Source organism: Dechloromonas sp. H13 (assembly GCF_009469615.1).
Classification (GTDB): domain Bacteria; phylum Pseudomonadota; class Gammaproteobacteria; order Burkholderiales; family Rhodocyclaceae; genus Azonexus.
This window is the reverse complement of the sequence record NZ_SSXX01000005.1, coordinates 1-54,715: the sequence shown is the minus strand read 5'-3', so window position 1 is coordinate 54,715 and position 54,715 is coordinate 1. Positions and strand designations below refer to the sequence as shown.

Sequence of the window (54,715 nt, the reverse complement as noted above, 5' to 3'; positions counted from 1 at the left end):
ATTGCCTGGAGCGCAGGATGAACCACAAGCAGCAGATCGACTTGCCGGAATTTCTCCGCGGCATCGAGCCCTATGCGGCGCTCGAGGATGCCGCCTTCGGACGCCTGGTCGCTGCCGCGCGGCTGGTCCACGTCGAGCGCGGGGAAACGCTGTTCGAGCAGGGCGACGCCTGCCGCGGCGTGCATGTCGTCGCCGCCGGGCGCATCAAGCTTTCCTTCTGCTCGCCGCACGGCGCCGAGAAAGTCGTCGGCATCGTCAGCGCCGGGCAGGGCATTGGCGAGGCCAGCATGTCGATCGGCAGGAGTCACCAGTTGCATGCCGAGGCCCTGAGCGATACGACGCTGGTGTTCCTGCCGCAGCACGTGCTGATCGAGTGCGTCGAGAGCGACCGCAAATTCGCCTGCCGCATGATGAAGCGCATCGCCGAGAAGTTCCACCGTCTCCTGGTCGATGTCGAGAGTTCGTCGCTGCTTTCCGGGGCCGAGCGCATCGTCGATTTCCTGATCCGCGAAATCGACCTCGGTCCGGCGCGGGGCCAGGCGGCCGTCATCGAGCTGTCGCTGTCGAAGTCGATCATCGCCTCGCAGCTCAACCTGACGCAGGAGCATTTTTCCCGCCTGCTGCGCCAGTTGTCGGAGCACGGAATGATCGTCGTCGACGGGCGCCAGATCAGCGTGCCCGACGTCGGCCGCCTGCGCCGCTATCGCGACTCCGGGGCCGGGCACTGCGTCAACCGCGGCACGCGCTCGGCGGGGCGGGGGCGGGCGGACTGGGGGCGGCTGGCCGCCGCCTGAGGGCGAACCAGCTGCTCCGTGTTCAGTCGGGTGCCGGCAGCGCCTCCAGCGCTTCGTGCACTTCCAGCCAGCGCATTTCGGCCGCGTCGATCTGCTCGCCGAGCAATCCCGCCTGACGGTGCATTTCCTCGCTTTTTGCGCGGTCGACCGCAGCATAGAAACCGGGATCGGCGAACTGCGTTTCCAGCGCGGCCTTTTCCTCGTTCCACTTGGCCAGCTTCCGTTCCAGCTGCTCGATTTCCTTGACCAGCGGCCTTCGCTGCGCCAGTAGCGCCTGCCGGTTGGCCTTGGCGTCGGCGCGCTGCTGCAGGCGTTCGCTCTTTTCGGCGGCGACCTCGGGTTCCGGCGCCTTGTCGGCGTTGCGCTGGCTGGCCAGCCAGGCGGCGTAGTCGTCGAGATCGCCGTCGAATTCGCTGACCTTGCCGTCGGCGACCAGCAGCAGTTCGTCGGCACAGGTGCGCAGCAGGTGGCGGTCGTGCGAGACGACGACCATGCCGCCTTCGTAGTCCTGCAGGGCGAAGGTCAGCGCCTCGCGCATTTCGAGGTCGAGGTGGTTGGTCGGCTCGTCGAGCAGCAGCAGGTTGGGCTTGGTGCGGATCAGCAGGGCCAGCGCCAGACGCGACTTCTCGCCGCCGGAGAAGGGCTCGACGGCGCGCGTCGCCATGTCGCCGCGGAAGTCGAAGCCGCCGAGGTAGTCGCGCAGTTCCTGTTCCGGCGTCGTCGGTTCGAGGCGGGCCATGTGCTGCAGCGGCGATTCGTCGGGGCGCAGCTGTTCGAGCTGATGCTGGGCGAAGTAGCCGATGTTGAGCGCCTTGGCTTCCTTGCGCTCGCCGCCCTGCTGGGCGATGGCGCCGGCCAGCAGCTTGACCAGCGTCGACTTGCCGGCGCCGTTGCGGCCGAGCAGGCCGATGCGGCAGCCCGGGCGCAGGGTCAGCGTGACGTTTTGCAGGATGCTGCGGTCGACGTAGCCGGCAGCGGCATTTTCGATGCTCAGCAGCGGATCGGGAAGGGCGGCCGGCTGGCGGAAACTGAAATGGAAGGGGGAATCGACGTGCGCGGCGGCGACGATTTCCATGCGCTCCAGCATCTTGACCCGGCTTTGCGCCTGCCGCGCCTTGGTCGCCTTGGCCTTGAAGCGTTCGACGAAGCGCGTCAGGTGGGCGATTTCGCGCTGCTGCGCCTCGTAGGTCGATTGCTGCGCAGCCAGGCGGGCGGCCCGCGCCCGTTCGTAGTCCGAATAGCCGCCGCTGGTCAGGCTCAGGCGCTGGAGGTCGATGGCGATGATCTGGCCGACGACGGCGTCGAGGAAGTCGCGGTCGTGCGAAATGAGCAGCAGCGTTGCCGGCGTGTTCTTCAGCCACTGTTCGAGCCAGAGCACGGCGTCGAGGTCGAGGTGGTTGGTCGGCTCGTCGAGCAGCAGCAGGTCGGCGCGGCACGAGAGGGCGCGGGCGAGGTTGAGGCGGACGCGCCAGCCGCCGGAAAAGTCGGCGACCGGGCGCGCGAAATCGGCGTCGCTGAAGCCCAGCCCGTGCAGCACCTCGGCGACCCGCGCCTTGGCCGAGTAGCCGCCGATTTCGCCGTAGCGGGCATGCAGGTGGCCGATCGCCTCGCCATCGCCGCGCGCTTCGGCGGCGGCCAGTTCGCGCTCGATGCGGCGCAGTTCGACGTCGCCGTCGAGCACGAAATCGAGGGCGGCATCGGGCAGCGCCGGGGTTTCCTGGGCAACGCGGGCGATCTGCCAGCGCGCCGGGATCTCGACATCGCCGGCTTCGGCATGCAGCTCGCCGGCGAGCAGGGCGAACAGGCTGGATTTGCCGCAGCCGTTGGCGCCGACGACGCCGACCTTCCAGCCGGGGTGCAGCTGGACGGAGGCGTCGATGACCAGCGGGCGGCCGGCGCGGGCGAAGGTGACTTGGCGGAGGGCGATCATGGGCGGGCGAATTATAGCGGCGGGCTGCTAAAATCCCTGCACTTCGTCCGTGCCAGCCCAAATGATCAAAGCCCCGCGCCCCATTCCGTCTGCTGCCCGTCAGGCGGCTCTTGCCTGCCTGCTCAGCATCGGGCTGATTACCGGCAGCGCCGCGGCCGACGGCGGCGCGACGCCGGCGCAGCAGGCCGAGTGGGCGCAACGTCTGGCGCAGGCCGCCGAATTGCAGAAAGAGGGCGGCGAACGCCGGGCCGCCGCCGAAAAGCTGCTGGAAGAACAGATGGCCGCCTGCAACGGGAAGTTCATGGTCAACCGTTGCCGCGACAACGCCCGGAACGACTACGTCGAAGCCAACCGGGCGGGGCGCCGGGTGCAGAACGAAGGCAAGGCCATCGAGCGTCAGGTCAAGAAGGAGCAACTGGCCGCGCGCGACGCGCAGGCGGCGGCGGAAATGCCCGAGCGCGAGGCCGAACTGCGGGCGCGCGAGGCCGAGACGACGGCGGCGCGCAATGCGGCGGCTGCCGAGGAGGCGGCGACGCGCGCCGACAAGGCGCGCAAGGCCGAGGAAGGCGCCAAACGCAAGGCCGAGGAGGCCGAGCGCCTGCGCAAGAAGCAGGCCGACCACGATGCGCGGGTCGCCGAGCAGATGGAAAAGGCGAACGCCAAGGCCGCGGCGGGCGCAGCAGCCAAACCCTGAGGTTCAGCCGGCCTGGCCGGAAATCCGTTCGATCAGCTTCCTGATCGGCGTCGGGACGCCGGCGGTCGCCGCGGTGTCGAGGGCGACCCAGTTCAGGCCCGGTTCGCCGACGCCAGGTGGCGGTTCGACGATGCACAGCACCGGTTCGAGGGTCAGGCGGAAATGCGTGAAGGCATGCTTCAGCGGCGCCAGCACGCTTTGCCGCGTGGCGCGCAGGCCCAGGCGGGCGAGGACCGCCGCCGCCTCGCCCTCCGGCGGCACCAGCAGGCCGCCCCACAGGCCATGCGGCGGCCGGCGTTCGAGCAGCAGGCGGCGGCCGTCGCTGATCAGCACGAAGCCGGCGCGCCGCTCGGGCAGCTGCGGGCGCGGCCGGGCGCTCGGCAGTTCGCCCTGGCGGCCGCCCAGCCGCGCCGCGCAGGAAGCCGCCAGCGGGCACTCGCCGCAGCGAGGTCGGGCGCGCGTGCAGAGCGTCGCGCCCAGGTCCATCAGGCCCTGCGTGTAGGCCTCGATTTCGTGCGCCGGCAGCAGGCGTTCGGCCAGTTCCCACAATTCGCGCTCGACCGCCGCCTGGCCGGGAAAGCCCTCGATGCCGAAGTGGCGGCACAGCACGCGCTTGACGTTGCCGTCGAGAATGGCGCTGCGCTGCCCGAAGGCGAAGGCGGCGATGGCCGCCGCCGTGGAGCGGCCGATGCCCGGCAGGGTGCTCAGCGCGGCGGCGGAATTGGGGAATTTTCCGGCGTGGACCGCAACGACCTGCTGCGCGCAGCGATGGAGATTGCGCGCCCGGGCGTAGTAGCCGAGCCCCGCCCAATGCTCGATCACGGCGTCGAGCGGCGCTTCCGCCAGCGCCTGCAGGGTCGGAAAGCGCGCCAGGAAGCGCTGGAAATAGGGAATCACCGTGTTGACCTGCGTCTGCTGCAACATGATCTCGGAGAGCCAGATGCGGTACGGGTCACGGGTCTGCTGCCACGGCAGGTCGTGGCGTCCGGCGGCTTTCTGCCAGGCGACCAGGCGCCCGGCAAAGGCGGGAAGAGCAGACAAATCAGCCTCGACGTACAGGTGCGGAGCACGGATAATACGTCCTTTTCTCACCAGCGCCCCCCCGATGAGCCAGATTCAGGACGACAGCCGCGCCTTGCGCAACGCCTACGGCCGCTTCGCGACCGGCGTGACCATCGTCACAGCGATCGACCCGGAAGGGCAGCCGATCGGCCTGACCGTCAATTCGTTCTCGGCCGTCTCGCTGAACCCGCCGCTGGTGCTCTGGTGCCTCGACAACGGCTCGCACAACCTCGAGGCCTTCCGGCACGCCAGCCACCATGCCATCAACGTGCTGGCCGCCGACCAGACCGATCTCTCCAACCGCTTCGCGACCTGGCCGGTCGACCGCTTCGCCGGCCTGCCCTGGCAACCCGGCATCGGCGGCGCGCCGCTGCTCCCCGGCTGCTGCGCCAGCTTCGAGGTCGTCAACGAAGCCAGCCACCTCGGCGGCGATCACACGATCTTCGTCGGCCGCGTCGAACGGTTCGGCGAAACCGCCGGCCTGGCGCCGCTGATCTTCCACACCGGACAGTACCGCAACCTGTCCGAGGATTGAACGCGGCGGCCGCTGCGCTTAGAATGCAGCCTCCAGTCCAGAGCGGGCGTCGTATAGTGGCATTACCTGAGCTTCCCAAGCTCATGAGGAGGGTTCGATTCCCTTCGCCCGCTCCACATCGAATTTAGGCAGATTTTTGATCTGCAAAAGAAAAAGCCAACCGAGACCGGTTGGCTTTTTTGTTGTCTGGTCGATTTCTGGTCAGAGCTAGGTTCGGTTAAAGAAAAAAAGTAAATCGAGCACTGTGAACCGCCTGCCAAAACTTGCCGTCTGGGCCTTCTACCGCAAACCTGAGCAACTTACCAATGGCACGCACGATACAATAAGACGATTGGATACAGTCTTGGGCAAATTGTCCGGCATGTTGCTGCCTGCTTTACGTTAGTTTCCGAGAGAGATATGGCAAACCTTAAGTACTCTGAAGTCTTCGTACCGGGTGGCTTCCCGCGTCACACCTACAATCCTCGTGAACCACTTTTGCTTGAAACCAAGTTGAGTGAAGTGCGTGAAAATTTGTGCAAGCTTGTTACGGTTACTGGACATACAAAGTCAGGTAAGACTGTTTTGACTCGGAAAGTTCTTCCGACCGAGAGTTCGGTGTGGATAGATGGGGGAGTCGTCGCCGACGAACAAGATTTTTGGAGCATCATTCTTGAGCGACTTGTGGCCTTTCAGGAAACATCTGAGGGGTCTGAAGATGGGGCAGCGAGCAAGATCGAAGGTAAAGCCTCTGCTGGAGCAAACTTCTTGGTTGCAAAGGGCGAGGGGGAACTGGGAGCCGCCTACGAATCTCAAAGAACGTCCTCCAGAGAGCAAACGCGCAAGGTCTCCTCTCGTGTTGCTGCGCTACAGGCGCTTCGCAACAACAGAGTGCCGCTAGTCATTGACGATTTCCACTACCTACCAAAAGACCTTCAGGGCAGCATCGTGCGAGCGCTTAAGCCGCTGGTTTTCGATGGGCTAGCAGTTGTTGTGATCGCGATTCCGCACCGACGATACGATGCTGTGAAAGTTGAGAAGGAGATGACGGGCCGAATTCTCTCTTTGGCTATTCCGGTCTGGGCTGAGGAAGAGCTCATTTTTATTCCCGAACAAGGGTTTCCACTTATCGGGCTAAAAGTCGAGCCAGGCATCAATCAGCAGTTGGCGGAGCAGGCCATTGGAAGCCCTCATCTAATGCAGGAGTTTTGCAGGGCTATCGGTAAACGCAGCAAAGATCAGGACGGCATTGCTGTAACTGACCATGAGGTTTTAAAGGAGGTATTTCGAGAGGTGGCAGATACGATTGGACGCCCCATATTTGAAAAGCTTGCGCGCGGGCCTCGGCAGCGTACAGACCGTGTCCGCAGACAACTCAAAGACGGTCGCGAAGTAGATATCTACGAATTAGTACTTCACGGCTTAGCTCACCTGAAGCCAGGCCTGGTAACGCTCGAGTACGAGGATCTACGCGCTGCGATTCGAGAGGTATCGGCCGTGCAAATCCCACAATTGCATGAAGTTGCGCGAGTCCTGAAGCATATGGCGACTATCGCCGCGACAGATCAAAGTTCGACACCAGTCATTGACTTTGAAGAGACTGACAAAAAGCTGCATGTCACCGATCCTTTTTTTTGCGTTTTACCTGCGCTGGGGCGATCTACATGGCAGCTAAAAAATCGCTGCCCGCGACAGAGGAAATCTGTGAAATCTAAATACACGCTTGGTCAAACTCTGGTCACAGCGAAATCCAAAATAACCCGGATAAAGCCCATGTTTTCCAAGTGTTTGGTGAAGTGTCATTGATTAATTAATCGGACTGGATCTACGTGTTCAATTTCCGTCGTCCGCTTCATCAAAAATCTGCCGGACTCCGGAGTCGAGTGGCATATTGAACCAATCAGAACGGTTCGGATAAGGGCATGAGTCGGCATTCCTCCACTTTCGATACGGTCATCATCGGCGCCGGTGCCGCCGGCCTCGCTGCGGCGCGTCGTCTGCTGGAGGCCGGGCAGCGGGTGCTGGTGCTCGAGGCCGCGGCGCGCATCGGCGGCCGGGCGTGGACCGATGGCGAAACCTTTTCCAGCCCGGTGGACCGCGGCTGCGCCTGGCTGCATCAGGCCGACCGCAACCCCTTCACGCCCCTGGCGCAGGCGTGCGGCTTTACCCTGGCCGCGCACGACGACGCACCATGGCAACTCTTCGCGCAGGGCATGCGTCTCGATGCGGCGCAGGAAAACGAGGCGCTTGCTGCGGTCGACGCGCTGGAACAGCGCATTTCCAGCCATGCCGGCGCCGACCGCCCGCTGGCGGCGTTGTGCGATCCGCGCAGCTGGAGCGAGCGCTGGGCCTGCGAGACGCTGGGGCCGCTCGATGCCGGGGCCGACAGCGCGCACCTGTCGGTGATCGGCCTGCAGCAGCACGGGACGACCCGGCCGAACTGGCTGGTCCGCGAAGGCTTCGGCACGGTCGTCGCGCGCTACGGCGCCGGGCTGCCGGTCGCCCTCGGCGAACGGGTCGGCGAGATCGACCGCCGTGGCCCGCGCATCGTGGTGCGCACCAGCGGCGGCGTGCTGGAGGCGACCGACTGCATCGTCACCGTGTCGACGGGCGTTCTGCGCGCCGAGGCGATCCGCTTCCGGCCGGCGCTGCCGCTGGCCAAGCTGCATGCGCTGGACGCGCTGCCGATGGGGCATTTCACCAAGGTCATCCTCGAATTCGACGCCTGCCTGCCGGGGCTGCCGGCGGGGAGCTGGGTCGCCGAAGCCCGGCCGCCGGCGGAACGGACCATGCATTTCCTCTGCCATCCCTTCGGCTCGAAGCTGGTCGTCGGGCTGGCCGGCGGCGCCTACGGCGAGGCGCTGGCGAGCCTGTCCGAGGCCGAGGCGGTGCGCGAAGGGCACGCCCGCCTGCTGGAATGCATCGGCATCCGGCATGGCCGGCACCTGGTCAGGGGCGCCTTTACCGGCTGGGCCAGCGATCCGCTCCACCTTGGCGCCTACGCCTACCTGGTGCCGGGCGGCGGCGAGGCGCGCGCCGTGCTGGGCGAAGCGGTGGACGAGCGCCTGCATTTCGCTGGCGAGGCGGTCGCCCTGGAGCTGATGCAGACCTGCGGCGGCGCTTTTCTTTCGGGCCGCCAGGCCGCCGACCGGATCCTCGCCAGGCGCCGCTGATCCGCGGATTGCCGCTCTCCCGTTGGGCGGCATTCCGGAAGCGGGCGCGTGTCATAATCGGCCGAGACAATCCGCCTCGGGCGTTTCCGCCAAATCCCACCGCCGCCTATTCCCGCCATGTCCATGCGCCCGTTTCCTGTCGTCGCCTATATGGATGACGTGCTGCGCTTCGTCCGCCGCGTTCTTGCGACCTTCATGCAGAATCAGGGCCTGCTGCTGGCCGGCGCGATCGCCTACTACATGTTGCTGTCGATCCTGCCGCTGCTGATCCTGCTGGTCCTCGCGCTGTCGCCCTTCCTGCCCGCGGAGCAACTGCTGTCGACACTGAGCCGTTACCTCGACCTGATGGCGCCCGGCCTCGCCGACCCGCTGGTCGATCAGCTGGCCCGCTTCCTCGGTCATCGCGAGGTCACCGGGGGCGTGCTGCTGGCGACCCTGCTTTTCTCCAGTTCGCTGGCGTTCACCGTGCTCGAGAAGTCGCTGGCGACCATCTTTCACCATCGCGTCAAAAAACACCGGCGGCACTGGATCACCTCGGCGCTGATTCCCTACGCCTATATCCTGGTCATCGGCGCCGGCCTGCTGCTGGTGACGCTGGCCTCGATGTCGCTGGAGGCGCTCGGCACCCGCGAGGTCGTCGTCTTCGGGCACATTCGCTCGCTCGAAGGCACGGCCGGCGCCCTGCTGTACGCCATGGGCCTGAGCGGCGAGATTCTGCTGCTCAGCTCGATCTACATGGTCATGCCGAGCGGCCGCCTGTCGTGGCGGCACGCGCTGGTCGGCGGCGTCACCGCGGGCCTGCTGTGGGAACTGACGCGCCACCTGCTGGCCTGGTTCTTCGCCACGCTGTCGAAGATCGGCGTGCTGTACGGATCGTTCGCGACGGCGATCTCGCTGCTGCTCAGCTTCGAAATCGCCGCCACGGTGCTGCTGATCGGCGCCCAGGTCATTGCCCTGTACGAGCAGCGGCCGCGCCGCCGGCCGGCGGCGTCCGGCGAGGGCTAGTCCTTGTCGGGCGGCGGCCCGGCCAGCAGGGTGGCGATCCAGCGGCTGGCGGGGCTGAGTTCGCAGGCGCTGAGCATGGCAATGGTCACCGGGACGCCGATGAAGGCGCCCGGGATGCCCCACAGGAAAGTCCAGAAAAAGACGGCGAGGACGACGACGAAGGGCGAAATGGCGAGTGCGCTGCCCGAGAAGCGCGGCTCGAGATAGCTGCCGATCACGAACTGGATCACGTTGAGGCCGAGGAAGACGAGGAGCGCCATCTGCCACGACTCGAACTGGGCGGCGGTGAACAGGGTGGGCACGACGGTAGCGAACAGCGGGCCGAGCACCGGGATGTAGTTGAGGGCGAAGGCGATGACGCCCCAGGCGGCGGCGAGTTCGATGTTGAGGGCCAGCGTGAAGCCCCAGACGACGAGGCCGGTCAGGATGCTCGCGCCGGTGCGGACCAGCAGGTATTTGCGGAACTTGCGGGCGATGCCGGTGGCGACTTCGAGCAGGCGGTCGGCGTTCATGCCGTGGCGGAACGACTGCAGCTTGTGCCGGAAGTCGCCGACTTCGAGCAGGCCGAGCATGGTGAAGATCAGCACCATCAGCGCGAAGCCGACGAGGCCGTTGATCCGCAGGGCGATGTCCTGGAACAGGCGGACCAGCGACAGGACGTTGAAGCGTTCGCCGAGCTGGCCGGCGACGAAGATGCCGTGCCCGTCCAGCCATTCCGTGGTCAGCCCGTAGAGGACGTAAAAGCGGTTGATGTTGGCCAGCAGCCAGCGTCCGACCATGCCGAAGCTCCAGGCGATCAGCCAAGCGAAGGCGCTGATGACGACAATGGTCGTCGCCAGCGTGAATAGCCACGCGAAGAGCCGCGGAATGCGCGCCTCCAGCGTTTTCTGCAGGGGCCAGACGATGGCCATGACGAACAGCGAAACGGCCACCGGCGCGAAGATGCCGCCGGCGAAATAAAGCGCCGCCGCGGTCAGGATGGTGGCTGACAGTGCGGGCAGAACGCGGATCGAATTCTCTCCGGCCATGGGCGGTTCCGGTTGGCGGTGACGGGGCTGCCGGGCGCATTCCGCCGCTTGCCGGTGCCATCGGCAGGGGAATCGTCGCGGGCGGCGAAAACGTCGTGGTGCAGCGCCGGCATTATATCGGATTCATATTTCACTGCGTTTGCGGCCGCCGCGTCCTGCGCGTGATCGCCGCTTGCCGTTAGAATCCCGGAAGACGGGCGGCAATCGGGCGGCCCGCAGGGGAGGCGGGGGAAAGCGTGTTCGACATTTCCGGCTGGTTCGTTCCATTGGCGCGGCGCGTGCTCTACGCCTGGGTGCGCACGACCGTGTTCGCCGAAGCGGCGACCGTCGATCCGGCGCGCCCGGTCTGCTACGTCCTGCAGGACCGCCACCTGTCGAATCTTCTGGTCCTTTTCGAGGAATCGCGGCGGGCCGGCCTGCCGCCGGGCGAGGCGCCGCTCGCCTGCGGCGCCATGCAGGCGAAGCGCTCGGTGTTCTTCCTCAACCGGCGCCATGCCAGCGCGGCGCCGTCGCCGGCGCTGGTCGGGCTGGTGAAGGCGGTGGTCGCCGACCCGACGCTCGACGTGCAACTGGTGCCGGTGGTCATTCTCTGGGGGCGCAGCCCGGCCAAGCAGGAGTCGATCCTCAAGGCGCTGCTGGCGGAAACCTGGCGGACGTCGGGCATGCTGCGCCAGTTCTTCGCGGTGCTGCTGCACGGGCGCCAGACGCTGGTGCGCTTCAACCCGCCGCTCTCGCTGCGCGAGCTGGTGCATGGCGGCGCCTCGCCGCTCGGTGAAGGGCTGGCCCTGCGCAAGCTGTCGCGCGTGTTGCGCGTACATTTCCGGCGCCAGCGCGAGATGGCCATCGGGCCCGACCTGTCGCACCGCAACACGCAGGTCGAGGTCCTGCTGGCTAGCGAACCGGTGCGCGCGGCGATTGCCGCCGAAGCGAGCCGGCGAGGGATTTCCGGCGACGAGGCGCGGGCCCGGGCACAAAAATTCGCGCTGGAAATCGCCTCGGACTATTCGTACGGTGTGGTGCGCGCCATGGAGCTGTTCCTCAGCTGGCTGTGGGAACACCTCTACGACGGCATCGAGGTGCAGAATTTCGACGTGGTGACGCGCATCGCGCCGGGCCAAGGCATCGTCTACGTGCCGTGCCACCGCAGCCACATCGACTACCTGCTGCTGTCCTACCTGATTTACCGCAACGGCCTGACGCCGCCGCACATCGCCGCCGGCGACAACCTCGACATGCCGCTCGTCGGCCCGCTGCTGCGCCGCGGCGGCGCCTTCTTCCTGCGCCGCAGCTTCAAGGGCGAGCCGCTCTATGCGGCGGTGTTCGACGAGTATCTCTACCTGATGCAGACGCGCGGCTTCCCGATCGAGTATTTCATCGAGGGCGGGCGCAGCCGGACCGGCCGCACGCTGACGCCGAAGGCCGGCATCCTCGGCATGAGCGTGCGCAGCTTCGTGCGCAGCCACAGCCGGCCGCTGGTCTTCGTACCGGTCTATATCGGCTACGAGCGCCTGATCGAGGGGCAGACCTACGTCCGCGAGCTGGCCGGACGGCCGAAGCAGGGCGAGTCGCTGTGGCAGCTGGCGAAGAGCGTGCGCAGCATCCGCCGCGTGTTCGGCAAGGTGCATGTCAATTTCGGCGACCCGTTGCCGCTGGCCGGTTTTCTCGACCGCCACGACGGCGACTGGCGCACGCTGCCGGCCGACGGCGAATGGCTGCGCGCCGCGACGCGCAACGCCGCCGGCGAACTGGCGAAGCGGATCAACGAGGCAGCCGTCATCAACCCGGTCAGCCTGATCGCCCTCGGCCTGCTGGCGACGCCCGAATGCACCGCCGACGAGTACGGTCTGCGGCGGATGATCGCCCACTATCAGGCGGTCGACGCGGCGGCCCCGTATTCGCCACAGCGCATCGCGTGCACCCTCGACCCCGCCCAGGTCATCGCGCACGCCGCGCGTCTCGGCATCGTCGAGGAGATCCAGCATCCCTTCGGCAACCTGGTGCGCGTGGTCGACGCCCAGCTCGAAGTCCTGCCCTATTTCCGCAACAACGTCCTCCACCTGTTCGCGGTGCCGGCGCTGGTCGCCTGCCTGCTCGGCAACAACCGCAGCCTCGACATCCGGCGCCTGAGCGACGCGGTGCTCGGCATCTACCGCCTGATGCGCTCGGAACTGTTCCTGCGCTGGTCGGAGGAGGAACTGCTCGCCGAGGTGCAGCGTGTCGTCACGGTGTTCGCCGAACGCGGCCTGCTGATCCGCACCGAACCGAGCGGCTGGCTGCGGACGCCGGAAACCAACAGCCTCGAATACCCCGAGCTGCTGCAGATCGGCGAGACCCTGCGGCCGATGCTCGGGCGCCATTTCCTCGTCCTCGCGCTGCTCCAGCAGCGCGGCTCGGGTGCCCAGACGCGGCGCGTGCTGGAGCAGGACTGCCAGCTGCTGACGCAGCGCCTGGCGCTGCTGCACGGCTTCAGCGCGGCGGAAGTCGCCGACCGCTCGGTCTTCGCCAGCTTCGTCGCCAACCTGCTCGACAGCGAGCTGCTGCGCGAGGACGACGAAGGGCTGCTGCACTTCGACGAGCATCTGCTGGGGCCGCTCGCCTACGCCGAGCTGGTGCTGCCGGCCGACGCCCGCCAGGCGATCCGGCGCATCGCGGTGCATCAGGCGACCTGACCGGTCGGCTGCGGTCGACCCGCAATCCAGGGCAAAAACCGCGGCGGCACCCGGCGGTCAGCCGAGCAGCTTGCGCTGGTCGAGGAACTTTTCGAGGATTTCCAGGCGCGCCAGCGGGTCTTCGAGTTCGAGCAGCTTCTGCTTGGCGAGGTTCTGCACCGGCAGGATTTCGGTGATGCGGTAGCCGACCCACTCGGCGTCGTCGTAGCGGTGCGGCTCGGGGAACCGCCCGGGGCCGATGTCGCTGGCGATCCGCCGCAGCAGCGGCAGCAGGCGCTGGCGTTCCGGAGGCAGCGGCAGCGGGCCGTTGTCGGCGATGATTTCCACCGTCGCGCGCAGCAGGTTGTCGCTGCCGGCGGATTTTTCCAGGATGCGGAAACGCTGGCCACCGCGCGCCGTCACCATCAGGATGCCGAGCTGCTCCATTTCCCAGCTGGCGATTTCCGCCAGCGTGCCCACGGCATGCGGTTCGGCCACGGTGCCGACTTCCTTGCCGGCGGCGATCAGGCAGATGCCGAACGGCTGTCCCGCCTTCAGGCAGGCGGCGGTCATGTCGAGATAGCGCTGCTCGAAAATCTTCAGCGGCAGCAGGCCGCCGGGAAAGAGCACGGTATCGAGCGGAAAGAGCGGGATTTCCATGCGCACCGGGGCCGGCGGCGCCGGCGTGCGGGAGAGTCCGAACCAGCCCATCACGCCCCCCAGCGCTGCATCAGGTCGTGCGGCACGGCCAGCTGGTCGAGGATGCGGGCGACAACGAAATCGACGAGGTCGGCGACCGCCTGCGGGTGGTGGTAGAAGCCCGGGCTGGGCGGCACGATGACGGCGCCGGCGCGCGCCAGGCGCAGCATGTTTTCGAGGTGGATGACCGAGAACGGCGTTTCACGTGGAACCAGCACCAGCTTGCGGCCTTCCTTGAGTACCACGTCGGCGGCGCGCTCGATCAGGTTGTCGGCGAGCCCCTGGGCGATGGCGGCCAGGGTGCCCATCGAGCACGGGCAGACGACCATCGCGTCGGGCGGGTTGGAACCCGAGGCGACCGGCGCAAACCATTCCTCGCGCCCGAAAACGGCCAGTTTTTCGGGGTCGACCGCAGCCAGTCGGGCGAGCAGGGCGGCCTTGGCCTCGGCCGGGCGCGACGGCAGTTCGAAATCCATCTCCTGACGGGCGACCACCTGCGCCGCCTGCGAGTACAGCAGTTGCACCCGGCAGCCGGCGGCCAGCAGGCAGTCGAGCAGGCGCAGGCCGTAGGGCATGCCGGAGGCGCCGGTCAGGGCGAGGCAGATCGTCTTGGTCATCGGTGGGTGGCGGCGGCGGAAGGTTCCATTAGCAGTTTAGCCGCGATCAGCCCGTTGAGGGTGCCGAAAACCAGCGCCGCGGCGGCGAAGACCGGGGTCAGCAGGAACACGCCGTCGTGCGGGATCAGCCACGCCCGGGCGAGTAGTAACTGCCCGCCGATGTGGGCGAAGGCGGCGAGGATGCTGAGGCTGACCGGGCCGAACCAGCGCGCCGGCAGATGACGGGCGAGGCCGAGCGTCGCCAGGCTGAACGCCGTGCCGGTCAGCGACAGGAAAAAACCGGGGGCGAGAAAATAGCCGAGCAGCAGGCTGCCGGCCAGCACGCGCAGGCCGCTGACCCAGACCGCCGTCGCCCAGCCGTAGCGCTGCAGGACGACCAGGGTGACGATGTTGGCGAGGCCGGGCTTGACGCCGGGCAGCGGGCTGGGAATCGCCGCATCGACCAGCGACAGGGCGACCGCCGCGGTCGCCAGCCAGGCGACGCGGCGGTCCTCGGCGGTGACGGTCAGTTCAGTAACTGAGGCTGTCATAGGCGCGGGTCCGCCCGGCGATCTGCAGGCTGACGCGGTTGGGGGCGCAGATGGCGATTTCGCCGGGGCGCCGCAGCCAGCCCTGGCGCACGCAATACTGGCGCGGGCCGGGGTCGGCGACGACGCGGGCGCGGCCCGGCTCGATGGCGATGAGGGTCGTGCCGAGCGGTCCCGGCACCGCGAAATCGCGCCGGCTGTGCAGGTCAGCCTCGGCGTAGACCTGGCCATTCTGGCGGATGATCGCGCGCTCGGCGAAGCCGCCCTGCCAGAGCAGCGGCAGGCTGAGGCCGACCAGCGCGGCGCCGCCGGCCATCACCAGCCAGTCGCCGGGGCGCAGCAGGGCCAGCCAGTGCATCAGCCGCCGGCCAGCGTGCGGTGGCGGATCAGCACGTGCGCCTGGTCGCGGAAGGCGCGGCCCAGCCACTCGGCGAGGTAGACCGAACGGTGCTGGCCGCCGGTACAGCCGATGGCCACCGTCAGGTAGTTGCGATTGTCGCGGATGTAGGCCGGCAGCCAGGTGGCGATGAAGCGCTGGATGTCGTCGCGCATGCGGACGACTTCCGCCTCGCCTTCGAGGAAGTCGACGACTGCCTGGTCCTTGCCGGTCAGCGGGCGCAGGTCGGGGTCGTAGTGCGGGTTGGGCAGGCAGCGGACGTCGAAGACGAGGTCGGCGTCGAGCGGAATGCCGTGCTTGAAGCCGAAGGATTCGAACATCAGGGTCAGGCCCTGGCCGGGCGTCGCCTCGATGAACTGGCGCACCCACTCGCGCAGCGCACTTGCCTTCAGGCCGCTGGTGTCGATGCGGTGGCCGAGGGTGGAAATCGGTTCGAGCATCGCGCGTTCGGCGCGGATCGCTTCTTCCAGCGACTGGCCGTCGGTGGCCAGCGGATGGCGCCGGCGCGATTCCGAATAGCGCTTGAGCAGGGTTTCCTCGTTGGAATAGAGAAACAGGAAGGCATGGCGCGTGCCTTCTTCCGACAGCAGGCGCAGGCGTTCCGGCAGGAGGTCGATGCCGTGGCCGGAACGGGCGTCGATCGCCACCGCCACCTTGCGGATGCCTTCCTCGCGCAGCATCCGCACGAGAAAGGTGAGCATCACCACCGGCAGGTTGTCTACGCAGTAGTAGCCCGCATCTTCGAGGAGGTGCAGGGCGACCGATTTGCCCGAGCCGGAGAGGCCGCTAATGAGAACCAGTTCCATCCCCCGCAGCATAATCAAGGCGGCGCGCACAAGCAACCCGCGGCATAATAGGTTCAAACAAGGAGACGACCATGCCCCCGACCCTGCCCCTGCTTGATCTGCCCTTCATCGCCGAGTTGACGGCGTTTCGCCGCGACATCCATGCCCACCCGGAACTGGCCTTCGCCGAGAACCGCACCGCCGACTTGGTCGCCGGCGAGCTCGAACGCTGCGGGCTGGAGGTGCACCGCGGCATTGCGAAGACCGGCGTCGTCGGCGTCCTGCGCGCCGGCAGTTCGCCGCGCATGATCGGCCTGCGCGCCGACATGGACGCGCTGCCGCTCGCCGAGTTGAACGAGTTCCCGCACCACTCGAAACATCCCGGGAAGATGCATGCCTGCGGCCATGACGGCCACACCGCGCTGCTGCTCGGCGCGGCGCGCCACCTGGCGGCGCATCCCGATTTCGACGGCATCGTCGTCTTCATCTTCCAGCCGGCCGAGGAATCGGAAGGCGGCGCCGCGGTGATGATCGAGGACGGCCTCTTCGAGCGCTTCCCGGTCGAAGCCGTGTTCGGGCTGCACAACTGGCCGGGCATCCCGGTCGGCGAGATGGCGGTGATGCCGGGGCCGGTGATGGCCGGCACCTGCGCCCTCGAGATCCACGTGCGCGGCCACGGCTGCCATGCCGCGATGCCGCACCAGGGGGTCGATTCAATCGTCGCCGGGGCGCAGCTGGTGCAGGCCCTGCAGACGGTGGTCAGCCGCACGCTGCACCCGTGCGAGTCGGCGGTGGTCAGCGTCACGCAGTTCCATGCCGGCGAGGCGTGGAACATCATTCCCGAGGAAGTGGTGCTGCGCGGCACCATCCGCAGCTTCAAGGCGGAGGTCCAGGAGAGCGTCGAGCGTGCCATCGAGCGCCTTTGCAGCGGCATCGCGGCGGCCAACGGGGCGCAGATCAGCGTCCGTTTCGACCACCGCTATCCGCCGACGGTCAACAGCGTCGCCGAGGCGAAATTCTGCCAGGAGGTTGCGGCGGAAGTGCTGGGCAGCGAGCGAGTGCTCACTGATGTCCTGCCGTCGATGGGCGCCGAGGACTTCGCCTACATGCTGCGCGAGAAGCCGGGCTGCTACGTGTGGCTGGGCAATGGCCCGGGCACCGGCGGCTGCACGCTGCACAACCCGCATTACGATTTCAACGACGCCATCCTGGCGCCGGGCGTCAGCTACTGGGTGCGTCTGGTGCAGCGGGCCTTGCCGAAGGGCTGACGTCTCAGGCGGCGTTGCCGGTGACGACGGCCAGCGCCGGGCGCTCGCCGGCGCCTTTCCTGAGCGACAGGTAGCGCAGGCAGGAAACGCGGAGGAAGGAGGCGAAGTTGTCGATTTCGCCGCGGTATTCCAGCAGTTCGTCGTACAGTTTGGCGATCAGCGCATTGGTCGTGTAGCCGTCGCTTGCCGCGATCTCGGCGAGGATGTCCCAGAACAGGTTCTCCAGCCGGATCTTGGTCACGCAGCCGTGGATGCGCAGCGAGCGGGAGCGCGACTCGTAGAGGATGGGGTCGGCCCTGACGTAGATTTCGCACATGCTTCGCTCCTTTCGGAAAAGGGGGCGGCGGCGACGCCGCCCCGCTGGGAGATCAGGCTTCGATGCGCGTTCCCAATACTTTCAGGAACTTGGCCAGCCAGTCCGGATGCGCCGGCCAGGCCGGGGCGGTGACCAGATTGCCGTCGACATGCGCCTGGTCGACCGAAATGTCGGCGAATTTGCCGCCGGCCGCCGTTACTTCCGGGCCGCAGGCCGGATAGGCGCTGCACGAGCGGCCGGTGATGACGCCGGCGGCGGCGAGCAACTGGGCGCCGTGGCAGATGGCGGCGATCGGCTTACCGGCCTTGGCGAAGTGCCGGACGGCGGCGATCACCGCTGGATTGAGGCGCAGGTATTCCGGCGCGCGGCCACCGGGGATGACCAGGGCGTCGTAGGCCGCCGGGTCGATGTCGTCGAAGGTCGCGTTGAGGGTGAAATTGTGGCCGGGCTTTTCCGAGTAGGTTTGGTCGCCCTCGAAGTCGTGCACCGCGGTGCGCACCTGTTCGCCGGCCTTCTTGCCGGGGCAGGCGGCGTGCACCGTGTGGCCGACCATCAGCAGCGCCTGGAAGGGCACCATGGTCTCGTAGTCCTCGGTGAAGTCGCCGGTCAACATCAGTATCCTTTTCGCTGCCATGTTCGTCTCCTCGTGGTTGGTGGCGGAATCATTCTGCGCAAAAGCGGCGGGCTTCGGGTAGCAGCGGGATGCTACGGCGGCGCGTCACCCGGCGGTCAGGAAGCCATCCTCGCGGCGCAGGGCGTTGACCAGCAGCAGTTCGCGCTCGAGGCGGGCGGCCAGCACGTCTTCCGGCAGGCCGACGTAGCGCCGGTTGACGTCGACGGCGAACGGCAGCCCGAGCACGAAGGCGGGGAAATCGGCGGCCGGCAGGCGGCGCTTTTCCAGCATGGCGAACGAGACGATGACCTTGATCGCGTGCCAGGCCAGCTTGTCGATGTCGGCGGCGAAGCTGTCGACGCGCCGGAAAGCGCGCTCGAAAACGGCGTCGACCGCAGCGAACGGGCTGCCGTGGCCGGGAATGACGGTGTCGATCGGCAGCCGGGAGAGCATTTCCAGCGTCGCCCGCGTGCTGGCCAGGCCGTCGGCCTCGCCGAGCAATTCCGGGAAGATGACGCCGAAGCCGTTTTCCCACAGCGCGTCGCCGGAGATCAGGATGCGCTTTTCCGGGTTGTAATAGGCCAGCGCTTCCATGTCGTGACCGGGCACGGCCAGCGCCTGCCAGTTGAGGCCGCCCATTTCGAGTTCGCTGCCGGCGCCGATCAGGCGGTCGTGCTGAAAGCGGGCCGCTTGCTGGCCGAGCGGCGAGAGCAGCAGGGCGTCCTCGTCCCAGTCGGCGATCGTCGCGTGCAGCCCGGCGGGGACCATCACCTCGCAGCCGAAGGCGGCCTGCAGCGCCGCGTTGCCGCCGATGTGGTCGGAGTGCGAGTGGGTATTTACGAGCCTTTTCAGGCGTCGACCGGACAAGGCGTGGCCGACCAGGTCGACGGTCTGCGCGGCGTGCGTGACGTAGCCGCTGTCGACCAGGGTCGCCTCGTCGCCGTCGAAACACAGAATGTTGTTGGCCGACAGCCAGCCGCGCTCGAGGACGAGCAGCGACGCCGGGAGCGGAACGCTCATTCCGGCTGGTCCGGATCGCTGGTCGTGGGCCGGGGCGGGGGAACGGCGACTTCGGCGACGATGTCGGGGGTTTCCAGCGGCGGCCGGCCGCAGCCCAGGCAGTAGCCGGAGTCGGGGTCGGCCATGCAGATGCCGACGCAGATGTACTGGTCTTCGTTATCCATGTTGGTCGCCTTCGTGGCGCAGCGTGTCCTTGCCCGGGTTATGTTCCTGCCGGCGCCGGGCGACGGCGGCAAGGATGTCACGCCGCCGCGCGTCGTCCATCCGCGACCACGCGGCAATCTCGTCGATGGTCCGGTAGCAGCCGTCGCACAGGCCGCTCCGGGCGTCCATCCGGCACAGGTTGATGCAGGGCGAGGCAACCATCAGATGAGGATGAACCGGCGCTGCTGGTCGCGCACTGCCTCGACCGCCGCCTGCGCCTCGTCGCGGCGGATGCGGGCGAGCATTACCATGTATTGACGCTTGTCGCGGCCCCGGAGTTCGGGAAAGTTGAGGGTATGAACGTCGATATCGTTGGCCGGCTGGTCGCTGACGACGCCGAGGCGGTCGACGGTGATGCTGATCGGCGACAGGCCGAGCGAGGTCTCCGGCGCCTGCAGGAATTCGCAGAGCGCGCCGAGCAGCTGGTCGGGCATCAGCGATTCCGCCGTCGCGCGCAGCTTCGCGTCGAGATCGGCGAGGTGGCGGGTATGCACCTGGTACTCGGCGCCCGGCGTCTTGCCGCGCAATACCGTCAGATGGGCGCGCTCGACCGAGGCATCGGCGCGCAGGCCCTCGCGTTCGGCGCGCAAGGCGTCGACGTGCTCGTGGAAGGTGCGCAGCAGGCTGGCCAGCGCGTTGCCGCGCAGGCTCTCCTGCGTCGCCCGGAGATTGCAGTGGGGCTCGACCAGCGTGTGGTCCTGAAAATAGACTACCGTCTGCGGCACGTCGTTCTGGATGACGTCGCCGTGCTGCGCCATGCCGAGCTGCTTCTTCTGCTGGCGGCGGGCGGCGAACAGCGCATAGAAAAATTCGTTCTCCCAGCTCTGCGGCTCGGCCAGGAAGTCGCGGATGGCCTGGCTGCGGCCGAGCATCTGGTCGATGTCGTCGGCGGTGGCGAACAGGGCATGGACCAGCGGGTCGCGGGAAAACGACTGGCGATCGATGTCGACCGGACCGGGCAGGGCGGCGACCAGCCCCTCGCAATAGCCGAGGGCGTGCTCGACCGGCAGCGTCAGGTGGCGCTCGAAACCGGAAGCCGATTTGAGCAGCGGATCGACCAGTTCGGCGACGCGGTCGAGCGCCTTCAGCACCTGCGGACTGGGCGGCGGCGCGGGCTTGAGAAAATCGGCGACGGCGGAAAACAGACTCATGTGGCAACCTTGGCGCAGAGCGCCCGGCCGGCCTTGGCGCCGTTCGGGCGGTTGATGGCGCTGGAAATCCAGTCGCCCACTGCTGCCAGTTTAGCCAGATCGACGCCGGTTTCAATGCCCAGGCCGTGCAGCAGATAGACGACGTCCTCGGTCGCCACGTTGCCGGAAGCGCCCTGGGCATAGGGGCAGCCGCCGAGCCCGGCGATGGAACTGTCGAACACCGCCATGCCCATCTCCAGCGAGGCGTAGATGTTGGCGATGGCCATGCCGTAGGTGTCGTGGTAGTGGCCCGCGAGTTTCCCGATCGGCACGATCCGGGCGCAGGCCTCGATCATGCGCTGGACCGCCGCCGGGTTGCCAACGCCGATGGTGTCGCCGAGCGAGACTTCGTAGCAGCCCATGTCGAACAGCGTTTTGGCCACCGCCGCGGCCTGTTCCGGCGCGATGGCGCCCTCGTAGGGGCAGCCGACGACGCACGACACGTAGCCGCGCACCGGGATTTCCAGCGCCGAGGCGGCCGAGACGACCGGCTCGAAGCGCTTCAGGCTCTCGGCGATCGAGCAGTTGATGTTCTTGCGCGAAAAGCTCTCGGAGGCAGCGCCGAAAATCGCGACCTCGGTCGCCCCGGCCTGGATGGCAGCGTCGAAACCCTGCAGATTGGGCGTCAAAACCGGGTAGACCGCAGCCGGATGGCGCCTGATGCCCTGCATGACCGCCGTGTTATCGCCCATCTGCGGCACCCATTTCGGCGAGACGAAGGAAGTCGCCTCGATGACGCGCAGGCCGGCCTCGGTCAGGCGCTCGATCAGTTCGATCTTGGTCGCGGTCGGGACGACCTGCTTCTCGTTCTGCAGCCCGTCGCGGGGGCCGACTTCGACGATTTTTACTTTACTAGGGAGATGCATGAAGATTCCGTTCTTTTTCACAGCGACATGAGGAACAAGTCCGAATATTTCAGCGGAGCCTCCAAGGTCCGGACTCCGAAACACGTTCAACCTTCCCTTCTGCTTCTAGTTCGCGCATCAGCGCGACAACCCAATATTGCTGGTTGGACGAAGTTGCTTTCTCGTAATTCCCCCAGTCGAAGCCGCAAGCGCGGAAAATGGGGGCAAGCTTCATACCTTCCGCGCCCGGCTGGCAGAGGCTGGCCGACTGCATGAATTCATGAACGAGAGCCTTCGCTTTGATCCGGAGGTCATTTCCTCGCGCAACAAAATCTTTCAATCTATTTCTCCTTTCAACTGCGAATTTTGTTGAGTGCGACTCCCATCTGTATCTTCCGGGGTGTTATTTGCACCAAGCAATTCTTCATCAGTAGTCAAAAAGTCGTGGCGGAAACTGATTGTAGCCTTGCATGCGAGCAGGCCGATTTGCCCGGCTTGCCTCGCTGGCTTCTTGGTGGGCTCGGTCGGGTCGGTACCTCTGGGTATATTCGGGAATGCTGTCTTCATGGGCTGCTCTGTAGGTGCTGCTGCCAAATTAACGCCATTTGACAGACAGATACAATCGGACTACTCCCCCTCAAATTCCACCAGCGCCGCCCCGTCGGCGACCTGTTCGCCGGCCGCGTAGCAGAAGGCCTTGACCGTGCCGGCGGCGGGCGCGGTGATGGTGTGTTCCATCTTCATCGCTTCGAGGATCAGCAGCGGCGTGCCCTTGTCGACCTTCTGGCCGGGCTGGGCGAGGAGGGCGACGACCTTGCCGGGCATCGGTGCGGTCAGGCCGCCGCCGTGGCTGTCGCCGGCGTCGACGCGGTGCAGCGGGTCGTCGCGCAGGAGCGAGTAGGTGCTGCCTTGCAAAAAGACGCTTCTTTTGTCGTCGACCGCAACCACCGAGGCGATCAGCCGCCGGTCGTCGAGTTCGACGGCGAAGCGGTCGCCTTCCAGTTTCCTGCCGCGCGCCAGGGTGCTCTGCCCGGCGATGGTGATCCGCCACTGGTCGCGCTGGTAGCGGACCTGCGCGTCGACCAGGGTTTCGCCATCGCGGAAGCTGATGGTGCGTGCCGCTGACAGGTTCATGCGCCAGCCGTCGCGGGCGTGCCACGGCGACCAGGGATCGCCGCTGGCCCGGGCGGCGAGCTTGGCCTGGTGCTGTTCCCACAGCAGTTCGCCGACGGTGGCGACGAGCAGGGCGTCGCGCGGCACCGGCTGGGCGGCGGGGAAGAGGAAGTCCTTCTGCCGTTCGATCAGCCCGGTGTCGAGGTCGGCGCCGGCAAAGGCGGGGCAGGCGACGAGGCGCGAGAGGAAATCGATGTTGGTCGTCAGCCCGGCCACCTGGTAGTCGGCCAGCGCCTGGCGCATGCGGGCGAGCGCGCCGTCGCGGGTTTCGTCCCAGACGATGAGCTTGGCGATCATCGGGTCGTAGAAGGGCGTGATTTCGTCGCCTTCCTCGACGCCGGTATCGACGCGCACGTTGAGCGATTCGGCCGGCGGGGCGAGGCGGACCAGCCTGCCCGTGGCGGGCAGGAAGCCCTTGCTGGCGTCCTCGGCGTAGATGCGCGCCTCCAGCGCATGGCCGCGGATCTGCAGTTGCTCCTGCCGGAGCGGCAGCGGTTCGCCGGCGGCAACGCGCAACTGCCATTCGACGAGATCCTGGCCGGTGATCATCTCGGTGACCGGATGCTCGACCTGCAGGCGGGTGTTCATCTCCATGAAATAGAAGGTGCCGTCCTGGTTGGCGATGAACTCGACCGTTCCGGCGCCGACATAGCCGACGGCCTGGGCCGCGGCGACGGCGGCCTCGCCCATCTGGCGGCGGCGCTCCTCGGGCATGCCGGGCGCCGGGGCTTCTTCCAGCACCTTCTGGTGGCGGCGCTGCACCGAGCAGTCGCGCTCGAAGAGATAGACGCAGTTGCCCAGCGTGTCGGCGAAGACCTGGATTTCGACGTGGCGCGGCCGGGTGATGTACTTCTCGATCAGCACGTGGTCGTCGCCGAAGCTGGAAATCGCCTCGCGCTTGCAGGAAGCCAGCGCGTCGGGGAAATCGGCCGATTGCTCGACCAGGCGCATGCCCTTGCCGCCGCCGCCGGCCGCCGCCTTGATCAGCACAGGGTAGCCGATGGCATCGGCTTCCCTGTGGAGCAGCGCGGGCGTCTGGTCGTCGCCGTGGTAGCCCGGGGTCAGCGGCACGCTGGCGGCGCCCATCAGCTTCTTGGCTTCCGACTTCGAGCCCATGGCGCGGATCGCCGCGGCCGGCGGCCCGATGAAGGCGATGCCGTTGGCGGCCAGCGCCTCGGCGAAATCCTCGTTCTCCGACAGGAAGCCGTAGCCTGGATGCACGGCCTGGGCGCCGGTGCGCTTGCAGGCCTCGATGATCCTTTCGGCGACGAGGTAGGACTCGCGCGCCGCCGCCGGCCCGAGCAGCACCGCCTCGTCGGCGAGCCGCACATGGCGGGCGTTGGCGTCGGCCTCGGAATAGACGGCGACGGTGCGGATGCCCATGCGGCGGGCGGTCTTGATGACGCGGCAGGCGATTTCGCCGCGGTTGGCGATTAGTATCTTGGTGAACATGCTTATTCCCCAATCCAGTTGGGCTGACGTTTTTCGAGGAAGGCGGAAATGCCTTCACGGGCTTCCGGCGTCGCGCGCAGGTGGGCGATGCGGTGGGCGGTTTCCTCGACCAGCGTGTCGTTGACCGGCTGGCCGTCGACCGCGCGGATCAGGTCCTTGGCGGCGGCCTGGGCGAGCGGGCCGCCCTGCAATAGCGCGTCGACGATTTCCTGCACCTTGGCGTCCAGCTGCTCCGGCGCGACGGCTTCGTGGACCAGGCCGATCTCGCGGGCGCGGGCGGCATCGATGCGCTCGGCGCTCTGGAAGTAGCGGCTCGCCTGGCGGGCGCCGATGGCGCGCAGCACGTAGGGCGAAATGGCCGAGGGAATGATCCCGAACCTGACCTCGGAGGTGGCGAACACCGCCCTGGTCGAAGCGATGGCGACGTCGCAGGCCGACGCCAGTCCCATCCCGCCGCCCAGCGCGGCGCCCTGGACGCGGGCGATGGTCGGCTTCGTCATCGCGGCCAGCGTGCGCAGCATTTTCGCCAGCGCACGGGCGTCGTGCAGGTTGTCGTCAAGGCCGTTGTTGGCGGCACGCCGCATCCAGTTGAGATCGGCGCCGGCCGAAAAGCTCTTGCCGCGGCCGGCGAGGACGACGACGCGGACGTCCGGGTCGTCGTCGAGCGCGACGCAGGCGGCAGTCAGCTCGGCGATCAGGATTTCATCGAAGGCATTGTGGAGATCGGGGCGGTTCATCCAGATCGTGGCGACCGGGCCGGAGAGTTCGATTTCCAGGGCTTGGAAGGGCATGGTGTTTTGTCTCCTCATTTTTCTTTTGGGTGATTTAGCGGGGCTTCACTTCGTAGTGGGCGCTGGTTTCCGCGCCTGACGCGCGGGCGGTTTTCTTGATGCGCTGCCTTCCGCCTTGCCGGCGGGCGTACTTTTTCTTGTGTGGCCAAGAAAAAGTAGCCAAAAAGAAGGCCGCCCCTGGGTCGGCGCCCGGCTTTGCCGGGTGCCCTGCGCTACTCGGGTTTCGCGGGGGCTGCGCAACTCGCCGCTGTGCGGCTCAGACAGTGCTCGCCCTTTATCCGCGAAGCCCTGCGTTGCTCGGCGCCTCGCAAGGGGCCCGGAGAACCGAGGGAGTGCGAAGGGCGTTCCGCATTTTTGGCCTTTTTGGAAGGTCGACCGCAGCAGACCGTTTTTTCTCCTTGCTGGCTGTGCGGCGACGCCTTTCCGGGTCCCCATGTGGAGCGCCGAGCAACGCAGGCGGGCCGGGGGCAGTCGGCTGGCGTTGTCCGAGCCGCGCAGCGGCGAGTTTAGCCAGCCGCCCGGCCCGTCGAGTAGCGCAGGGAACCCGGCGTAGCCGGGCGCAAAACCTGGGGTCGCCTTTTCTTTGGCTACTTTCTTTTGGCGAAGCAAAAGAAAGTAGGCCCGCCGGTCAACGGCGGAACCTGACGCATCAGAAAAACCCACCCGCGCGTCAGGCGTGAAAACCAGCGATTGAGACGCGCAAGCACTCATCACCATCACATCCGGAAGATGCCGAACTTCGTGTCTTCGGCCGGCGCATTCATCGCCGCCGACAGTCCCAGCCCGAGCACGCGCCGCGTATCGGCCGGGTCGATGATGCCGTCGTCCCACAGCCGCGCCGAGGCGTAGTAGGGATGCCCCTGCGTTTCGTACTGTTCGCGGATCGGCGCCTTGAACGCCGCTTCCTCGTCGCCGCTCCAGGTCTTGCCGGCGGCCTCCAGCCCGTCGCGCTTGACGGTCGCCAGCACGCCGGCGGCCTGCTCGCCGCCCATCACCGAGATGCGCGCGTTGGGCCACATCCACATCAGACGTGGCGAGTAGGCACGGCCGCACATGCCGTAGTTGCCGGCGCCGAAGCTGCCGCCGATGACGACAGTGAACTTCGGCACTTTGGCGGTGGCGACGGCAGTGACCATCTTGGCGCCGTCGCGGGCGATGCCGCCGTTTTCGTACTTCTTGCCGACCATGAAGCCGGTGATGTTCTGCAGGAAGACGAGCGGGATGCCGCGCTGGGCGCAGAGTTCGATGAAGTGCGCGCCTTTCTGGGCCGACTCCGAGAACAGGATGCCGTTATTGGCGACGATGCCGACCGGGTAGCCCCAGATGCGGGCGAAGCCGCAGACCAGGGTGTTGCCGTAGCGGGCCTTGAATTCGTCGAAATCGGAGCCGTCGACGAGGCGGGCGATGATCTCGCGCACGTCGAAGGGCTTCTTCGAGTCGGTCGGGATCACGCCGTAGAGTTCCTCGGCGGCGTAGAGCGGCTCGGCGGGTGCGGTCAACGTCACCGGCGGGGCCTTTTTCCAGTTCAGGTCCTTGACGATGCGGCGGGCGATGGCCAGCGCGTGCGCATCGTTTTCGGCCAGATGATCGGCGACGCCCGAGATGCGCGTATGGACGTCGGCGCCGCCGAGATCCTCGGCGCTCACCACTTCACCCGTTGCCGCCTTGACCAGCGGCGGGCCGCCCAAAAAGATCGTGCCCTGGTTCTTGACGATGATCGACTCGTCGCACATCGCCGGCACGTAGGCGCCGCCGGCCGTGCATGAACCCATCACCGCGGCGATCTGCGGGATGCCCTTGGCCGAGAGATTGGCCTGGTTGAAGAAGATGCGCCCGAAGTGTTCCTTGTCCGGGAAGACCTCGTCCTGCATGGGCAGGAAGGCGCCACCGGAATCGACCAGATAGACGCAGGGCAGGCGGTTTTCCAGCGCAATTTCCTGAGCGCGCAAGTGCTTCTTGACGGTCAGCGGGTAATAGGTGCCGCCCTTCACCGTCGCGTCGTTGGCCACCACCATGCACTCGACGCCGTGGATGCGGCCGATGCCGGCAATCACCGAGGCCGCCGGCACGTCGCCGCCGTACATGCCGTAGGCGGCGAACTGGCCGATTTCGAGGAAGGGCGTGCCGGGGTCGAGCAGGCCGTTGACCCGCTCGCGCGGCAGAAGCTTGCCGCGCGCCAGATGCTTCTGGCGCGCCGCCTCGGGGCCGCCAAGGGCGATCTTGTCCACTTTCTCATGGAGGTCGGCGACGACCGCCGCCATCGCCGCCGCATTGGCCTGGAAATCGGCCGAGCGCGGATTGAGCTGGGTTTTCAGGATAGTCATGTCTCTTCCTTGTTATTGGTCGCTGCTTGCTGGCAGCTAGAGTTGCTTTTCTTCTTTAAGCCATTTGCTGACCGGCTCGGGCCGGTAGGCGGCCATCGCGTCGAGCAGGCGCCCGATGTCGGTGTCGGCCAGCGCCATCGCCCGGTTCTGCGGGCGCAGGAAGCCTTCGGCGACCGCCTTGTCGAACAGCGCGAGCAGCGGGTCGTAGAAGCCATTCACGTTGAGCAGGCCCATCGGTTTCACGTGGAACCCGAGCTGGCCCCAGGTCAGGATTTCGCAGAATTCCTCGAAGGTGCCGAAACCGCCGGGCAGGGCGACGAAACCGTCGGACAACTCGGCCATGCGCGCCTTGCGCGTGTGCATCGAATCGACGACCTCGATCCGCGTCAGCGCCCGGTGATCGACGGCGCGGCCGGCGACTTCCTTGCCCATCAGCGCTTCCGGAATGACGCCGATGACCGTGCCGCCGGCGCCCAGGCAGGCATCGGCGACGGCGCCCATGAGGCCGATGTTGCCGGCGCCATAGATCAGCTCGATGCCGCGGGCAGCGAGCAGGCGGCCGAGCTTTTCCGCTTCGGCGCGGTAGACCGGATCATTGCCGGCGTTCGAGCCGCAGAAGACGCAGAGTCGTTTCATGTCGGTCTCAGAAGCCGCCGGTCGCCAGCCATTTCTCGATCTGCGGCAGGCGGTCGGCGCCGAAGAAGGGCTCGCCGTCGATGATGACGTGCGGCGAGCCGAAGACGCCGGCCTTCATGGCCTGCTCGACCTCGTCCTTGAGGCGCGCCTTGATTTCCGGGCTTTGCAGCGCCGCCTGCAGGCGGCTGCGGTCGACGCCCAGATCGGCGGCAATTTCGAGCACGGTGTCGGGGGCCGAGATGTCGCGGTTGTCGACGAACAGCGCGCGATAGGCGGCGTGGGCGAAGCGGCGGGCGAGGGCGCAGTCCTGCCCGTGCAGCCAGTAGAAGGCGCGCGCGGCGTTCTGCGTCGGCAGCGGGAACAGCGTCGGGTGCCGGTAGGCGACGCCCATGAAGCGCGCCGAGCGGGCGAAGTCATGGAGCGAGTAGGCCGCCTTGGGGGCGTTCTGCAGGGTCAGCGGGGCGCTGCCGGTGGACTGGAAGACGACGCCGAGCAGGATCGGATGCCAGCGCACCTTGCGCTCGTAGCGGGCGGCGACCTCGTCGATGCGCTCGCTCAGCAGGTAGCCGTAGGGGCTGGAGAAATCGAACCAGAAATCGATCGGGGGCTTGTCGTTGTTCGTTGTCTCGTTCATCTCATGTCTCCTCGTCGGGGGGCGGTCGCCGGCATTTTTGGTGGTATTTCCCGGTCGACCGCGCCATGGCGTCTATTCGCTGGCGATGCTGCGGCCGATCACCAGCCGCTGAATGTCGTTGGCGCCTTCGTAAATCTGGCTGATGCGCACGTCGCGGTAGATGCGCTCGACCGGGAAGTCGCTGGTGTAGCCGACGCCGCCGTGGATCTGGATGGCGTCCGAGGCGATCTTCTCGGCTGCTTCCGAGGCGAACATCTTGGCCATCGAGGCTTCCTTCAGGCAGGGTTTGCCGGCGTCCTTCAACTGGGCGGCGCGCCAGACCATCAGGCGAGCGGCGTCGAGCAGGGTGTTCATGTCGGCGAGGCGGAAATTGACCGCCTGGTGTTCGATGATCGGCACTCCGAAAGTGACGCGCTCCTTGGCGTAGCGCACGGCGGCTTCGAAGGCAGCACGGGCCATGCCGATGCTCTGGGCGGCGATACCGATGCGGCCGGCTTCGAGGTTGGAGAGGGCGATCTTGTAGCCTTCTCCTTCCTTGCCGAGCAGCGCCGAGGCAGGCACGCGGCAGTTCTCGAAAATGATCTGCACGGTGTCGGAGGCATGCTGCCCCATCTTGTCCTCGGTCCGGCCGACGATGAAGCCCGGGGTGTCGGTCGGGATCAGGAAGCAGGAAATCCCCTTCTTGCCCGCCGCCTTGTCGGTCACGGCGAAAACGATGGCCATGTGGGCGTGTTTGCCGGTGGTGATGAACTGCTTGACGCCGTTCAGCACGAAGGAATCGCCATCGCGGTCGGCGCGGGTGGTGATTGCAGCGGCGTCGGAACCGGTGTGCGGCTCGGTCAGGCAGAAGCAACCCCACTTTTCACCGCGCGCCAGCGGCTTCAGCCATTCTTCCTTCTGCGCGTCGGTACCGTACTTTTGCGTGATGCCGCAGGCCAGCGAATTCTGCACCGAGACGATAGTCGACGTGGCGCCATCGCCGGCGGCGATTTCTTCCAGGGTCAGCACCAGCGACATGTAATCCATGCCGGCGCCGCCCCATTCCTCGGGCACGCACATGCCCATGGCACCCAGTTCGCCCAGTTCCTTCAGCGCTTCGGCCGGGAAGGTGTGGTGCTTGTCCCATTCGGCAGCGAAGGGGGCGAGGCGCTCCTGCGCGAAGGCGCGCATCGAGTCGCGGATCATTTCCTGTTCCTGCGTGAGGATCATGATGTGGTCTCCAGAGAAATTTTTTGTCGTGTGGTCAGCCAGACGCCGGCGATGACCAGCGCGCCACCAAACAGGACCGGCAGGCCGAGCCGTTCGTCGAGCAGGAGCGCCGCCTGCAGGACGGCGAACACCGGCACCAGGTTGATGAAAACGGAAGCGTGGCCGGCGCCCAGCTTGTGCACCGCCTCGGTGAACCAGGTGTAGGCGATGGCGGTGCCGAACAGCGCGAGGAACAGCATGCTGGCCCAGACCCGCCACGACCAGGCGGCCGGGTCGATGTCGCCGTGGACCAGCGCGGCGAGGCCGAGCAACAGGGCGCCGGCCAGGCTGGCGTGCAGCGTCGTCGCCAGAGGCGTCAGCGTCCGGGTCGCCAGGCGGCCGATGAAGGTGTAGGCCGTCCAGCTCAGCACGCAGCCGACGATCAGCGCCTCGCCGAGGCCGACCGTGCCGCGCAGCAAGGCCAGCGGGTCGCCGTTGCCGATCACCGTCAGGCAGCCGGCGAGCGCGATGACGCAGCCGAGGGCCTTGCGCGCGTTCATCCGTTCCTGGCCGGCCAGCCAGGCGGCGAGCACGACGACGACCGGATTGAGGGCGACAACCAGCGCGCCGCGTCCGGCCGGGATGCGCTGCAGGCCGAAGAAGAAGCAGAGGCCGTAGAGGAAGATGCCGAAGAAGCCCAGCCCCCACACTACGCCCCATTCGCGGCCGGTCTCCGGCAACGGAATGCCGTCGCCGGCGAGCAGCGCGACGCCGGCCAGCGCCAGCCCGGCGACGACGAAGCGCAGCGCGGCGACCGCCAGCGGCGCCGACAGCTCCTGGGCGATGATGCGCCCGGCGATCCAGGTGCCTCCCCACATGAACATGGCGGCGACGAGCTTGGCGTAGGTGAGCGAACGGGCCGGCTGCGGCAATTACAGCATTTCCACCGCGAGGGCCGTGGCTTCGCCGCCGCCAATGCACAGCGAGGCGACGCCGCGCTTCTTGCCGTATTTCCTGAGGGCGCCGAGCAGGGTGACGACGATGCGCGCGCCGGAGGCGCCGATCGGGTGGCCGAGCGCGCAGGCGCCGCCGTGGATGTTGACCTTCTCGGCCGGCAGCTTGAGGTCGTGCAGCGCGGCCATGGTGACGACGGCGAAGGCTTCGTTGATTTCATAGAGATCGACGCTGTCCGCGGTCCACCCGGTTTTGGCGAACAATTTCTGCATGGCGCCGACCGGGGCCGACGGGAACTGCGCCGGCAGGCCGGCATTGGTCGTGTGGCCGACGATGCGCGCGATCGGCTGCAGGCCGAGGGCGGCCGCCTGCGAGGCGCGCATCAGGACCAGGGCGGCGGCGCCGTCGGAAATCGACGACGAGTTGGCCGGGGTGACGGTGCCGTCCTTGCGGAACGCCGGCTTCAGGGTCGGGATCTTTTCGATGTTGACCGCGAACGGACCTTCGTCCTTGTCGATGACGACATCGCCCTTGCGGCCGGCGACGGTGACCGGCGCGATTTCCCAGGCGAAGCTGCCGTCGTCGCTGGCCTGCTTGGCGCGCGTCGTCGAGCGGATGGCGAACTCGTCCTGTGCCTCGCGGGTGAAGCCGTAGGCGCCGGCGCAATCCTCGGCGAAGGTGCCCATCAGGCGGCCGCGGTTTTCCTTCGAGTAGGCGTCCTCGAGGCCGTCCATGAACATGTGGTCGATGATCTGGCCGTGGCCGAGGCGGTAGCCGCCGCGCGCCTTGGGCAGCAGGTAGGGGGCGTTGGTCATCGACTCCATGCCGCCGACCACGGCGACGCCGTAGGAGCCGGCGAGGATGCCGTCGTGGCCGAGCATGGTCGCTTTCATCGCCGAACCGCAGACCTTGTGGATGGTCGCGCAGCCGGCGGTGAGCGGCAGGCCGGCCTGCAGCGCCGCCTGGCGGGCCGGGGCCTGGCCCTGGCCGGCCTGCAGCACGCAGCCCATCAGCACTTCCTCGACCAGCGCGGCGTCGATGCCGGCGCGCTCGACGGCGGCCCGGATGGCGACGGCGCCGAGGTTGGCGGCAGTCAGGCTGCTGAAGCCGCCCTGGAACGAACCCATGGCGGTGCGGGCGGCGGAAACGATGACGATCGGGTCGGACATGCTGATTTCTCCTTGATGGTAGTTTTAACTAGGCTTCCAGCGCCTTCAGTGCGGCGTCGTAGCGGGTATTCAGATCCTGCGGGCAGTCGATGGTGATGCCCAGGTCGTGCATCAGGCCGTCCTTCAGGCCGTAGATCCAGCCGTGGATGGTCAGCTTCTGGCCGCGCGCCCAGGCATCCTTGACCACCGGTGTGTTGCACAGGCTGACCACCTGTTCGAGTACGTTCAGTTCGCATAACCGGCCGTGGCGTTGTTCGACCGGCAGGTTGTCGACCTGCGCGAGGTGTTTGTTATGAACCTGTTGCACGTTGTCCAGCCAGAAGTCCACGATGCCGACGCGAGCCTTGTTCAGCGCGGCGAGCACGCCGCCGCAGCCATAGTGGCCGACGACCATGATGTGCTTCACCTTCAGCACATCGACGGCGTACTGGATGACCGACAGGCAGTTGAGGTCGGTATGCAGCACGAGGTTGGCGACGTTGCGGTGGACGAAGACCTCGCCCGGCAGCAGGCCGACAATTTCATTGGCCGGCACGCGCGAATCGGAACAGCCGATCCACAGCAGTTCCGGCGTTTGCAGCTTGGCCAGCCGGTTGAAGTAGTCGGCATCGACTTCCTGCATCTTGCGTGCCCAGGCGCGGTTGAAATCGAAGAGGTGGGACAGGTTTTCGCTGCGAACTTCCTCCTCCGACCAGTTTTCGAGGTCGAGGGTGAGGAACATCGTGCCTTCGATCGGCGTCTGGTAATAGGCCGGTGCCTCGGTAAAGCCCAGTTCACGGTAGAGCTTCACCGCCATGCGCATGTTGGGCAGCGTGTCGAGCATCAGCTTCTTGTAGCCGATTTCCTTGGCAGCCTTGATCGCGGCCATGGCCAGCGTGGCGCCGACGCCCTGGCCACGCGCTTCCGGTGCGACGTAAAGGCGCTTCATCTCGCACAGGCCTTCGCTGTCGGGCAGCGGGCGCACGCCGACGCAGCCGGCCGGGCGGCCATCGACCTCGGCAAAGAACAGGCGGCCCTGCGGCTCGGCATAGGCACCGGGCAGCAAGGCCATTTCCTGGTCGAAGTTCTGGTACGACAGGTCGACGCCCAGCCAGGCCGCGTAATTGCGGAAGTACTGGCGAACCTGCTCGATGGCTTCGGTGTCGTTGGCGGTGAGGGTGCGAAGGGTAACGGTCATGCTGTGGGGCTCCTTGTGCGGCGCTCCCGTCCGGAGCGCCGGCAGGAGCGTGTTATGCGGTTTCGGCGAAAAGTTCGCGACCAATCAGCATTCTACGGATTTCGGAGGTGCCTGCCCCGATCTCGTAGAGCTTGGCGTCTCGCCACAGGCGGCCGGTCGGATATTCGTTGGTGTAGCCGACGCCACCCAGCGTCTGGATCGCCTCTCCGGCCATCCAGGTCGCCTTCTCGGCGGAGTAGAGGATGGCGCCGGCGGCGTCCTTGCGCAGGGTGCGGGCGTGGTCGGTGTTGTCGCAGGCGCGGCCCAGCGCATAGACGTAGGCGCGGGTGGCCTGCCAGGTCGAATACATGTCGGCGACCTTGCCCTGCATCAGCTGGAATTCGCCGATGCTCTGGCCGAACTGCTTGCGCTCGTGCAGGTAGGGCACGACGACGTCCATACAGGCGGCCATGATGCCGAGCGGGCCGCCGCACAGCACGGCGCGCTCATAGTCGAGGCCGGACATCAGCACCTTGGTGCCGTTGCCGACGCCGCCCAACACGTTCTCCTCGGGAATCTCGCAGTCGTCGAAGAACAGCGGGAAAGTGTTCGAGCCGCGCATGCCCAGCTTGTCGAGGTGGGTGCCGTGGCTGAAGCCCTTGAAACCCTTCTCGACGATGAAGGCAGTCATGCCCTTGGCACCGGCTTCCGGGTCGGTCTTGGCGTAGACCACCAGGGTGTCGGCGTCACCGCCGTTGGTGATCCACATCTTGGCGCCATTCAGCACGTAGCGGTCGCCCTTCTTGTCGGCCTTCAGCTTCATCGAGACGACATCGGAGCCGGCATTCGGCTCGGACATGGCGAGCGCCCCGACGTGCTCGCCGGAGATCAGCTTGGGCAGGTATTTCTGGCGCTGGGCTTCGTTGCCATTGCGGCGGATCTGGTTGACGCACAGGTTCGAATGGGCGCCGTACGAGAGGCCGACCGAGGCCGAGGCGCGCGAGATTTCCTCGAGCGCGACGATGTGGGCGAGGTAGCCCATGTTGGTGCCGCCGTATTCCTCGCCGGCGGTCATGCCGAGCAGGCCCATGTCGCCGAACTTCTTCCACAGGTCGGCGGGGAATTCGTTGACGCGGTCGATCTCGGCGGCGCGCGGGGCGATCTCGGCGTCGGCGAAGGCTTTCACCGCGTCGCGCAGCAGGTTGATGTCTTCGCCGAGGCCGAAGTCGAGGCTGGGAATGTTCATGGGTTTGTCTCCGTTGTCTTTTGGTTGGGCTACTTCTCGCTCTTGCCGTGCATCACCATGATGGTCTGCTGCATCAGCGCGCATTGCGTTTCCTGGCCGTCCTTGACGGCGAACACTTCGGCCCGGGTGACGATCAACGTTCGCCCGGCACGCACCACCGTGCCGCGGGCGATCAGTTGGTCGCCATCGGCGGGGGCCATCAGGTTCATCTTGTATTCGACCGTCAGCACCGAGGCCGAGGCGGGCACCATGGTCATCGCCGCGTAGCCGGCGGCCGAGTCGGCGATCATGCCGACCACGCCGCCGTGCACGAAGCCGTGCTGCTGCTCGACGCCGTGCCAGTGCGGCAGGTGGATTTCGGTGCGGCCGTGCTCGATCACGGGCAGGCTGGCGTGGATCAGCGCCATCGCGTTCTGGCGGTCGAAACTGGCGCGGACGCGCTCGGCGAAATGGGGGTCGGAAATTCGGGTCATGGCGTGATTGTATTGACGTTAACGTTAACGTCAACTAGTTGGTCAAAAATATTTCAGGCCGCATTGCGGCGCGCCAGTTCCTGCTCGCACTGCCGCTCGAACTGGGCGATCTCGGCGAGCATCGCTTCGATGTCCTCGCGCTGCTGGACCAGGGCCTCGCGCCGCTTGGACATGACGCGCAGGCATTCCAGCAGCTGCGGCGTCTCGTCCTCGGTCGACGCGTACATGCCGATCAGGTCCTTGATCTCGGCCAGGCTCAAACCGAGGCGCTTGCCGCGCAGGGCCATCTTGAGGCGGGCGCGGTCGCGGCGGGTGAACACGCGCTTGCCGCCTTCGCGTTCCGGCGCCAGGATGCCCTGGTCTTCCCAGAAGCGGATGGTGCGCGGCGTGATGTTGAATTCGCGGGCGAGGTCGGAAATGGCGAAGATGGTAGCCGGCTGGTTCACTGGAGGGTCCTTGAACGGTTCGGGCAAGTAAATCAGAAGAAAGGGGTTTTTTCAATCCGCTACCGTATGGTAATTTGCGCTTCCTGCTTCGAAGATTCGTCCATGTCCCTGCATTACCCCCATGCCCATCCGCCTGCCGCCGCCGAGCGGATCGAGGTCGCGCCCGGCGTCTTCTGGCTGCGCATGCCCCTCCCGTTCCAGCTCGACCACATCAACCTCTGGCTGCTGCGCGACGGCGACGGGTGGACGATCGTCGACACCGGTTTTCCGAACGACGCGGTGATGGCCACCTGGAAGCGGATCATCGAAGGCCTCGACGGGCCGGTCAGGCGCCTGATCGTCACGCATTTCCACCCCGATCATCTCGGCCTCGCCGCGTGGCTGATGGAGCAGACCGGCGCTCCGCTGTGGATGACCTCCGGCGAATTCCTGACCGCCCACGTCGTGTGGAACGAAGTCGGCGGCCACGGCGCCCGCTTCATGGTCGAACAGTTCCGCCAGCACGGGCTGGATGACGAGCGGCTGGGCAAGTTCGAGAAACGCGGCTCCGGCTACCGCAAGGCGGTGCCGGCGCTGCCCGAGCACTACCATCGCCTGAAGGCGGGCGACGCGGTTGCGGTCGACGGTCGCCAATGGCAAATAATCATCGGCCACGGTCACGCGCCCGAGCATATGGCGCTTTACTGCGCCGAACTCGGCGTGTTAATTTCCGGCGACATGCTTTTGCCAAGAATTTCCACGAATATCAGTGTGTTTGCGGCGACCCCGGATGCCGATGCCTTGGGCTGGTTTCTGGAATCGCTGGAAGCTATGGCCAGGAAAATGCCGGAGAAGACCCTGGTTCTGCCGTCGCACGGTTTGCCTTTCACGGGAGTTCAGGCGCGGGTGAAGGCTTTGCGTGCGCACCACGAGGAGCGGTTGCAGGCGCTGGAGGAAGCATGTGAGGAGGCGCCGAAAAGTGCGGCCGAGTTGCTCGAAACGCTGTTCCAGCGGGCGCTCGACACGCATCAGACGATGTTTGCCATGGGCGAGGCGATCGCTCATCTGAACCACCTTCATCAAGCTGGCCGGTTGTCATGCAGCACCGACGCCGACGGTGTAATTCGTTTCATGCGGCTACAACACTAACCGGCCGCGTACTGACAGAGAGGGAGTTTTAGCATGTCGCAGCAAACCGATGACAAGGCAGGCAACCTGCCCAACCCGGCCGAGATGGCCAAGACCTACGCCGAAGTCGCCCAGCGTGCTTCCCGCCTGATTTCCCAGTTCGTCGAGAAGAAAGCCAAGGAAGGCGTCGAGGCGCCGAGCGACGAGCTGGGCGTCGCCAAGGCCTTCATGGACCTCTCGTCCCGCCTGCTCGCCAACCCGTACAAGATGGCGCAGACGCAGATGAACATGATGTGGGACTACTTCTCGCTGTGGCAGAACACCTCGATGAAGATGATGGGGATGCCGGTGCAGGCGCCGGTCGCCGCGCCCAAGAAGGGTGACAACCGCTTCAAGGACGAGGAATGGGAGCAGCATTTCCTGTTCGACTTCGTCAAGCAGTCCTACCTGATCACCGCCCGCCATCTGCATGACACCGTCGCCGGCACCGAGGGCCTCGACGAACCGACGCAGCAGAAAGTCAACTTCTTCACCCGCCAGTACATCGACGCCCTGTCGCCGTCCAACTTCGCGCTGACCAACCCGGAAGTCTTCCGCGAGACGGTCAAGAGCCACGGCCAGAACCTGATCAAGGGCCTCAACAATCTGCTGCACGACGTCGAATCCGGCGACGGCCAGCTGCGCATCCGCATGACCGACACCTCGGCCTTCGAAATGGGCAAGAACGTTGCCACGACGCCGGGCAAGGTCATCTTCCAGAACGAGCTGTTCCAGCTCATCCAGTACAACCCGACCACCCCCGACCAGTACAAGAAGCCGCTGCTGATCGTGCCGCCGTGGATCAACAAGTACTACATCCTCGACCTGCGCGAGAAGAACTCCTACGTCAAGTGGGCGACCGACCAGGGCTACACGACCTTCATCATGTCGTGGATCAACCCGGACGAGAAGCTGGCCCAGAAGTCCTTCGAGAACTACCTGCTCGAAGGCTCGATGGAGGCCATCAACCAGGTCTGCGCCCATACCGGCGAAGACAGCGTCAACCTGGCCGGTTACTGTCTGGGCGGCACGCTGACCATGACGACGCTGGCCTACATGGCGGCGAAGAAGGACAAGCGTGCCAATTCCGCCACCTTTTTCACCACCATGCTCGACTTCTCCGACCCGGGCGAGCTGGGCATCTTCCTCGACGAAGGCGCTGTCTCCGGCCTCGAAAAGCGGATGAACGAACGCGGCTTCCTCGAAGGTTCGGAAATGGCCGGCACCTTCAACATGCTGCGCGCCAACGACCTGATCTGGTCCTTCGTGGTCAACAACTACCTGATGGGCAAGGATCCCTTCCCCTTCGACCTGCTCTACTGGAACTCCGATTCGACCCGCATGCCGGCGGCGATGCACAGCTTCTACCTGCGCAACATGTACCTTGGCAACAAGCTGAAGGATCCGGGCGGCATCACCCTCGGCGGCGTCAAGATCGACATCAGCAAGGTCAAGACCCCGTGCTACTTCATCTCGACGGTCGAAGACCACATCGCGCCGTGGAAGAGCACCTACATGGGTGCCCGCCTGCCGTCCGGTCCGACCAAGTTCGTCCTCGGCGGTTCCGGCCACATCGCCGGCATCGTCAACCCGCCGGTCGCCAACAAGTACGGCTTCTGGACCAACGACGCCACCGACGGCAACCTGCCGGAAGATCCCGAAGATTTCCTGGCCGGCGCGACACAGAACGCCGGTTCGTGGTGGACGCACTGGAGCCAGTGGGTGAACAGCCTGCCGGGCGGCAGCGCCAAGGTCAAGGCACGCAATCCGGAGGATGGCTCGCTCAAGGTCATCGAGGATGCACCGGGCAGCTACGTCAAGTTCCGCCTGGACGCCCAGAAGAAGAAGTAATTCGACCGCTTGCGGGCAAATGACGGGAGGCTGCGGCCTCCCGTTTTTCGTGAACTTTCGCTGCGCCGCCTGTCAAATGTAAGTAATGAAAAGGAGGTGCGCCATGTTGATGAGCGAATATCCTGTCGTCTCGGTCCACATTCCCCCCATCCTGCGTCCGCTTGCCGAAGGCCGCGACGAAATCATGGCCAGCGGTGAGACCGTCGGCGAGATCCTGGAGGCGGTCGGCCACGAGTATCCGGCCTTGGGTGAATCGCTGCTGTGTGCCGACGGTAGCCTGGCCGACGGCCTCGCGGTCTATTTCGGCGGCGCCGTGCTGCATGGCCGCGAAAGCCTGACGATGCCGGTCGATCAGGAGGAAGTGGTCAGCATCGTTGCCGTCGCCAACCCGAGTTGTCCAACCGGCCTGGTCCACACCGGGACTGCCGGACATGCCGCGACGGGCGAGGAAGACGAGGCCGTGATCTCGGTGGGCAACTGAAAATCGCCTGGATTTTACGGTCGACAGCAACAGCAGGAGAATTTTCCCGGCCTGAACCGGTCGCGCGAGATCAGCGCGACGGCAACGGTAGGCGGGGCAGTTTGGGCCACTCGACGGCGTCGAGCATGTTCTTGACGAGGAGACCCAACTCGGTGTCGCCGGTGATTTCCAGTTCGCGGTTAAAGAAAAGGGTGTCCGGGTCTTCCTGGCGGGCGAGGAGCTGCAGGTAGGCCGAGAGATTGGCGGCGAAGGCGAGATCGGGTTCGCGTTCGGCACGAAACACCGGGCGGAAGAGACCGTCGCGATACGTGAAGTGGGCGGTGCCGCCGGTGTCGAGCACCTGGACGCGGAAGAGTTTGTCTTCCAGCGCGGTCAACTCGCTTTCAGGCAGCAATTTCATCTTGAGCGCGGCATTGAGCCCGGCGACGAGGGCGAGGCCGTGCGGCCATTGCGGCAACTTATGGCCGAGGGCGGCGACGAAGCCGGGCAGGCGGAATTTGGGGATGGTGAAGTCGCTCATGCGGTGGCTCCCAGATGGGCAAGGGCTTGCGTGTGATGTTGATGGATGCCGGCGTCGCCAAACCAGTAGCCGTCTACCTGGCCGCTGGCATTCCAGTCGCGGCCGTCAACATCGACCGTCTCGCCACGGCGGGCGGCGTCAAAGGCGGCGATGATTTCGCTGATGTGCGCCTTCTGCGGGCTGACACGGATGATGTCGATGCCCAGCTGGCGCAAGGTCGGAACTTCATGCAGCAGGTTGTAGCTTTGCGCCGACATGGTCTGGATGCCGTTGATGCAGAGGAAATCCTGGCCTTCGCGGGTTTTCAGCGTCAGGCCCTCGGGATGGTCGAGGCACTTGAACTGGCAGTCGTCCTTGTTGAGGTCGTAATGGCGGGCGGTGAAGCAGCGCGCCGAGAAGGCCAGAGGCAGCTTGCCATAGACGAAGACCTCGGTTTCGACGCCGGCCGGGCGGCTGGCATGCAGGGTCTCGACCAGCGTCCGCGTCGCTTCCAGCGGCGGCACCCAGCGCTTCATGCCGTAGCGGGCGTAGGTGGCGAGCGTCGCCTCGTTGTAGATGTTGAGATGCGGGCCGGCGACGAATTCCTTGCCCTGGGCGAGGTTGACCGCACCCAGGTCATTGGCTTCGACCTTGCATCCTGCGTCATCAATCAGGCGGCGCAAGGCCTTGAGGTCGCTTTCCGATTCGAGCAAGGCCTGTGCCGAGACGACGACTTCCTTGCCGGCATCGGTCAGGTCGCGGGCCAGGCCGATCCAGTCGGCGGTACGCAGTTGCTGGCGGCGCGAGCATACGACTTCGCCGACGTAGATGATGTCGATGGCCGGGTTCTGCGCCATTTCGACGTAGAACTCGAGGACTTCGGCCTTGGGCCAGAAATAGAGCAGGGGTCCGAGCGCGAGTTTCATGCGGCTTCTTCCTTCAGCGCCACGGCCGGTTGTAGGCGCCCAGCGTGGCCTGGCTGCCTTCGGAGACCTTGGCCAGCTCGGCCTGCCAGGCCGGCTTGACGTGGTAACGCTCGCCGCTCGCCGCCAGTGCGTCGAGCGCGGCGCGCAGGGTGCGGGTGACCTGGGTGACGTAGGCCGGGCTGCGCTGGCGGCCCTCGACCTTGATCGCGCGGACGCCGATCTTGATGATCTCGGGCAGGATGGACAACACGTTGAGGCTGGTCGGCTCCTCGAGCGCGTAATAGGTCTCGCCCTGGACCTCGAAACGGCCCTTGCACAGCGTCGGGTAACCGGCGGGCTCGTCGTCGCCGAAGCGGTCGATGAGGATGCCGTTCAAGCGCGTGTCCATGTGCCCCGGCTGCTTGTCCCACTTGACGTACTTGGCCGGCGAGCAGGCGCCGACGGTGTTCGGCGATTCGCCGCAGGCGTAGGACGATAGCCAGCAGCGGCCTTCGTTCATCACGCACAGGCTACCGAAGCCGAAGACCTCGATTTCGACCGTGGTGTTCTTGATGACGTGTTCGACCTGGGCCAGGGTCAGAACGCGCGGCAGCACGGCGCGCTGGATGCCGAATTCGCGCTGGCAGAAGTTGATGGCCTCATAGCTGGTCGCCGAGCCTTGCACCGAGAGATGCAGACGCTGCTGCGGATGGCGGCGGCGGGCGTAGTCGAGCAGGCCGACATCGGCGAGGATGATCGCGTCGACGCCCTGGTCGACGGCGCCATCAACGGCCTTCTGCCAGTCGGCAACGCGGCCGGCCTGGGCGAAGGTATTGATCGCCATCAGCACCTCGCGGCCCTTGCTGTGGGCGTAGCGGATGCCGTCGCTCATGGTCTTGGCGTCGAAGTTGAGACCGGCGAAATTGCGGGCGTTGGTGTCGTTCTTGTAGCCGAGATAGACGGCATCGGCGCCGTTATCGACGGCGGCCTTGAGGGCCGGCAGGCTGCCGGCCGGGCAGACGAGATCGGGCAGGGAGCTCATCGCGGACTTCCAGTATGGCAAGCGGGGCAGTATAGCCAGCCGCCCGTAGCCGCCATTGATGCTGGTCAAAGGTCGGCCAGATTGGCCGCTTCAGCGGATAACGACGGTCGGTTTGTAGCCCAGCGCGGCGCGGATCTTCTCCGCCACCTTGTCGGCGTCGCCGCGGCTGGCGTAGGGGCCGAGGTGCAGGCGATGGATGCCGTCGCCCGGCTGCACGCGCATCGGCTCGGCCAGCCAGTCGAGTTCGCGCGTCAGGTGATTCTTCAGGCTTTCGGCATTGTCGGCGCTGCTGAAGGCGCCAAGCTGCAGATAGACGCCTTTCGCCGCACCGGCGTCGCCGCCCATGCCGGCCATCGCCGCCGTCTGCACCGGCCGTTCCTCGAGCGCCATGCGGCGGGCGAGCAGTTCGATTTCGTCGCGTTCGGCGGGCGCCGGGCGGGGCGCCGGCGGTGCGACCTGGGCGTAAGCGGTGGCTGACGGCTCGCCGGGAATGATCGCCTCGACCTCGACCTGCCCGCTGCCGCCGTTGATCAGGCCGAGCTTGTAGGCGGCGGTGTAGGAAAGGTCGATGACGCGGTCGGCGTGGAAGGGGCCGCGGTCGGTGATGCGGACGACCACCGCCTTGCCGGTCTGCACGTTGGTGACGCGCACGTAGGAGGGAAGGGCCAGCGTCGGGTGGGCGGCGGTCATGGCGAACATGTCGTACGGTTCGCCGATCGAGGTTTTCTGGCCGTGGAACTTCTTGCCGTACCAGCTGGCGATGCCGCGCACCCGATAGGGCCTGACCGTGGTGTTCGGCACGTATTCCTTGCCGAGGACGACGTAGGGTTTGGTCGCCGGTTTGTGCAGCGGCTCCCATTTCGGCTCGGCGTCTGGAATGTCGTCAAGGCCGTCGGGAATGTCGTCGCCCGGGCCGTCGTCCTTGTAGAAGCCGCCGCCGCGCTTGAGGACGACATTCGGTTTCTTGGTCGGCGTCTTGGAAATGCCGCCTTTCTGGCCGTCGACCGCATCCTGCCGCGGCGCGCTGCCGCAGGCTGCCAGCAGCAGGGCCACCAGGGCGCAGGCGGTGAGGCGGGCGCTCACTTCTTCACCAGCATGCGGTGGGTCTGGATCGACATCAGGATGCCGATGCCGAGGAACAGGGTGACCAGCGCCGTGCCGCCATAGCTCATGAAGGGTAGCGGCACGCCGACGACGGGCAGGATACCGCTGACCATGCCCATGTTGATGAAGGCGTAGGTGAAGAAGCCGAGCGTGATGGCGCCGGCCAGCAGGCGCGAGAACTTGGTCGGGGCGGCGGCGGCGATCATCAGGCCGCGCCCGATCAGCAGGGTGTAGAGGAAGACGAGGAGGCCGTTGCCGAGCAGGCCCCATTCCTCGGAATAGACGGCGAAGATGAAGTCGGTGTGCTTTTCCGGGATGAATTCGAGGTGGGTCTGGGTGCCGTTCAGGTAGCCCTTGCCAAACGGGCCGCCGGAACCGATGGCGATGGTCGCCTGGATGATGTGGTAGCCGGCGCCGAGCGGGTCGGTGGTTGGATCGATCAGGGTCATGATGCGCTTGCGCTGGTAGTCGTGCAGCATGTTCCAGAGCAAGGGGGCGGCGGCGGCGCCGGCGGCGCCTAGCCCGAGCATCACCTTCCACGGCAGGCCGGCGAAGAAGATCACGAAGAACCCGGCGCCGCCGACCAGCAGGGCGGTGCCGAGGTCGGGCTGCTTGGCGATCAGCGCGAACGGCACGAGCAGCAGCAGCGCGGCGACGATGAAGTGGCGGGCGCGCAGCGTCGCCTCGTATTTGTGAAAATACCAGGCGAGCATCAGCGGCATGGCGATCTTCATGATCTCCGACGGCTGGATGCGGGTGAAGCCGAGCGATAGCCAGCGTTTGGCGCCATTGACCTTGATTCCGAACAGGAAGACGGCGACCAGCAGCAGGAGCCCGACGACGTAGAGCGGAATGGCGAAGCTCATCAGCTTCTGCGGCGGCAGGCGCGAAACGAACCACATGATGACCAGCGCGACGCCCATGTTGCCAGCCTGCGACAGCATGCGCTCGTTGCCGCCGAAGGTGGCCGAATGAACGGTGGCGAGGCCGACCGCCATGATCGCCAGGGTGATCAGCAGCAGCGGGAAGTCGATGTGGGCGATCAGTTCGCGCGCGCCACGTTTGAGGGTGCCGACGACGTCGATCATTCTTCGTTGTCATCCTCCACGGCGGCCTCGTCTTCCTTGGCGGCGCCGCCCGGCAGCTTGCCGAGCAGGTAGTAGTCGAGCACCATGCGGGCGATCGGCGCCGCCGACTGGGCGCCGAAACCGCCGTTCTCGACGAGCACGGCGAGCGCGATGCGCGGCTTGTCGGCCGGCGCATAGGCGATGAAGAGGGCGTGGTCGCGCAACTCCTTCTTGATGGCGTGCGCCTTGTAATCGGCACCCTTCAGCGAGAAGACCTGCGCCGTTCCCGTCTTGCCGGCGGCCTCGTAGGGGGCGCCGGCGAAGGCGCGGGTGCCCGTGCCTTCCTTGTTGACGCCGACCATGGCGCGGCGGATGACGTCGACGTTCTGCGGCTTGAGCTTGAGGTCGCGGATCGGCTGCGGCTCCACCGGACGCTTCTCGCCAGTCCGGGCGTCGACGATCTGGTTGACCAGGTGCGGTCGGAACATCACGCCGTTGTTGGCCAGCGTCGCCGTCGCCGAGGCCAGCTGGATCGGCGTGTAGGCGTTGTAACCCTGGCCGATGCCGATCGAGATGGTTTCGCCGGAGTACCATTTCTGCTGTTCCGGTTTCTTGAAGCGCTGTTTCTTCCATTCCGGCGACGGCAGCACGCCCTTCGACTCGCCCGAATCGTCCTTGCCGAGATCGACGCCGGTGCGCTGGCCGAGACCCAGCTGGCCCATGAACCTGGCGATGTTGTCGATCCCCATGTCGTTGGCCAGCATGTAGTAGTAGGTGTCGCAGGAATGGACGATCGACTTGTACATGTCCACGCTGCCGTGCCCGCCCTTCTTGTCGTCGCGGAACTGGTGGTTGCCGAAATTGAAGTAGCCGGGGTCGGAAATCGCCTGGTTCGGCGTGCGCTTGCCGATCTCCAGCGCGGCCAGCGCCATGAAGGGCTTGAACGTCGAGCCGGGCGGATAGGCGCCGTTGATCGCCCGGTTGACCATCGGCTTGCTCGGGTGCTCGTTCAGTTCCTTCCAGTTGTCCGGCGTGATGCCGTCAACGAACAGGTTGGGGTCGTAGGTCGGATTGGAAACCAGGGCCAGGATGCCGCCGGTGGCCGGGTCGATGGCGACCAGCGCGCCCTTGCGGTCGCCGAAGGCCTGTTCGGTGATTTCCTGTAGCCGGGCGTCCAGGGTCAACTGCAAATTGTTGCCGGAAACCGGCGGGATCCGCTTCAGGCTGCGCAGCGCACGGCCGCCGGCGTCGATTTCGACCTCTTCGTAGCCGGTCTGGCCGTGCAGTTCGAACTCGTAGTGCTGCTCCAGGCCGGTCTTGCCGATGTGGTCGGTGCCCTTGTAATTGGCCTGCTGTTCGGATTCCTCGATCCATTTCAGGTCGCGGTCGGTAATGCGGCCGATGTAGCCGATGGCATGCGAACCGACTGCGCCCAGCGGGTATTGGCGGAACAGCCGGGCCTTGACCTCGACGCCCGGGAAGCGGTAACGCTGGGCGGCGAACTGCGCCACCTCGGCATCGGTCAGGCGCGTGCGGATGGGGATCGACTCGAAGTTCTTGGCTTCGTCCATCAGGCGCTTGAAGCGCTTGCGGTCCTTGGGCTGGATGTCGATGACCTCAGCCAGCGCGTCGATCGTCTCCTCGAGATTGCCGGCCTGCGAGGGGGTGATCTCCAGCGTGAAGGCCGAATAGTTGCGGGCCAGCACGACGCCGTTGCGATCGGTGATGACGCCGCGGTTGGGCACGATGGGAATCAGGGCGATGCGGTTGTCTTCGGCGCGGGTGCGGTAGAAATCGTGCTGGAGCACCTGCAGCCAGACGAAGCGGCCGAGCAGCAGGCCGAAGGCGAGCAGCACCACGAGCGACGCGATGCCCAGGCGGAACCGGAAGCGGTTCACATCGGCGTCGGGGTTGTGGAAGCTGCTCATGGCCGGCGGCGCTCGTCAGATCGGGCGGTCCGGATTCTGCTCGACAGGCTGGTATTGCGGCAGAAGCAGGATGAAGGTGAGCGGAATCCACAGCAGGCTGGCGATCAGCGGGCCGGCGAAATAGCTCCAGCCCGGGAAATCGGCGCCGACCGCGAGGCGCATCAGGACCTGGATGACCTGGGTTAGCAGCAGCAGCGGCAGGACCTGCAGCGCCTGCTGGGCGACCGGGAACCAGAGCAGGCGGCGCGACTGGGCGGCCGCGGCGTAGGCCAGCAGCACGTAGGCGAAGCAATGCTGGCCGAGCACCGCGCCGTCGGCGACGTCCATCAGCAGGCCGAGGATGAAGGCCCAGCCCATGCCGACGCGGCGGAACTCGCGCACGCCCCAGAAGCAGAGGACCAGCGCCACCCAGTCGGGCATCGCCGGCCAGTTGGAGGTCGGCAGGAAGTTGAGCAGCAGGGCAACGATCAGGCTCAGGTAGATGAACCACGGGCGGACCGGCAGCAGGATGCGCGAGGAGGAAAAGGTCGGTTGCATCAGTTTTCCTTGGTGGCGCGTTTTTTCTTGGAGCGCTGGCCGGGCTTGTCGCTGCCGTCGGTGCCGCGTCCCTTCGCCGCCGGCGGGGGCGGCGGCAGCGCCTGGCGCGGGTCGAGGATCATCACTTCCCCGAAATTCTCGACGCCGGCGATCGGCGCCCCGAGGATGCGGGCGAACGAATAGGCGCCCTCGCGTTCGATGCTGACCACCTTGGCGACCGGGTAGCCCTGCAGATATATGCTGTCGAGACCCGAGGTGACCAGCACGTCGCCGATCTGGACGTCGGCGTTGGCCGGCATGTAGCGCAGTTCGAGCTGGCCGTTGCCGAGGCCGAAGACCACCGAGCGCTGGCCAGTGCGGACGATCTGCACCGGCACCGCCTGGTCCTTGTCGGTGATCAGCGTGATTTCGGCCGAGAACGGGAAGACGCGGGTGACCTGGCCGACGACGCCGGTCTCGTCGATCGCCGGCTGGCCGGCGACGATGCCGGACTGCTGGCCCTTGTCGACGATCACCTTGCGCGAGAAGGGGTCGCGTGCGGTATAGAGAATCTGCGCGACCTGGCCCCTGGCCTGCTCGCGCTCCTTGACCACCAGCAGCTTGCGCAGGCGCTCGTTCTCGGCTTCCAGCTGTTCCAGGCGCAGCAGGTTGGGCGCCGTGTTGAGCTTGGCGTGCCGCAGTTCATCGTTCTCGCGCTGCAGCAACTGCATGCCCTGCAGGTAGTTGCGCGCGTAGTCGACCAAACTGCCCGGCGTCTGCGCGACGCGCTGCACCGGGTCGACGACCAGCGCCACGCTTTGCCGCAGCAGGTCGAGGCTGCGGAAGCGCAGGTCGACGACGAACACCGCCAGCGAAATCAGGATGTAAAAAGTCAGCAGGGCCAGCGGTGCCGGCCCTTGCTTGAAAAACGGTGGCGGAGCGTGGTCGATGCTGGCCACGGCCTAATCCAGCCCTGCTGCGGTCAACGCTCAGTCCGAGGCAAAGATGCTGCCCAGCTTGTCCATCTTTTCCAGCGCCATGCCGCAGCCGCGGGCGACGCAGGTCAGCGGCTCGTCGGCGACGATGACGGGCAGGCCGGTTTCTTCCATCAGCAGGCGGTCGAGGTCACGCAGCAGCGCGCCGCCGCCGGTCAGCACCATGCCGCGCTCGGCGATGTCGGCGCCGAGTTCGGGCGGGGTCTTTTCCAGCGCCGACTTGACGGCGGAAACGACCTGGTTGAGCGGGTCGGTCAGCGCCTCGAGGATTTCGTTGGAGGAAATCGTGAACTTGCGCGGGATGCCCTCGGCCTTGTTGATGCCGGAGACTTCCATTTCCTTGACCTCGGCGCCAGGGAAGGCGGAGCCGATGTGCTTCTTGATGTTCTCGGCGGTGTTCTCGCCGATCATCATGCCGTAGTTGCGGCTGATGTAGTTGATGATCGCCTCGTCCAGCTTGTCGCCGCCGACGCGCACGGAACCGGCATAGACCATGCCGCCGAGCGAGATGACGCCGACCTCGGTGGTGCCGCCGCCGATGTCGACGACCATCGAGCCGGTGGCGTCGGCGACCGGCAGGCCGGCGCCGATCGCGGCGGCCATCGGTTCCTCGATCAGGTACACCTGGCTGGCGCCGGCGCCGAGGGCGGATTCGCGGATGGCGCGGCGCTCGACCTGGGTCGAGCCGGAGGGAACGCAGATGATGATGCGCGGGCTCGGGCTGAACAGCTTGGAGTCGTGCACCTTCTTGATGAACTGCTTGAGCATCTGCTCGGTGACGGTGAAGTCGGCGATCACGCCATCCTTCATCGGGCGGATCACGGTGATGCTGCCGGGGGCCTTGCCAAGCATTTCCTTGGCTTCCTTGCCGACGGCCTGAATGGATTTTTTGGCGTTGGGGCCGCCCTCGAGGCGGATCGCAACGACCGAAGGCTCATCGAGGACGATGCCGCGGCCGCGCACGTAGATGAGCGTATTGGCCGTGCCGAGGTCGATGGCGAGGTCGTTGGAAAAATATTTGCTGAGGAAACCGAACATCGATGACTCCGCTGCTTGGGATGCAGTAGGGAAAACTTTTATGATACCTTATAACGCTTTCCATTTTAAGACTTTGTGCACCGCAAAAAGTCTTTGCTCGCCATGTCGCTATCACTAGAACAGGTTCAGCGCATCGCCCATCTCGCCCGCATCGAGATCAGCGAAACCGAAGCCACGACCACGCAGGGCCACCTCAACGGCATCTTCCAGCTGATCGAGCAGATGCAGGCGGTCGATACCCGCGGCATCGAACCGATGGCGCACGCCCAGGATGTCGCCCAGCGCCTGCGCGCCGACGCGGTGACCGAAGGCGATCGCCGCGCCGCATTCCAGGCCGTCGCCCCGGAAACCGAAGCCGGCCTCTACCTCGTGCCGAAGGTGATCGAATGATCAACGCCAGCCTCAAGGAGTTGTCGCAGGCGCTGGCGGCGAAGCGGATTTCCAGCGTCGAGCTGACGCAGCTCTTTCTCGAACGCATCGCGCGCCTGAATCCGGCGCTGAACGCGTTCGTCACGATCGACCCCGAAAAAAGCCTGAATTCCGCCCGCGCCGCCGACGCCCGCATCGCCGCCGGCACGGCGGGGCCGCTGACCGGCATCCCGATCGCCCAGAAGGACATCTTCTGCGCCGAGGGCTGGACGACCACCTGCGGCTCGAAGATGCTGGCCAATTTCGTCGCGCCCTACGACGCGACGGTGATCCGCAGGATGCACGCCGAAGCCGGCCTAGTTTCGCTGGGCAAGACCAACATGGACGAGTTCGCCATGGGTTCGTCGAACGAGACCTCGTTCTTCGGCCCGGTGAAGAACCCGTGGGATACCGCCCGCGTGCCCGGCGGCTCGTCGGGCGGTTCCGCCGCGGCGGTGGCGGCGCGCCTGGCGCCGGCGGCGACCGGCACCGATACCGGTGGGTCGATCCGCCAGCCGGCCGCGCTGTGCAACCTGACCGGCCTCAAGCCGACCTATGGCGTCGTCTCGCGCTACGGCATGATCGCCTTTGCCTCCTCGCTCGACCAGGGCGGCCCGATGGCCGCCAGTGCCGAGGATTGCGCGCTGCTGCTCAATACCATGGCTGGTTTCGACGAGCGCGACTCGACCTCGCTCGACCGCCCGGTCGAGGACTACGCCCGCGACCTGGACAAGCCGCTGGCCGGCCTGCGCATCGGCCTGCCCAGGGAGTTCTTCGGCGCCGGCTGCGACGCCGGGGTGATGGCCGCCGTGCAGGCGGCCATTGCCGAATACGAAAAGCTCGGCGCGACGACCGTCGAGGTCTCGCTGCCCAACTCGCACCTGTCGGTCCCGGCTTACTACGTCATCGCGCCGGCCGAGGCAAGTTCCAACCTGTCGCGCTTCGACGGCGTGCGCTACGGCTACCGCGCCCCCGAGTACGGCAGCCTCGACGACATGTACATGAAGACCCGGGCCCAGGGGTTCGGCGCCGAGGTCAAGCGGCGCATCCTGATCGGCACCTACGTGCTGTCGCACGGCTACTACGACGCCTATTACTTGCAGGCGCAGCGCATCCGCCGCCTGATCGCCGACGACTTCGTCGAAGCCTTCAAGTCATGCGACGTGATCATGGGGCCGACCTCGCCGACGACCGCTTTCAAACTCGGCGAGAAGGCGGCCGACCCGGTGCAGATGTACCTCTCCGATATCTACACGATCGCCGTCAACCTGGCCGGCCTGCCGGGGATGTCGATTCCCTGTGGCTTCGCCGGCGGCCTGCCGGTTGGTCTGCAGCTGGTCGGCAACTATTTCGCCGAAGCGCAGTTGCTCAACGTCGCCCACCGCTACCAGCAGGCGACCGACTGGCACCAGCGGCGGCCGGACGGGATCGCGTGAAACCGATGCGGGCGTTCTGGCTGCTGCTGCCCCTGCTCGCCGCCGGCTGCGCCGAAATGGGCGGGCCGGAATCGGCACGCAGCGAGGCGTCGACCGCAACCGCCGAGCAAAAGATCGAATCGCAGCCGCTCAAGTATCTGAAGAACCGCAACATCAAGCCGCAGCCGACCCGTCCGCTCAACGTGCGTGCGAAATGCTCGACCCGCGATGCGGTCGGCACCGTGCGGCGTCTCGACCTGCTGGTCAAGGAGGCCAGCGTGCAGACCTTCGACGCCCAGGTGACGATGAAGGAACACGGCACGTGTCGCTTCAGCCTGCGGGAATTCGAGCAGATCGAGAAGATGCCGCAGGCGCTGCTGAGGCACCGTCAGGAAAGCGGCTGCACGGTCCGCATGTGGGAACAGGGGAGCACCGTGACGATCGCCTTCAACGACTGTCCCAGGTCGTGCGAAGGCGACGCCTTCAGCTACCTGTGGCCGTTGCTCGTCGAGAGCAAGTCGGGGCGTTGTTAAGAAACGGAATGAAACGATGAATCAGTGGGAAGTGGTGATCGGTATCGAGACGCACGCGCAGCTGGCGACCGTCTCGAAGATTTTCTCGGGTGCCGCGACGGCCTTCGGCGGTGCGCCGAATACGCAGGCCTGCGCGGTCGACCTCGCCTTGCCCGGCGTGCTGCCGGTGCTCAACCGCAAGGCGGTGGACTGCGCCATCCGCTTCGGCCTGTCGATCGGCGCCGAGGTGGCGCAGAAATCGGTGTTCGCGCGCAAGAATTACTTCTACCCGGACCTGCCCAAGGGTTACCAGATCAGCCAGTTCGAACTGCCGGTCGTGCAGGGCGGCGCCATTACCGTGCAAGTCGGCAGCGGCGACAAGGCCTACGAAAAAACCATCCGCCTGACCCGCGCCCACCTCGAAGAGGACGCCGGCAAGTCGCTGCACGAGGACTTCCACGGCAAGTCCGGCATCGACCTCAACCGTGCCGGCACGCCGCTGCTCGAAATCGTTTCCGAACCCGACATGCGTTCGTCGGACGAGGCCGTCGCCTACGCCAGGGCGCTGCATGCGCTGGTGCAGTGGATCGGCATCTGCGACGGCAACATGCAGGAAGGTTCCTTCCGCTGCGACGCCAACGTCTCGGTGCGCCGCCCCGGCGCGCCTTTCGGCACCCGCCGCGAGATCAAGAACCTCAACTCCTTCCGTTTCCTCAAGGAAGCCATCGACTTCGAAGTCCAGTGGCAGATCAACGAGATCGAGGAAGGCCGCGCCATCCAGCAGGCCACCGTGCTGTTCGACCCGGACAGTGGCGAGACGCGCATGATGCGGAGCAAGGAAGACGCACATGACTATCGCTATTTCCCGGACCCCGACCTGTTGCCGCTGGTGATTTCCGACGACTGGATCGCGCGCGTCCGCGGCGAGCTGCCGGAACTGCCGGGCCAGATGCGCCAGCGCTTCATCGACGATCTCGGGCTTTCCGCCTACGATGCGGCGATACTGACCGCCAGCCAGGAAATGGCCAATTATTTCGAGTCGACCGTAGCCGTCGCCGGCAAGGCCAACGCCAAGCCCTGCGCCAACTGGGTGATGGTCGATCTGGCCGCCCGTCTCAACAAGGAAGGCAAGGTGCTTGCCGAGTCCCCGGTGGCCGCCGCCCAGCTGGCCGGGCTGATCCAGCGCATCGCCGACAACACCATTTCCAACAACATCGCCAAGAAGGTCTTCGAGGCGCTGTGGAACGGCGAAGGCGCGAGTGCCGACGAGATCATCGAAAAGCAGGGCCTCAAGCAGATCACCGACAGCGGTGCCATCGAGGCCCTGGTCGACGAAGTGCTGGCGGCCAACGCCGCCAACGTCGCCGAATTCCGGGCAGGCAAGGAAAAGGCCTTCAACGCGCTGGTCGGCCAGGTGATGAAGGTGGCCAAGGGCAAGGCCAACCCGCAACAGGTCAACGACCTGCTGCGGAAAAAGCTGGCCGGCTGATCAGCGCGGCTGCGTGGCCGGCGTCGCGCCGGGCTTGGCCGTGGCCGCCGTGGTGCGGCCGGTCAGTTCGGCGTAGCGCTTGCGGTCGGCGTCGTATTTGGCCTTGATCGTCGCGGCGTCGCCCTGCTTGACGTCGAGCAGTTCCTGCTGGGTCTTGATCTCGTGGTCGGCGTCGCGCAGCCCCTTGGCGACGTCCGGCGGCAGGGCCTTCTTCTTGTAGAACTCGGCCTCGTCCTCGAACTTCTTCCGCTGCTTGCGGGCCGCCGCGATGCGTTCCTCCGCCCCCTTGATGGCCAGATTGATGTCGGCCTCGGCCTTGCCCTGGGCGAGATCGATGTCCTGCGGCGTGGCGTAGGTGTCGAGCAGGGCCTGGTCCTTGCGCCGCTGCTCCCGGGCATGTTCCTCGAGTTCCTTCTTGCGCAGCGCCTCGGCGGTGGCCAGCGCCTTCTGCTCGGCGGTCAGTGGCGGTCCGACTTCCTTGAGCACGTTGCCGCCATTGTCGAGAATGCGGTAGGCCTTGCCGCGGCATTGTTCCGGCAGGGAGTCGCCGCAGACGCGCCCGCCCTCGCAGCAGTAGAAGCGCCCGGGTCCGGCCGGCGCCGCGGCCTGTGTCGAAAAGGCGGCCAGCAGCAGGATCAGGCCGGCCGAATGTTTAAGAACTGACACCATATTGCTCCCGATAACGTGCGACGGCTGTCCGATGCGTTGAAAATTCCGGATGATGTTCGAGGTAGGCCATCAGGTCGCCCAGACCGGCGACGGCGACGACCGGGATGCCGTAGTCGCGCTGCACTTCCTGCACCGCCGATAGGTCGCCGAGGCCGCGTTCCTGGCGGTCGAGGGCGATCAGCACGGCGGCCGGCGTGGCGCCGGCGGCGCGGATTAGCTCGACCGATTCGCGCACCGAGGTGCCGGCCGAGATGACGTCGTCGACGATCAGCACGCGCCCGGCGAGCGGGGCGCCGACGATGCTGCCGCCCTCGCCGTGGTCCTTGGCTTCCTTCCGGTTGAAGGCGAACGGGTAGTTCCGCCCGCGCTGCGCCAGGGCCATGGAAATCGCGGCGACCAGCGGAATGCCCTTGTAGGCCGGCCCGAACAGCATGTCGAAGTGCACGCCGCCGGCTTCGGCCGCTTTGGCGTAGAATTCGGCGAGGCGCGCCAGCGACTGCCCGTCGTTGAACAGCCCGGCGTTAAAAAAATACGGGGAGAGCCTCCCCGCCTTGGTCTTGAATTCCCCGAAGCGCAAAACCTTGCAGCCGAGGGCGAATTCGATGAATTCCTGACGAAAGTCCATACCTTTCCATTCCTGCAGGCCACAGCACGCCAGCCCCAACCGACCGAATGTTACGCATCATCTCCCTGAATCTCAATGGTATTCGCAGCGCCTGGAGCAAAAACGTGCTTCCGTGGACCGTCGCCCAGGCCCCCGACATCGTCTGCGTGCAGGAACTGAAGGCGCAATTGCCCGATCTGACGCCGGAAATGCTCGCCCCCGACGGCATGCGGGCCTATTACCACGCCGCGGAAAAGAAGGGCTACAGCGGCGTCGGGATCTGGAGCCGGATGCCGCCGGACCGGGTGACCGAGGGCTTCGGCCACGGCGAGTTCGACGCCGAAGGGCGTTACATCCGCGCCGATTTCGGCAAACTGTCGGTGATTTCGCTCTACCTGCCGTCGGGTTCGTCGTCGCCCGAGCGCCAGGAAGCCAAGTTCCGCTTTCTCGACGCCTTCCTCCCGCATCTCGCCGCCCTGCGCGACGAGGGGCGCGAAATCGTGCTGTGCGGTGACTGGAACATCGCGCACAAGGAAATCGACCTCAGGAACTGGAAGTCCAACCAGAAGAACTCGGGCTTCCTGCCCGAAGAGCGCGCCTGGCTCAGCGGCGTCTTCGACGACCAGGGCTGGGTCGACGTCTATCGCCGCCTGCATCCCGAAACGACGGGCGAGTCCTACACCTGGTGGAGCAATCGCGGCCAGGCCTGGGCCAAGAACGTCGGCTGGCGGATCGACTACCAGATCGCCACTCCGGAACTGGCTGCGGGCGCACGCCGGGCGGAAATCTACAAGGCCGAGCGCTTCTCCGATCATGCGCCGCTGATCATCGACTATGAATGGACGTTGTGAATTGCTTTCGCTGTCCGAACGGGATAATCTTCCCAATCTGAATAACCGTCACCCGGGAGATTGAAAATGGCTGAAGAAATGAGCGTCGCCAACAAGGAAAAGCTGGTTTCCGACCTCAAGGTCGTGATTTCCGATACCGAAGAACTGCTGCGCGCCACGGCCGGTGCGGCCGGCGAAAAGGTCGGCGATCTGCGCGAGCGCCTGGCGATTCGCCTGCGCGACGCCAAGGAGCGCGTGGTCGATCTCGAGGTGGCCCTGGTCGAAAAGTCCAAGGCAGCGGCGCGTGCCACCGACGATTTCGTGCATGAAGAGCCGTGGAAGGCGGTCGGCGTCGCTGCCGCCGTCGGTCTCGCCCTCGGTGTGCTGATCGGCCGTCGTTAAGCGCATGTCCGCTGGAACGGGTGGCGAAGCCGGCCGCCAAGGTCTCTTCGTTTCCCTGAAGAATCTGGTCGCGACGCTGCTCGCGATCGGCAAGACGCGAGCGGAACTTCTCGTCAACGAGCTTGAGGAGGAGAAGTTCCGCCTGATGTCGCTGTGGGCCAAGGCGATCGGTGCAGCGTGGCTCTTCGCCCTTGGCACCGTCATGGTGGTTTGTTGCCTTGCGGTTGCCTTCTGGGAGCAGCGCGTACTGGTCTTCGGCCTGGCCTCCGTCCTGTTTCTTGGTGTTGGCTTTATGGTCTTCGCCTCGCTGCGACGACAGATGGCTCAGCCCAGCAAGATATTCCGCGGCAGCCTCGCCGAACTGGAAGCCGACATGGCCCAGTTGCGCCGGCACAAGGACGTGCAGTGAGCGCCAGCCGGCTCGAAGTGGCGATTCGCCACGGTGCGCTGCGGGCGCGCATTGCGGAACAACGCGCGGACCTGACGCAACATGTGGCCCCGCTTGAAGCTGCATTGGGCGGCGCCGACAAGGCACTGGCCGGCGTCGATTGGCTGAAGCATCATCCGGCGGCCGTGGCGGCGGCGGTTGTCGTTCTGGTCGTCGCCAGCCCCAAGCGGGCTTGGCGGTGGGGAAAGCGCGGCTTCCTTGTCTGGCGCAGCTGGCAGACGGTACGGAAATCGCTGCTCGGAACGCGTTGACCGCAGCGGGCGCTAGCTGTGATCTCTCTGTAGGTTGTTCACTCGGGGTGTCTCCCCGGAGAATTGGAGGCGCCAACCATACAAGCCTCCGAGGCCCCGAATGAACATCCATAAAAATGCCCGATTGACGCCGCGCGGTCGAGC

At 66.1% G+C, this 54,715-nt stretch carries 59 protein-coding genes and 1 tRNA gene; 20 read left to right on the top strand and 40 right to left on the bottom strand.

The genetic code is table 11. The features are described from left to right. Positions 1-17 precede the first annotated feature (17 nt). Entirely contained in the window at positions 18-794 is a 777-nt protein-coding gene (locus GH660_RS12200; protein ID WP_153146951.1) for a Crp/Fnr family transcriptional regulator, read from the top strand. Between the two features lie 22 nt (positions 795-816). Here the strand turns inward: GH660_RS12200 and GH660_RS12195 are convergent, their stop codons facing one another. After that, a complete protein-coding gene (locus tag GH660_RS12195) occupies positions 817-2,724 on the bottom strand; it encodes an ATP-binding cassette domain-containing protein (protein ID WP_153146950.1) in 1,908 nt (635 codons plus the stop codon). Positions 2,725-2,785: 61 nt separating this feature from the next. Here GH660_RS12195 and GH660_RS12190 point away from each other — a divergent pair, with 61 nt between their 5' ends. After that, entirely contained in the window at positions 2,786-3,418 is a 633-nt protein-coding gene (locus tag GH660_RS12190; RefSeq protein WP_153146949.1) for a hypothetical protein, read from the top strand. A 3-nt stretch (positions 3,419-3,421) separates the two neighbouring features. Here GH660_RS12190 and mutY read toward each other — a convergent pair whose 3' ends face one another. Continuing rightward, complete coding sequence (mutY, locus tag GH660_RS12185; RefSeq protein ID WP_228276479.1) at positions 3,422-4,459, bottom strand: A/G-specific adenine glycosylase; 1,038 nt, start codon at positions 4,457-4,459, stop codon at positions 3,422-3,424. A 64-nt stretch (positions 4,460-4,523) separates the two neighbouring features. Here mutY and GH660_RS12180 point away from each other — a divergent pair, with 64 nt between their 5' ends. The 5 genes from GH660_RS12180 to GH660_RS12160 all read left to right on the top strand — a co-directional run bounded on the left by GH660_RS12180 (position 4,524) and on the right by GH660_RS12160 (position 9,172). Further along, complete coding sequence (locus GH660_RS12180) at positions 4,524-5,015, top strand: flavin reductase family protein (protein WP_153146948.1); 492 nt, start codon at positions 4,524-4,526, stop codon at positions 5,013-5,015. A gap of 42 nt (positions 5,016-5,057) precedes the next feature. After that, positions 5,058-5,131 (top strand) — tRNA-Gly (locus GH660_RS12175). Between the two features lie 283 nt (positions 5,132-5,414). After that, entirely contained in the window at positions 5,415-6,800 is a 1,386-nt protein-coding gene (locus GH660_RS12170) for a hypothetical protein (RefSeq protein ID WP_153146947.1), read from the top strand. 116 nt (positions 6,801-6,916) lie between these two features. After that, on the top strand, positions 6,917-8,167 hold the full coding sequence (locus GH660_RS12165; protein WP_153146946.1) for an NAD(P)/FAD-dependent oxidoreductase: 1,251 nt from the start codon (positions 6,917-6,919) through the stop codon (positions 8,165-8,167). A 123-nt stretch (positions 8,168-8,290) separates the two neighbouring features. After that, positions 8,291-9,172: a YihY/virulence factor BrkB family protein gene (locus GH660_RS12160; protein WP_153146945.1), complete on the top strand. Its 882-nt coding sequence runs from the start codon at positions 8,291-8,293 to the stop codon at positions 9,170-9,172. Here the strand turns inward: GH660_RS12160 and GH660_RS12155 are convergent. Then, positions 9,169-10,200 carry an AI-2E family transporter gene (locus GH660_RS12155; protein WP_153146944.1) on the bottom strand — a complete coding sequence of 344 codons (1,032 nt, stop codon included), beginning with the start codon at positions 10,198-10,200 and terminating at the stop codon, positions 9,169-9,171. The genes GH660_RS12160 and GH660_RS12155 overlap by 4 nt on opposite strands. A 236-nt stretch (positions 10,201-10,436) precedes the next feature. Here GH660_RS12155 and plsB point away from each other — a divergent pair, with 236 nt between their 5' ends. Continuing rightward, positions 10,437-12,869 (top strand): glycerol-3-phosphate 1-O-acyltransferase PlsB, encoded by a 2,433-nt coding sequence (gene plsB, locus GH660_RS12150; protein ID WP_194266310.1) that lies wholly within the window; start codon positions 10,437-10,439, stop codon positions 12,867-12,869. A gap of 57 nt (positions 12,870-12,926) precedes the next feature. Here plsB and GH660_RS12145 read toward each other — a convergent pair whose 3' ends face one another. From GH660_RS12145 to rapZ, 5 genes are read right to left on the bottom strand one after another with little or no spacing between them, the layout of a single operon-like run. Next, positions 12,927-13,559: an LON peptidase substrate-binding domain-containing protein gene (locus GH660_RS12145; RefSeq protein WP_153146942.1), complete on the bottom strand. Its 633-nt coding sequence runs from the start codon at positions 13,557-13,559 to the stop codon at positions 12,927-12,929. Further along, positions 13,559-14,164, bottom strand: a complete 606-nt coding sequence (locus tag GH660_RS12140) for a flavin prenyltransferase UbiX (protein WP_153146941.1) — start codon at positions 14,162-14,164, stop codon at positions 13,559-13,561. Before GH660_RS12140 ends, GH660_RS12145 begins: the two co-directional genes overlap by 1 nt. After that, positions 14,161-14,694, bottom strand: coding sequence for a Gx transporter family protein (locus GH660_RS12135; protein ID WP_153146940.1), 534 nt, complete (start codon positions 14,692-14,694; stop codon positions 14,161-14,163). Before GH660_RS12135 ends, GH660_RS12140 begins: the two co-directional genes overlap by 4 nt. Beyond that, positions 14,675-15,049 carry a NusG domain II-containing protein gene (locus GH660_RS12130; RefSeq protein ID WP_153146939.1) on the bottom strand — a complete coding sequence of 125 codons (375 nt, stop codon included), beginning with the start codon at positions 15,047-15,049 and terminating at the stop codon, positions 14,675-14,677. Before GH660_RS12130 ends, GH660_RS12135 begins: the two co-directional genes overlap by 20 nt. Next, entirely contained in the window at positions 15,049-15,894 is an 846-nt protein-coding gene (rapZ, locus tag GH660_RS12125; protein WP_153146938.1) for an RNase adapter RapZ, read from the bottom strand. The genes GH660_RS12130 and rapZ overlap by 1 nt, the downstream gene beginning before the upstream one ends. A gap of 71 nt (positions 15,895-15,965) precedes the next feature. Between rapZ and GH660_RS12120 the strand changes: the two genes are divergently transcribed. Further along, the gene (locus GH660_RS12120) at positions 15,966-17,141 is read left to right on the top strand and encodes a M20 aminoacylase family protein (protein WP_153146937.1); all 1,176 of its coding nucleotides are present in this window, start codon (positions 15,966-15,968) and stop codon (positions 17,139-17,141) included. Positions 17,142-17,145: 4 nt separating this feature from the next. Here the strand turns inward: GH660_RS12120 and GH660_RS12115 are convergent, their stop codons facing one another. From GH660_RS12115 to GH660_RS12015, 21 genes are all read right to left on the bottom strand, one after another. Continuing rightward, positions 17,146-17,457, bottom strand: coding sequence for a ribbon-helix-helix domain-containing protein (locus GH660_RS12115; protein WP_153146936.1), 312 nt, complete (start codon positions 17,455-17,457; stop codon positions 17,146-17,148). A gap of 52 nt (positions 17,458-17,509) precedes the next feature. Further along, positions 17,510-18,091, bottom strand: a complete 582-nt coding sequence (locus GH660_RS12110) for a DJ-1/PfpI family protein (protein ID WP_153146935.1) — start codon at positions 18,089-18,091, stop codon at positions 17,510-17,512. Positions 18,092-18,175: 84 nt separating this feature from the next. Further along, positions 18,176-19,090 carry an MBL fold metallo-hydrolase gene (locus tag GH660_RS12105; RefSeq protein ID WP_153146934.1) on the bottom strand — a complete coding sequence of 305 codons (915 nt, stop codon included), beginning with the start codon at positions 19,088-19,090 and terminating at the stop codon, positions 18,176-18,178. Further along, a complete protein-coding gene (locus GH660_RS12100; RefSeq protein ID WP_153146933.1) occupies positions 19,087-19,254 on the bottom strand; it encodes a DUF1289 domain-containing protein in 168 nt (55 codons plus the stop codon). Before GH660_RS12100 ends, GH660_RS12105 begins: the two co-directional genes overlap by 4 nt. After that, positions 19,247-19,459: a DUF1289 domain-containing protein gene (locus GH660_RS12095; protein WP_228276492.1), complete on the bottom strand. Its 213-nt coding sequence runs from the start codon at positions 19,457-19,459 to the stop codon at positions 19,247-19,249. The genes GH660_RS12100 and GH660_RS12095 overlap by 8 nt, the downstream gene beginning before the upstream one ends. Then, a complete protein-coding gene (locus GH660_RS12090; protein WP_153146931.1) occupies positions 19,456-20,445 on the bottom strand; it encodes a hypothetical protein in 990 nt (329 codons plus the stop codon). The genes GH660_RS12095 and GH660_RS12090 overlap by 4 nt, the downstream gene beginning before the upstream one ends. Then, on the bottom strand, positions 20,442-21,350 hold the full coding sequence (locus GH660_RS12085; RefSeq protein WP_153146930.1) for a hydroxymethylglutaryl-CoA lyase: 909 nt from the start codon (positions 21,348-21,350) through the stop codon (positions 20,442-20,444). Before GH660_RS12085 ends, GH660_RS12090 begins: the two co-directional genes overlap by 4 nt. A gap of 49 nt (positions 21,351-21,399) precedes the next feature. Further along, positions 21,400-21,669, bottom strand: coding sequence for a hypothetical protein (locus tag GH660_RS12080; RefSeq protein WP_153146929.1), 270 nt, complete (start codon positions 21,667-21,669; stop codon positions 21,400-21,402). Further along, complete coding sequence (locus tag GH660_RS12075) at positions 21,666-21,896, bottom strand: hypothetical protein (RefSeq protein WP_153146928.1); 231 nt, start codon at positions 21,894-21,896, stop codon at positions 21,666-21,668. Before GH660_RS12075 ends, GH660_RS12080 begins: the two co-directional genes overlap by 4 nt. 60 nt (positions 21,897-21,956) lie before the next feature. Then, entirely contained in the window at positions 21,957-23,954 is a 1,998-nt protein-coding gene (locus GH660_RS12070) for an acetyl/propionyl/methylcrotonyl-CoA carboxylase subunit alpha (protein ID WP_153146927.1), read from the bottom strand. A 2-nt stretch (positions 23,955-23,956) separates the two neighbouring features. Further along, the gene (locus GH660_RS12065) at positions 23,957-24,745 is read right to left on the bottom strand and encodes an enoyl-CoA hydratase/isomerase family protein (RefSeq protein WP_153146926.1); all 789 of its coding nucleotides are present in this window, start codon (positions 24,743-24,745) and stop codon (positions 23,957-23,959) included. 716 nt (positions 24,746-25,461) lie between these two features. Then, positions 25,462-27,069 carry a carboxyl transferase domain-containing protein gene (locus GH660_RS12060; protein WP_153146925.1) on the bottom strand — a complete coding sequence of 536 codons (1,608 nt, stop codon included), beginning with the start codon at positions 27,067-27,069 and terminating at the stop codon, positions 25,462-25,464. 36 nt (positions 27,070-27,105) lie between these two features. After that, positions 27,106-27,705, bottom strand: a complete 600-nt coding sequence (locus GH660_RS12055; RefSeq protein WP_153146924.1) for a TIGR00730 family Rossman fold protein — start codon at positions 27,703-27,705, stop codon at positions 27,106-27,108. Between the two features lie 7 nt (positions 27,706-27,712). After that, positions 27,713-28,339 carry a 2-hydroxychromene-2-carboxylate isomerase gene (locus GH660_RS12050; RefSeq protein ID WP_153146923.1) on the bottom strand — a complete coding sequence of 209 codons (627 nt, stop codon included), beginning with the start codon at positions 28,337-28,339 and terminating at the stop codon, positions 27,713-27,715. Between the two features lie 72 nt (positions 28,340-28,411). After that, the gene (locus tag GH660_RS12045) at positions 28,412-29,548 is read right to left on the bottom strand and encodes an acyl-CoA dehydrogenase (protein WP_153146922.1); all 1,137 of its coding nucleotides are present in this window, start codon (positions 29,546-29,548) and stop codon (positions 28,412-28,414) included. Next, positions 29,545-30,459, bottom strand: coding sequence for a DMT family transporter (locus GH660_RS12040; protein ID WP_153146921.1), 915 nt, complete (start codon positions 30,457-30,459; stop codon positions 29,545-29,547). The genes GH660_RS12045 and GH660_RS12040 overlap by 4 nt, the downstream gene beginning before the upstream one ends. Beyond that, on the bottom strand, positions 30,460-31,650 hold the full coding sequence (locus tag GH660_RS12035) for an acetyl-CoA C-acyltransferase (protein ID WP_153146920.1): 1,191 nt from the start codon (positions 31,648-31,650) through the stop codon (positions 30,460-30,462). Positions 31,651-31,678: 28 nt separating this feature from the next. Then, entirely contained in the window at positions 31,679-32,827 is a 1,149-nt protein-coding gene (gene can, locus GH660_RS12030) for a carbonate dehydratase (protein ID WP_153146919.1), read from the bottom strand. A gap of 52 nt (positions 32,828-32,879) precedes the next feature. Further along, positions 32,880-34,052 (bottom strand): isovaleryl-CoA dehydrogenase, encoded by a 1,173-nt coding sequence (locus GH660_RS12025; RefSeq protein ID WP_153146918.1) that lies wholly within the window; start codon positions 34,050-34,052, stop codon positions 32,880-32,882. Positions 34,053-34,081: 29 nt separating this feature from the next. Next, positions 34,082-34,525, bottom strand: coding sequence for a PaaI family thioesterase (locus GH660_RS12020; protein ID WP_153146917.1), 444 nt, complete (start codon positions 34,523-34,525; stop codon positions 34,082-34,084). A gap of 53 nt (positions 34,526-34,578) precedes the next feature. Beyond that, positions 34,579-34,971 carry a MerR family DNA-binding transcriptional regulator gene (locus GH660_RS12015; protein ID WP_153146916.1) on the bottom strand — a complete coding sequence of 131 codons (393 nt, stop codon included), beginning with the start codon at positions 34,969-34,971 and terminating at the stop codon, positions 34,579-34,581. A gap of 102 nt (positions 34,972-35,073) precedes the next feature. Between GH660_RS12015 and GH660_RS12010 the strand changes: the two genes are divergently transcribed. The 3 genes from GH660_RS12010 to GH660_RS12000 all read left to right on the top strand — a co-directional run bounded on the left by GH660_RS12010 (position 35,074) and on the right by GH660_RS12000 (position 38,449). Beyond that, on the top strand, positions 35,074-36,099 hold the full coding sequence (locus GH660_RS12010) for an MBL fold metallo-hydrolase (RefSeq protein ID WP_153146915.1): 1,026 nt from the start codon (positions 35,074-35,076) through the stop codon (positions 36,097-36,099). Positions 36,100-36,132: 33 nt separating this feature from the next. After that, complete coding sequence (locus GH660_RS12005) at positions 36,133-37,968, top strand: alpha/beta hydrolase (RefSeq protein WP_153146914.1); 1,836 nt, start codon at positions 36,133-36,135, stop codon at positions 37,966-37,968. Between the two features lie 109 nt (positions 37,969-38,077). Beyond that, positions 38,078-38,449: a hypothetical protein gene (locus GH660_RS12000; RefSeq protein ID WP_153146913.1), complete on the top strand. Its 372-nt coding sequence runs from the start codon at positions 38,078-38,080 to the stop codon at positions 38,447-38,449. 70 nt (positions 38,450-38,519) lie between these two features. On the opposite strand, the gene GH660_RS11995 is transcribed toward GH660_RS12000, so the two are convergent. The 9 genes from GH660_RS11995 to GH660_RS11955 all read right to left on the bottom strand — a co-directional run bounded on the left by GH660_RS11995 (position 38,520) and on the right by GH660_RS11955 (position 47,543). Further along, positions 38,520-38,969, bottom strand: coding sequence for an SCP2 domain-containing protein (locus tag GH660_RS11995; RefSeq protein WP_153146912.1), 450 nt, complete (start codon positions 38,967-38,969; stop codon positions 38,520-38,522). After that, positions 38,966-39,874 (bottom strand): U32 family peptidase, encoded by a 909-nt coding sequence (locus tag GH660_RS11990; RefSeq protein WP_153146911.1) that lies wholly within the window; start codon positions 39,872-39,874, stop codon positions 38,966-38,968. The genes GH660_RS11995 and GH660_RS11990 overlap by 4 nt, the downstream gene beginning before the upstream one ends. Before the next feature lie 13 nt (positions 39,875-39,887). Beyond that, entirely contained in the window at positions 39,888-40,895 is a 1,008-nt protein-coding gene (locus GH660_RS11985) for a peptidase U32 family protein (RefSeq protein ID WP_153146910.1), read from the bottom strand. 90 nt (positions 40,896-40,985) lie between these two features. Next, a complete protein-coding gene (locus GH660_RS11980) occupies positions 40,986-41,978 on the bottom strand; it encodes a septal ring lytic transglycosylase RlpA family protein (protein WP_153146909.1) in 993 nt (330 codons plus the stop codon). Beyond that, entirely contained in the window at positions 41,975-43,087 is a 1,113-nt protein-coding gene (rodA, locus tag GH660_RS11975) for a rod shape-determining protein RodA (protein WP_153146908.1), read from the bottom strand. Before rodA ends, GH660_RS11980 begins: the two co-directional genes overlap by 4 nt. Next, a complete protein-coding gene (gene mrdA, locus GH660_RS11970; RefSeq protein WP_153146907.1) occupies positions 43,084-44,994 on the bottom strand; it encodes a penicillin-binding protein 2 in 1,911 nt (636 codons plus the stop codon). Before mrdA ends, rodA begins: the two co-directional genes overlap by 4 nt. Before the next feature lie 15 nt (positions 44,995-45,009). Next, complete coding sequence (gene mreD / locus GH660_RS11965; RefSeq protein ID WP_153146906.1) at positions 45,010-45,531, bottom strand: rod shape-determining protein MreD; 522 nt, start codon at positions 45,529-45,531, stop codon at positions 45,010-45,012. After that, positions 45,531-46,469, bottom strand: coding sequence for a rod shape-determining protein MreC (mreC, locus tag GH660_RS11960; protein WP_153146905.1), 939 nt, complete (start codon positions 46,467-46,469; stop codon positions 45,531-45,533). Before mreC ends, mreD begins: the two co-directional genes overlap by 1 nt. Positions 46,470-46,499: 30 nt before the next feature. Continuing rightward, complete coding sequence (locus tag GH660_RS11955; RefSeq protein ID WP_153146904.1) at positions 46,500-47,543, bottom strand: rod shape-determining protein; 1,044 nt, start codon at positions 47,541-47,543, stop codon at positions 46,500-46,502. 102 nt (positions 47,544-47,645) lie between these two features. On the opposite strand from GH660_RS11955, the gene gatC reads away from it, so the two are divergent. Genes gatC through gatB form a run of 4 tightly spaced genes read left to right on the top strand, consistent with a single transcriptional unit; the run spans position 47,646 to position 51,367 of the window. Continuing rightward, on the top strand, positions 47,646-47,933 hold the full coding sequence (gatC, locus tag GH660_RS11950; protein ID WP_153146903.1) for an Asp-tRNA(Asn)/Glu-tRNA(Gln) amidotransferase subunit GatC: 288 nt from the start codon (positions 47,646-47,648) through the stop codon (positions 47,931-47,933). After that, positions 47,930-49,387: an Asp-tRNA(Asn)/Glu-tRNA(Gln) amidotransferase subunit GatA gene (gatA, locus tag GH660_RS11945; protein ID WP_153146902.1), complete on the top strand. Its 1,458-nt coding sequence runs from the start codon at positions 47,930-47,932 to the stop codon at positions 49,385-49,387. The genes gatC and gatA overlap by 4 nt, the downstream gene beginning before the upstream one ends. After that, entirely contained in the window at positions 49,384-49,899 is a 516-nt protein-coding gene (locus GH660_RS11940) for a hypothetical protein (protein ID WP_153146901.1), read from the top strand. The genes gatA and GH660_RS11940 overlap by 4 nt, the downstream gene beginning before the upstream one ends. A 16-nt stretch (positions 49,900-49,915) precedes the next feature. Then, the gene (gene gatB / locus GH660_RS11935; protein WP_153146900.1) at positions 49,916-51,367 is read left to right on the top strand and encodes an Asp-tRNA(Asn)/Glu-tRNA(Gln) amidotransferase subunit GatB; all 1,452 of its coding nucleotides are present in this window, start codon (positions 49,916-49,918) and stop codon (positions 51,365-51,367) included. Here gatB and GH660_RS11930 read toward each other — a convergent pair whose 3' ends face one another. Both GH660_RS11930 and pyrE read right to left on the bottom strand, forming a co-directional pair. Then, entirely contained in the window at positions 51,368-52,033 is a 666-nt protein-coding gene (locus GH660_RS11930) for a hypothetical protein (RefSeq protein ID WP_153146899.1), read from the bottom strand. After that, positions 52,020-52,661 carry an orotate phosphoribosyltransferase gene (pyrE, locus tag GH660_RS11925; protein WP_153146898.1) on the bottom strand — a complete coding sequence of 214 codons (642 nt, stop codon included), beginning with the start codon at positions 52,659-52,661 and terminating at the stop codon, positions 52,020-52,022. Before pyrE ends, GH660_RS11930 begins: the two co-directional genes overlap by 14 nt. A gap of 47 nt (positions 52,662-52,708) precedes the next feature. On the opposite strand from pyrE, the gene GH660_RS11920 reads away from it, so the two are divergent. The 4 genes from GH660_RS11920 to GH660_RS17915 all read left to right on the top strand — a co-directional run bounded on the left by GH660_RS11920 (position 52,709) and on the right by GH660_RS17915 (position 54,571). Then, positions 52,709-53,491: an exodeoxyribonuclease III gene (locus tag GH660_RS11920; protein WP_153146897.1), complete on the top strand. Its 783-nt coding sequence runs from the start codon at positions 52,709-52,711 to the stop codon at positions 53,489-53,491. 66 nt (positions 53,492-53,557) lie between these two features. Beyond that, on the top strand, positions 53,558-53,872 hold the full coding sequence (locus GH660_RS11915; RefSeq protein ID WP_153146896.1) for a YqjD family protein: 315 nt from the start codon (positions 53,558-53,560) through the stop codon (positions 53,870-53,872). A 4-nt stretch (positions 53,873-53,876) separates the two neighbouring features. Continuing rightward, complete coding sequence (locus tag GH660_RS11910; RefSeq protein WP_153146895.1) at positions 53,877-54,281, top strand: phage holin family protein; 405 nt, start codon at positions 53,877-53,879, stop codon at positions 54,279-54,281. Further along, entirely contained in the window at positions 54,278-54,571 is a 294-nt protein-coding gene (locus tag GH660_RS17915) for a YqjK-like family protein (RefSeq protein WP_194266309.1), read from the top strand. The genes GH660_RS11910 and GH660_RS17915 overlap by 4 nt, the downstream gene beginning before the upstream one ends. The last annotated feature ends 144 nt before the right edge of the window (positions 54,572-54,715 follow it).

Bases quoted from the DNA above. Each gene is read 5' to 3' on its own strand.
- mrdA (WP_153146907.1), bottom strand. From the start codon at position 44,994: ATGAGCAGCTTCCACAACCCCGACGCCGATGTGAACCGCTTCCGGTTC.
- GH660_RS12070 (WP_153146927.1), bottom strand. From the start codon at position 23,954: ATGTTCACCAAGATACTAATCGCCAACCGCGGCGAAATCGCCTGCCGC.
- GH660_RS12010 (WP_153146915.1), top strand. From the start codon at position 35,074: ATGTCCCTGCATTACCCCCATGCCCATCCGCCTGCCGCCGCCGAGCGG.
- GH660_RS12090 (WP_153146931.1), bottom strand. From the start codon at position 20,445: ATGAGTCTGTTTTCCGCCGTCGCCGATTTTCTCAAGCCCGCGCCGCCG.
- GH660_RS12105 (WP_153146934.1), bottom strand. From the start codon at position 19,090: ATGAGCGTTCCGCTCCCGGCGTCGCTGCTCGTCCTCGAGCGCGGCTGG.
- mreD (WP_153146906.1), bottom strand. From the start codon at position 45,531: ATGCAACCGACCTTTTCCTCCTCGCGCATCCTGCTGCCGGTCCGCCCG.
- GH660_RS12165 (WP_153146946.1), top strand. From the start codon at position 6,917: ATGAGTCGGCATTCCTCCACTTTCGATACGGTCATCATCGGCGCCGGT.
- GH660_RS12000 (WP_153146913.1), top strand. From the start codon at position 38,078: ATGAGCGAATATCCTGTCGTCTCGGTCCACATTCCCCCCATCCTGCGT.
- gatB (WP_153146900.1), top strand. From the start codon at position 49,916: ATGAATCAGTGGGAAGTGGTGATCGGTATCGAGACGCACGCGCAGCTG.
- GH660_RS12145 (WP_153146942.1), bottom strand. From the start codon at position 13,559: ATGGGCTGGTTCGGACTCTCCCGCACGCCGGCGCCGCCGGCCCCGGTG.
- GH660_RS11920 (WP_153146897.1), top strand. From the start codon at position 52,709: ATGTTACGCATCATCTCCCTGAATCTCAATGGTATTCGCAGCGCCTGG.
- rapZ (WP_153146938.1), bottom strand. From the start codon at position 15,894: ATGGAACTGGTTCTCATTAGCGGCCTCTCCGGCTCGGGCAAATCGGTC.
- GH660_RS12180 (WP_153146948.1), top strand. From the start codon at position 4,524: ATGAGCCAGATTCAGGACGACAGCCGCGCCTTGCGCAACGCCTACGGC.
- gatC (WP_153146903.1), top strand. From the start codon at position 47,646: ATGTCGCTATCACTAGAACAGGTTCAGCGCATCGCCCATCTCGCCCGC.
- GH660_RS11995 (WP_153146912.1), bottom strand. From the start codon at position 38,969: ATGAGCGACTTCACCATCCCCAAATTCCGCCTGCCCGGCTTCGTCGCC.
- GH660_RS12155 (WP_153146944.1), bottom strand. From the start codon at position 10,200: ATGGCCGGAGAGAATTCGATCCGCGTTCTGCCCGCACTGTCAGCCACC.
- GH660_RS12120 (WP_153146937.1), top strand. From the start codon at position 15,966: ATGCCCCCGACCCTGCCCCTGCTTGATCTGCCCTTCATCGCCGAGTTG.
- GH660_RS12020 (WP_153146917.1), bottom strand. From the start codon at position 34,525: ATGACCCGAATTTCCGACCCCCATTTCGCCGAGCGCGTCCGCGCCAGT.
- GH660_RS11985 (WP_153146910.1), bottom strand. From the start codon at position 40,895: ATGAGCTCCCTGCCCGATCTCGTCTGCCCGGCCGGCAGCCTGCCGGCC.
- GH660_RS12055 (WP_153146924.1), bottom strand. From the start codon at position 27,705: ATGAAACGACTCTGCGTCTTCTGCGGCTCGAACGCCGGCAATGATCCG.
- pyrE (WP_153146898.1), bottom strand. From the start codon at position 52,661: ATGGACTTTCGTCAGGAATTCATCGAATTCGCCCTCGGCTGCAAGGTT.
- GH660_RS12045 (WP_153146922.1), bottom strand. From the start codon at position 29,548: ATGATCCTCACGCAGGAACAGGAAATGATCCGCGACTCGATGCGCGCC.
- gatA (WP_153146902.1), top strand. From the start codon at position 47,930: ATGATCAACGCCAGCCTCAAGGAGTTGTCGCAGGCGCTGGCGGCGAAG.
- GH660_RS12085 (WP_153146930.1), bottom strand. From the start codon at position 21,350: ATGCATCTCCCTAGTAAAGTAAAAATCGTCGAAGTCGGCCCCCGCGAC.
- GH660_RS12060 (WP_153146925.1), bottom strand. From the start codon at position 27,069: ATGACTATCCTGAAAACCCAGCTCAATCCGCGCTCGGCCGATTTCCAG.
- GH660_RS11910 (WP_153146895.1), top strand. From the start codon at position 53,877: ATGTCCGCTGGAACGGGTGGCGAAGCCGGCCGCCAAGGTCTCTTCGTT.
- GH660_RS12195 (WP_153146950.1), bottom strand. From the start codon at position 2,724: ATGATCGCCCTCCGCCAAGTCACCTTCGCCCGCGCCGGCCGCCCGCTG.
- GH660_RS12110 (WP_153146935.1), bottom strand. From the start codon at position 18,091: ATGGCAGCGAAAAGGATACTGATGTTGACCGGCGACTTCACCGAGGAC.
- GH660_RS12140 (WP_153146941.1), bottom strand. From the start codon at position 14,164: ATGACCAAGACGATCTGCCTCGCCCTGACCGGCGCCTCCGGCATGCCC.
- GH660_RS12200 (WP_153146951.1), top strand. From the start codon at position 18: ATGAACCACAAGCAGCAGATCGACTTGCCGGAATTTCTCCGCGGCATC.
- GH660_RS12035 (WP_153146920.1), bottom strand. From the start codon at position 31,650: ATGTCCGACCCGATCGTCATCGTTTCCGCCGCCCGCACCGCCATGGGT.
- GH660_RS12065 (WP_153146926.1), bottom strand. From the start codon at position 24,745: ATGCCCTTCCAAGCCCTGGAAATCGAACTCTCCGGCCCGGTCGCCACG.
- GH660_RS12005 (WP_153146914.1), top strand. From the start codon at position 36,133: ATGTCGCAGCAAACCGATGACAAGGCAGGCAACCTGCCCAACCCGGCC.
- GH660_RS12100 (WP_153146933.1), bottom strand. From the start codon at position 19,254: ATGGATAACGAAGACCAGTACATCTGCGTCGGCATCTGCATGGCCGAC.
- GH660_RS12135 (WP_153146940.1), bottom strand. From the start codon at position 14,694: ATGACAGCCTCAGTTACTGAACTGACCGTCACCGCCGAGGACCGCCGC.
- GH660_RS11955 (WP_153146904.1), bottom strand. From the start codon at position 47,543: ATGTTCGGTTTCCTCAGCAAATATTTTTCCAACGACCTCGCCATCGAC.
- GH660_RS12160 (WP_153146945.1), top strand. From the start codon at position 8,291: ATGCGCCCGTTTCCTGTCGTCGCCTATATGGATGACGTGCTGCGCTTC.
- GH660_RS12190 (WP_153146949.1), top strand. From the start codon at position 2,786: ATGATCAAAGCCCCGCGCCCCATTCCGTCTGCTGCCCGTCAGGCGGCT.
- GH660_RS12130 (WP_153146939.1), bottom strand. From the start codon at position 15,049: ATGCACTGGCTGGCCCTGCTGCGCCCCGGCGACTGGCTGGTGATGGCC.
- GH660_RS12025 (WP_153146918.1), bottom strand. From the start codon at position 34,052: ATGAACATTCCCAGCCTCGACTTCGGCCTCGGCGAAGACATCAACCTG.
- GH660_RS12050 (WP_153146923.1), bottom strand. From the start codon at position 28,339: ATGAACGAGACAACGAACAACGACAAGCCCCCGATCGATTTCTGGTTC.
- GH660_RS12115 (WP_153146936.1), bottom strand. From the start codon at position 17,457: ATGTGCGAAATCTACGTCAGGGCCGACCCCATCCTCTACGAGTCGCGC.
- rodA (WP_153146908.1), bottom strand. From the start codon at position 43,087: ATGATCGACGTCGTCGGCACCCTCAAACGTGGCGCGCGCGAACTGATC.
- GH660_RS11915 (WP_153146896.1), top strand. From the start codon at position 53,558: ATGGCTGAAGAAATGAGCGTCGCCAACAAGGAAAAGCTGGTTTCCGAC.
- GH660_RS12075 (WP_153146928.1), bottom strand. From the start codon at position 21,896: ATGAAGACAGCATTCCCGAATATACCCAGAGGTACCGACCCGACCGAG.
- GH660_RS11990 (WP_153146911.1), bottom strand. From the start codon at position 39,874: ATGAAACTCGCGCTCGGACCCCTGCTCTATTTCTGGCCCAAGGCCGAA.
- can (WP_153146919.1), bottom strand. From the start codon at position 32,827: ATGACCGTTACCCTTCGCACCCTCACCGCCAACGACACCGAAGCCATC.
- GH660_RS12170 (WP_153146947.1), top strand. From the start codon at position 5,415: ATGGCAAACCTTAAGTACTCTGAAGTCTTCGTACCGGGTGGCTTCCCG.